Origin of the sequence: Oscillibacter sp. PC13 (genome assembly GCF_900115635.1) — a bacterium.
GTDB lineage: Bacteria > Bacillota > Clostridia > Oscillospirales > Oscillospiraceae > Oscillibacter.
On the sequence record NZ_FOXE01000006.1, the window covers coordinates 1 to 57,671 of the forward strand.

54 protein-coding genes, 3 tRNA genes and 1 pseudogene (1 of these 58 running past the window's edge) are annotated in these 57,671 nt (G+C 54.4%); 33 read left to right on the forward strand and 25 right to left on the reverse strand.

The window, feature by feature from the left end:
- On the reverse strand, window positions 1-197 hold a 197-nt coding region (locus tag BMZ81_RS14165; protein WP_207645608.1), incomplete at its 3' end, for a hypothetical protein.
- 411 nt (window positions 198-608) lie between these two features.
- Between BMZ81_RS14165 and radC the strand changes: the two genes are divergently transcribed.
- The 15 genes from radC to BMZ81_RS04560 all read left to right on the forward strand — a co-directional run bounded on the left by radC (window position 609) and on the right by BMZ81_RS04560 (window position 18,121).
- Window positions 609-1,286, forward strand: coding sequence for a JAB domain-containing protein (gene radC, locus BMZ81_RS04490; RefSeq protein WP_091129144.1), 678 nt, complete (start codon window positions 609-611; stop codon window positions 1,284-1,286).
- A gap of 103 nt (window positions 1,287-1,389) precedes the next feature.
- A complete protein-coding gene (gene uvrB / locus BMZ81_RS04495) occupies window positions 1,390-3,360 on the forward strand; it encodes an excinuclease ABC subunit UvrB (RefSeq protein WP_091129146.1) in 1,971 nt (656 codons plus the stop codon).
- 55 nt (window positions 3,361-3,415) lie between these two features.
- Window positions 3,416-3,793 carry an MmcQ/YjbR family DNA-binding protein gene (locus tag BMZ81_RS04500; RefSeq protein ID WP_091129147.1) on the forward strand — a complete coding sequence of 126 codons (378 nt, stop codon included), beginning with the start codon at window positions 3,416-3,418 and terminating at the stop codon, window positions 3,791-3,793.
- A 12-nt stretch (window positions 3,794-3,805) separates the two neighbouring features.
- Window positions 3,806-4,555: a DUF6199 family natural product biosynthesis protein gene (locus BMZ81_RS04505; RefSeq protein WP_091129149.1), complete on the forward strand. Its 750-nt coding sequence runs from the start codon at window positions 3,806-3,808 to the stop codon at window positions 4,553-4,555.
- A gap of 43 nt (window positions 4,556-4,598) precedes the next feature.
- Window positions 4,599-6,023, forward strand: coding sequence for an MBOAT family O-acyltransferase (locus BMZ81_RS04510; RefSeq protein ID WP_091129152.1), 1,425 nt, complete (start codon window positions 4,599-4,601; stop codon window positions 6,021-6,023).
- A 15-nt stretch (window positions 6,024-6,038) separates the two neighbouring features.
- Complete coding sequence (locus BMZ81_RS04515; protein WP_091129154.1) at window positions 6,039-7,235, forward strand: alginate O-acetyltransferase AlgX-related protein; 1,197 nt, start codon at window positions 6,039-6,041, stop codon at window positions 7,233-7,235.
- 20 nt (window positions 7,236-7,255) lie between these two features.
- Window positions 7,256-8,167: a DMT family transporter gene (locus BMZ81_RS04520; protein ID WP_091129156.1), complete on the forward strand. Its 912-nt coding sequence runs from the start codon at window positions 7,256-7,258 to the stop codon at window positions 8,165-8,167.
- A gap of 5 nt (window positions 8,168-8,172) precedes the next feature.
- The gene (gene ybaK, locus BMZ81_RS04525; protein WP_242942565.1) at window positions 8,173-8,676 is read left to right on the forward strand and encodes a Cys-tRNA(Pro) deacylase; all 504 of its coding nucleotides are present in this window, start codon (window positions 8,173-8,175) and stop codon (window positions 8,674-8,676) included.
- A gap of 341 nt (window positions 8,677-9,017) precedes the next feature.
- Window positions 9,018-11,846 (forward strand): excinuclease ABC subunit UvrA, encoded by a 2,829-nt coding sequence (gene uvrA / locus BMZ81_RS04530; RefSeq protein WP_091129159.1) that lies wholly within the window; start codon window positions 9,018-9,020, stop codon window positions 11,844-11,846.
- Window positions 11,847-11,946: 100 nt separating this feature from the next.
- A complete protein-coding gene (locus tag BMZ81_RS04535; protein WP_091129161.1) occupies window positions 11,947-12,585 on the forward strand; it encodes a hypothetical protein in 639 nt (212 codons plus the stop codon).
- A 140-nt stretch (window positions 12,586-12,725) separates the two neighbouring features.
- Window positions 12,726-13,625 (forward strand): GTPase Era, encoded by a 900-nt coding sequence (gene era, locus BMZ81_RS04540; protein ID WP_091129164.1) that lies wholly within the window; start codon window positions 12,726-12,728, stop codon window positions 13,623-13,625.
- Between the two features lie 209 nt (window positions 13,626-13,834).
- Window positions 13,835-14,182 carry a hypothetical protein gene (locus BMZ81_RS04545; RefSeq protein ID WP_091129166.1) on the forward strand — a complete coding sequence of 116 codons (348 nt, stop codon included), beginning with the start codon at window positions 13,835-13,837 and terminating at the stop codon, window positions 14,180-14,182.
- Between the two features lie 210 nt (window positions 14,183-14,392).
- On the forward strand, window positions 14,393-15,181 hold the full coding sequence (recO, locus tag BMZ81_RS04550; protein ID WP_091129168.1) for a DNA repair protein RecO: 789 nt from the start codon (window positions 14,393-14,395) through the stop codon (window positions 15,179-15,181).
- Window positions 15,182-15,224: 43 nt separating this feature from the next.
- Entirely contained in the window at window positions 15,225-15,686 is a 462-nt protein-coding gene (locus BMZ81_RS04555) for a hypothetical protein (protein ID WP_091129170.1), read from the forward strand.
- 41 nt (window positions 15,687-15,727) lie between these two features.
- A complete protein-coding gene (locus tag BMZ81_RS04560; RefSeq protein ID WP_091129173.1) occupies window positions 15,728-18,121 on the forward strand; it encodes an endonuclease MutS2 in 2,394 nt (797 codons plus the stop codon).
- 241 nt (window positions 18,122-18,362) lie between these two features.
- Here BMZ81_RS04560 and BMZ81_RS04565 read toward each other — a convergent pair whose 3' ends face one another.
- Window positions 18,363-19,256, reverse strand: a complete 894-nt coding sequence (locus BMZ81_RS04565) for an XAC2610-related protein (protein WP_091129176.1) — start codon at window positions 19,254-19,256, stop codon at window positions 18,363-18,365.
- 224 nt (window positions 19,257-19,480) lie between these two features.
- Between BMZ81_RS04565 and udp the strand changes: the two genes are divergently transcribed.
- Entirely contained in the window at window positions 19,481-20,254 is a 774-nt protein-coding gene (udp, locus tag BMZ81_RS04570) for a uridine phosphorylase (protein ID WP_091129179.1), read from the forward strand.
- A gap of 67 nt (window positions 20,255-20,321) precedes the next feature.
- Here the strand turns inward: udp and BMZ81_RS14005 are convergent, their stop codons facing one another.
- From BMZ81_RS14005 to BMZ81_RS04585, 4 genes are all read right to left on the reverse strand, one after another.
- Window positions 20,322-20,495, reverse strand: a complete 174-nt coding sequence (locus tag BMZ81_RS14005) for a DUF4177 domain-containing protein (RefSeq protein WP_177187200.1) — start codon at window positions 20,493-20,495, stop codon at window positions 20,322-20,324.
- A gap of 18 nt (window positions 20,496-20,513) precedes the next feature.
- Window positions 20,514-21,455 carry a homoserine O-acetyltransferase MetA gene (gene metA, locus BMZ81_RS04575; RefSeq protein ID WP_091129180.1) on the reverse strand — a complete coding sequence of 314 codons (942 nt, stop codon included), beginning with the start codon at window positions 21,453-21,455 and terminating at the stop codon, window positions 20,514-20,516.
- A 1-nt stretch (window position 21,456) separates the two neighbouring features.
- Window positions 21,457-22,743, reverse strand: coding sequence for an O-acetylhomoserine aminocarboxypropyltransferase/cysteine synthase family protein (locus BMZ81_RS04580; RefSeq protein WP_091129183.1), 1,287 nt, complete (start codon window positions 22,741-22,743; stop codon window positions 21,457-21,459).
- Window positions 22,744-23,082: 339 nt separating this feature from the next.
- A complete protein-coding gene (locus BMZ81_RS04585; protein WP_091129185.1) occupies window positions 23,083-23,913 on the reverse strand; it encodes a mechanosensitive ion channel family protein in 831 nt (276 codons plus the stop codon).
- A 104-nt stretch (window positions 23,914-24,017) separates the two neighbouring features.
- Here BMZ81_RS04585 and BMZ81_RS04590 point away from each other — a divergent pair, with 104 nt between their 5' ends.
- Window positions 24,018-25,409, forward strand: a complete 1,392-nt coding sequence (locus BMZ81_RS04590; protein ID WP_091129187.1) for a Na+/H+ antiporter NhaC family protein — start codon at window positions 24,018-24,020, stop codon at window positions 25,407-25,409.
- Here the strand turns inward: BMZ81_RS04590 and BMZ81_RS04595 are convergent.
- Complete coding sequence (locus BMZ81_RS04595; RefSeq protein WP_091129189.1) at window positions 25,331-26,299, reverse strand: EAL domain-containing protein; 969 nt, start codon at window positions 26,297-26,299, stop codon at window positions 25,331-25,333. The genes BMZ81_RS04590 and BMZ81_RS04595 overlap by 79 nt on opposite strands.
- Window positions 26,299-26,586 (reverse strand): PleD family two-component system response regulator, encoded by a 288-nt coding sequence (locus BMZ81_RS04600; protein WP_091129192.1) that lies wholly within the window; start codon window positions 26,584-26,586, stop codon window positions 26,299-26,301. Before BMZ81_RS04600 ends, BMZ81_RS04595 begins: the two co-directional genes overlap by 1 nt.
- A 669-nt stretch (window positions 26,587-27,255) precedes the next feature.
- On the opposite strand from BMZ81_RS04600, the pseudogene BMZ81_RS04605 reads away from it, so the two are divergent.
- A pseudogene (locus tag BMZ81_RS04605) lies at window positions 27,256-28,382 on the forward strand (zinc-dependent alcohol dehydrogenase).
- A gap of 15 nt (window positions 28,383-28,397) precedes the next feature.
- Window positions 28,398-30,404 carry a thioredoxin domain-containing protein gene (locus BMZ81_RS04610; protein WP_091129195.1) on the forward strand — a complete coding sequence of 669 codons (2,007 nt, stop codon included), beginning with the start codon at window positions 28,398-28,400 and terminating at the stop codon, window positions 30,402-30,404.
- A 119-nt stretch (window positions 30,405-30,523) separates the two neighbouring features.
- Here the strand turns inward: BMZ81_RS04610 and BMZ81_RS04615 are convergent.
- The 12 genes from BMZ81_RS04615 to BMZ81_RS04670 form a co-directional block, all read right to left on the reverse strand.
- Window positions 30,524-30,611 (reverse strand) — tRNA-Leu (locus tag BMZ81_RS04615).
- A gap of 97 nt (window positions 30,612-30,708) precedes the next feature.
- Window positions 30,709-30,796, reverse strand: a tRNA-Leu gene (locus BMZ81_RS04620).
- Window positions 30,797-30,818: 22 nt separating this feature from the next.
- Window positions 30,819-30,905, reverse strand: a tRNA-Leu gene (locus BMZ81_RS04625).
- 330 nt (window positions 30,906-31,235) lie between these two features.
- The gene (locus BMZ81_RS04630; protein WP_091129198.1) at window positions 31,236-32,195 is read right to left on the reverse strand and encodes a transketolase family protein; all 960 of its coding nucleotides are present in this window, start codon (window positions 32,193-32,195) and stop codon (window positions 31,236-31,238) included.
- Window positions 32,196-33,011: a transketolase gene (locus BMZ81_RS04635; protein ID WP_091129201.1), complete on the reverse strand. Its 816-nt coding sequence runs from the start codon at window positions 33,009-33,011 to the stop codon at window positions 32,196-32,198. It lies immediately after the preceding gene.
- Complete coding sequence (locus tag BMZ81_RS04640) at window positions 33,012-34,157, reverse strand: glycerol dehydrogenase (RefSeq protein ID WP_091129202.1); 1,146 nt, start codon at window positions 34,155-34,157, stop codon at window positions 33,012-33,014.
- A gap of 34 nt (window positions 34,158-34,191) precedes the next feature.
- Complete coding sequence (locus tag BMZ81_RS04645) at window positions 34,192-35,319, reverse strand: iron-containing alcohol dehydrogenase (RefSeq protein ID WP_091129205.1); 1,128 nt, start codon at window positions 35,317-35,319, stop codon at window positions 34,192-34,194.
- Window positions 35,320-35,347: 28 nt separating this feature from the next.
- Window positions 35,348-36,652 (reverse strand): TRAP transporter large permease, encoded by a 1,305-nt coding sequence (locus BMZ81_RS04650; protein ID WP_091129208.1) that lies wholly within the window; start codon window positions 36,650-36,652, stop codon window positions 35,348-35,350.
- On the reverse strand, window positions 36,649-37,290 hold the full coding sequence (locus BMZ81_RS04655) for a TRAP transporter small permease (RefSeq protein ID WP_177187201.1): 642 nt from the start codon (window positions 37,288-37,290) through the stop codon (window positions 36,649-36,651). The genes BMZ81_RS04650 and BMZ81_RS04655 overlap by 4 nt, the downstream gene beginning before the upstream one ends.
- 145 nt (window positions 37,291-37,435) lie before the next feature.
- Window positions 37,436-38,467 carry a TRAP transporter substrate-binding protein gene (locus BMZ81_RS04660; RefSeq protein ID WP_091129212.1) on the reverse strand — a complete coding sequence of 344 codons (1,032 nt, stop codon included), beginning with the start codon at window positions 38,465-38,467 and terminating at the stop codon, window positions 37,436-37,438.
- Window positions 38,468-39,015: 548 nt separating this feature from the next.
- Window positions 39,016-40,401, reverse strand: a complete 1,386-nt coding sequence (locus tag BMZ81_RS04665; protein ID WP_091129214.1) for a citrate/2-methylcitrate synthase — start codon at window positions 40,399-40,401, stop codon at window positions 39,016-39,018.
- A gap of 232 nt (window positions 40,402-40,633) precedes the next feature.
- The gene (locus BMZ81_RS04670) at window positions 40,634-41,350 is read right to left on the reverse strand and encodes an NAD-dependent protein deacylase (RefSeq protein WP_091129216.1); all 717 of its coding nucleotides are present in this window, start codon (window positions 41,348-41,350) and stop codon (window positions 40,634-40,636) included.
- A 133-nt stretch (window positions 41,351-41,483) separates the two neighbouring features.
- Between BMZ81_RS04670 and BMZ81_RS04675 the strand changes: the two genes are divergently transcribed.
- From BMZ81_RS04675 to BMZ81_RS04720, 10 genes are all read left to right on the forward strand, one after another.
- On the forward strand, window positions 41,484-41,819 hold the full coding sequence (locus tag BMZ81_RS04675) for an arsenate reductase family protein (protein WP_091129218.1): 336 nt from the start codon (window positions 41,484-41,486) through the stop codon (window positions 41,817-41,819).
- Between the two features lie 155 nt (window positions 41,820-41,974).
- Window positions 41,975-42,838 carry a YihY/virulence factor BrkB family protein gene (locus BMZ81_RS04680; RefSeq protein WP_091129221.1) on the forward strand — a complete coding sequence of 288 codons (864 nt, stop codon included), beginning with the start codon at window positions 41,975-41,977 and terminating at the stop codon, window positions 42,836-42,838.
- 162 nt (window positions 42,839-43,000) lie between these two features.
- Window positions 43,001-44,233 (forward strand): aminopeptidase, encoded by a 1,233-nt coding sequence (locus BMZ81_RS04685; protein ID WP_091129222.1) that lies wholly within the window; start codon window positions 43,001-43,003, stop codon window positions 44,231-44,233.
- 26 nt (window positions 44,234-44,259) lie between these two features.
- Complete coding sequence (locus BMZ81_RS04690; protein ID WP_091129225.1) at window positions 44,260-44,742, forward strand: gamma carbonic anhydrase family protein; 483 nt, start codon at window positions 44,260-44,262, stop codon at window positions 44,740-44,742.
- A gap of 177 nt (window positions 44,743-44,919) precedes the next feature.
- Window positions 44,920-46,266: an MATE family efflux transporter gene (locus BMZ81_RS04695; RefSeq protein WP_091129227.1), complete on the forward strand. Its 1,347-nt coding sequence runs from the start codon at window positions 44,920-44,922 to the stop codon at window positions 46,264-46,266.
- A gap of 34 nt (window positions 46,267-46,300) precedes the next feature.
- Complete coding sequence (locus BMZ81_RS04700) at window positions 46,301-47,473, forward strand: AI-2E family transporter (protein WP_091129229.1); 1,173 nt, start codon at window positions 46,301-46,303, stop codon at window positions 47,471-47,473.
- 138 nt (window positions 47,474-47,611) lie between these two features.
- The gene (locus BMZ81_RS04705) at window positions 47,612-47,833 is read left to right on the forward strand and encodes a helix-turn-helix transcriptional regulator (RefSeq protein WP_091129231.1); all 222 of its coding nucleotides are present in this window, start codon (window positions 47,612-47,614) and stop codon (window positions 47,831-47,833) included.
- Window positions 47,820-48,605: a DUF3169 family protein gene (locus tag BMZ81_RS04710; RefSeq protein ID WP_177187202.1), complete on the forward strand. Its 786-nt coding sequence runs from the start codon at window positions 47,820-47,822 to the stop codon at window positions 48,603-48,605. Before BMZ81_RS04705 ends, BMZ81_RS04710 begins: the two co-directional genes overlap by 14 nt.
- 121 nt (window positions 48,606-48,726) lie before the next feature.
- On the forward strand, window positions 48,727-49,536 hold the full coding sequence (locus tag BMZ81_RS04715; RefSeq protein ID WP_091129236.1) for an HAD-IIA family hydrolase: 810 nt from the start codon (window positions 48,727-48,729) through the stop codon (window positions 49,534-49,536).
- Between the two features lie 108 nt (window positions 49,537-49,644).
- Window positions 49,645-50,547 (forward strand): DUF2238 domain-containing protein, encoded by a 903-nt coding sequence (locus BMZ81_RS04720; protein WP_347498050.1) that lies wholly within the window; start codon window positions 49,645-49,647, stop codon window positions 50,545-50,547.
- A gap of 36 nt (window positions 50,548-50,583) precedes the next feature.
- Here BMZ81_RS04720 and BMZ81_RS04725 read toward each other — a convergent pair whose 3' ends face one another.
- The gene (locus BMZ81_RS04725; protein ID WP_091129238.1) at window positions 50,584-50,964 is read right to left on the reverse strand and encodes a RidA family protein; all 381 of its coding nucleotides are present in this window, start codon (window positions 50,962-50,964) and stop codon (window positions 50,584-50,586) included.
- A 156-nt stretch (window positions 50,965-51,120) separates the two neighbouring features.
- Here BMZ81_RS04725 and BMZ81_RS04730 point away from each other — a divergent pair, with 156 nt between their 5' ends.
- Window positions 51,121-51,867, forward strand: a complete 747-nt coding sequence (locus tag BMZ81_RS04730; RefSeq protein WP_091129241.1) for an acyl-[acyl-carrier-protein] thioesterase — start codon at window positions 51,121-51,123, stop codon at window positions 51,865-51,867.
- Window positions 51,868-51,926: 59 nt separating this feature from the next.
- Here the strand turns inward: BMZ81_RS04730 and BMZ81_RS04735 are convergent, their stop codons facing one another.
- A complete protein-coding gene (locus BMZ81_RS04735) occupies window positions 51,927-52,367 on the reverse strand; it encodes a hypothetical protein (protein WP_091129242.1) in 441 nt (146 codons plus the stop codon).
- Window positions 52,368-52,438: 71 nt separating this feature from the next.
- Window positions 52,439-53,458: an alpha-hydroxy-acid oxidizing protein gene (locus tag BMZ81_RS04740; RefSeq protein WP_091129244.1), complete on the reverse strand. Its 1,020-nt coding sequence runs from the start codon at window positions 53,456-53,458 to the stop codon at window positions 52,439-52,441.
- 213 nt (window positions 53,459-53,671) lie between these two features.
- On the opposite strand from BMZ81_RS04740, the gene BMZ81_RS04745 reads away from it, so the two are divergent.
- The 3 genes from BMZ81_RS04745 (at window position 53,672) to BMZ81_RS04755 (ending at window position 56,147) form a co-directional block, all read left to right on the forward strand.
- Complete coding sequence (locus BMZ81_RS04745; RefSeq protein ID WP_091129247.1) at window positions 53,672-54,670, forward strand: DUF4349 domain-containing protein; 999 nt, start codon at window positions 53,672-53,674, stop codon at window positions 54,668-54,670.
- Window positions 54,671-54,752: 82 nt separating this feature from the next.
- Window positions 54,753-55,376, forward strand: a complete 624-nt coding sequence (locus BMZ81_RS04750) for an MBL fold metallo-hydrolase (RefSeq protein WP_091129251.1) — start codon at window positions 54,753-54,755, stop codon at window positions 55,374-55,376.
- Between the two features lie 57 nt (window positions 55,377-55,433).
- Window positions 55,434-56,147: an SGNH/GDSL hydrolase family protein gene (locus tag BMZ81_RS04755; RefSeq protein ID WP_091129254.1), complete on the forward strand. Its 714-nt coding sequence runs from the start codon at window positions 55,434-55,436 to the stop codon at window positions 56,145-56,147.
- Window positions 56,148-56,246: 99 nt separating this feature from the next.
- Here BMZ81_RS04755 and BMZ81_RS04760 read toward each other — a convergent pair whose 3' ends face one another.
- Both BMZ81_RS04760 and BMZ81_RS04765 read right to left on the reverse strand, forming a co-directional pair.
- Entirely contained in the window at window positions 56,247-57,077 is an 831-nt protein-coding gene (locus BMZ81_RS04760; protein ID WP_091129257.1) for a putative RNA methyltransferase, read from the reverse strand.
- Window positions 57,074-57,671: the end of an MATE family efflux transporter gene (locus tag BMZ81_RS04765; RefSeq protein WP_091129259.1), read on the reverse strand. 791 nt of this gene lie beyond the right edge of the window; 598 of the gene's 1,389 nt are visible here — the last part of the coding sequence; its start codon lies off the right edge, out of view; it ends in the stop codon at window positions 57,074-57,076. Before BMZ81_RS04765 ends, BMZ81_RS04760 begins: the two co-directional genes overlap by 4 nt.

Consider the following 57,671-nt stretch of genomic DNA (forward strand, 5'->3'; position numbering starts at 1 on the left):
CCATCCTGATTCAGAATTGCTGCAGCGCTTTTTGACTTTGATACATCGATACCGACAGCAAGCATTGGCATTCCTTCTTTCGTTTTTGGTATGCGGTTATCCAGCTCTTTCCAAAGTACGCACATATTCAATCGTGAAACGGGAGCTACGTCCCAACTTGCTGAATCGAGCACTAAACGATGGAGGCTGGCTGACACATTTTACTCCGGGCGTGGTGTCCCAATTCCAGATTTCGTCAGACCGATGCCTCCATCTTAAAGGAAACGAGTAAGGCCGGATAGACCTTACTCGTACATTATGAATTCCGGTTTAGCGGATTGGCCCGGATTTAACAGGAACCTCCCACCGTTATTTCGACGAAGGGAGGTTCTCTTATAGGCGCTTTTCCGATACAAGGCAGTAATCCTATGAACATTTCGAAGCACTCCGCAAAAAAGTTGGAAGCGATCGCTCTCCCCCAATAACCCGCTTTTTCATTTTCCATACATCAGGTTTCTAATAGTCGGAAAAGGCCTTCCTCTTGTGAGAGAAACTATTTCGTGATATAATATAACATTCCGATGGAATTTGTGTACACCATATAAACACATGAAAAAGGAGACCGCTTCATGGGCATCCACGACGGACACCGGGAAAAGGTACGCCAACGTTTTTTGAACGGCGGGCTGGAGAGCTTTGCCGATCATGAGGCGTTGGAACTTTTGCTGTTTTATGCCATTCCTCGCCGAAACACCAATGAGACGGCCCATCTTTTGATGGAGCGGTACGGTTCTTTGTCTGCGGTACTGTCTGCCCCGGTGGAGGATCTGCAAAATGTGCCGGGAGTGGGAGAGCATGCCGCCGTATTGCTGAAATTGGTGCCTCAGCTGTGCCGAAAAGCCCGCTTGGCGGATGCAGGACAGGATGTGGTGCTCAATTCCTCAGAAAAGGCTGGGAACTATTTGCTGGAGTGTTTTGCAGGTGAGCAGAACGAGGTCATTTATCAGCTCTGCCTGGACCGTAAGGGAAAACTGCTGGCTTGCAAACGGCTGACAGAAGGCGGAGTTTCCTCGGCAGACCTTAATATCCGCCAGTTGGTTTCCAACGCACTTTTGATTGGTGCCAGTGCCGTAATTCTCTCACACAACCATCCAAGCGGCATTGCGCTGCCATCCTCAGATGACTATGTGACCACGGAACGGGCCAGACAGGCGCTGGCCACGATTGGAGTGGAGCTGGCAGATCATATCATCGTAGCGGATGGGGATTTTGTCTCCCTGTCCGACTCTGGTTATTTTTCCAGATAAATCTGACCAAAAATCGAACAAATGTTGCATGACGTTCTGAAAGGTGGTAAAATGAAACTGCTTGGTTCCTTCCACCATATATGGAGATTTTGGAGAACAAACGATGCCGAAATTTGAAGTTGTATCAGACTATCAGCCTTCCGGAGACCAGCCGCAGGCGATTGCCTCCCTGGCAGGAGGTATTGAAAACGGACTGAAGGAGCAGGTTCTGCTGGGCGTTACCGGTTCCGGTAAAACCTTCACCATGGCCAAGGTCATTGAGCAGGTCCAGAGACCCACGCTGGTGCTGGCACACAACAAGACGCTGGCCGCACAGCTGTGCGCGGAGTTTAAGGAGTTTTTCCCCAACAATGCGGTGGAGTACTTTGTTTCCTACTACGACTACTATCAGCCGGAGGCCTATATCCCCCACACGGATACCTATATCGCAAAGGACGCCTCCACCAACGACGAGATTGACCGGCTGCGCCTATCAGCGACCTGCGCGCTGCTGGAGCGGCGGGATGTGATTGTGGTATCCTCAGTCTCTTGTATCTATGGTTTGGGTGAGCCGGACGATTTTGCAAACCTGGTGGTGTCCCTGCGCACAGGCGCGGAGTGGAACCGGGACGAGCTGTTGCGGCGTCTGGTGGAGATCCGGTATGAGCGGAATGATATTGCCTTTGAGCGGAATATGTTCCGGGTCCGGGGCGACACGGTGGAGATTTATCCGGCTTATTACAGGGACAAAGCCATCCGGGTAGAGTTTTTTGGGGATGAGATTGACCGCATCAGCGAATTTCACCCACTCACCGGCACGGTGAACCGGGTGCTGAACCATATTGCCATCTACCCTGCCAGTCATTACGTGACGACCAAGGATAAGATGGACAAGGCCATCGGGGAAATCCGGCGGGAAATGGAGGAGCAGGTTCAATACTTCACGGACAATGACCAGCTGGTGGAGGCCCAGCGCATCCGCCAGCGAACGGAATACGATATGGAAATGATGACGGAACTTGGCTACTGTTCTGGTATTGAGAACTACTCCCGCATCATCTCTGACCGCCCGGCCGGGTCCGCGCCTATGACGCTGCTGGACTTTTTCCCGGATGACTTTTTGCTGTTTGTGGATGAGAGCCACGTGACGCTGCCCCAGGTGCGGGCAATGTACAACGGCGACCACGCCCGAAAGGACTCTTTGGTGAAGTACGGCTTCCGGCTGCCTTGCGCCTATGACAACCGTCCCCTGAAGTTTGAGGAGTTTGAAGAGCGGATCGGCCAGGCGGTATTCGTCTCGGCCACGCCCGGCCCCTACGAACGGGAGCGGGCGGATCAGGTGGTAGAGCAGGTCATCCGCCCCACGGGACTGCTGGATCCCAAGATAGAGGTCCGGCCCGTCACGGGGCAGATTGACGACTTGATCGATGAAATTCACGCCCGTTCTGCCAGAAGTGAGCGGGTTCTGGTGACAACGCTCACCAAAAAGATGGCGGAGGATCTGACGGAGTTTTTGAAAAACGCCGGGACTCGGGTGCGGTACATGCACTCCGATGTTCAGACCATCGAGCGAATGGAAATTATCCGGGATTTGCGCCTGGGGGAGTTTGATGTACTGGTTGGCATCAACCTGCTGCGGGAGGGTTTGGATTTGCCGGAGGTTTCCCTGGTGGCCATTCTGGACGCGGATAAGGAGGGGTTTCTCCGTTCTGAGACCTCTCTCATTCAGACCATCGGTCGTGCGGCGCGGAACGCCGACGGCTTGGTGATTATGTATGCCGACGAGATCACGCCGTCCATGCGAGCGGCCATCGATGAGACAGAGCGCCGCCGCCTGATTCAGGACGCTTACAACAAAGAGCACGGCATTGTCCCGAAAACCATCATCAAGGGTGTTCGGGAAGTGCTGGAGATCTCCAAAACCGCGGAAGAAGATACCATCCGGGGCCGCAAGAAGCGGAAACTCTCCGAACAGGAGCGCGCCGCCGAGATTGCCAAGCTGGAGAAGGAAATGAAGGAAGCCAGCAAGATGCTGGAATTCGAGTACGCGGCGGTGCTGCGTGACCGTATCATTGAATTGAGGGGCGAGAAATAGCGGTGCCCCGCACGGCGGGGCGGCAGAAGGAGCCTTGAGGGGAGGAGTCACCACGATGAACTACGACTGGCTGGACACATATCTCCTGTCCCTGCCGGGGGTGGAGAAAGATTATAAGCCGGAGTGGCAGTGGTTCCGGTATATGATCCGGGGACACCTGTTCGCCGCCGTCTGCTCACCGGAACCCAGGTACCGGACCTATGGCGGCCACGATCTGGTAAATCTGAAATGCGACCCCGCGGAGGCAGAGGTGCTGCGGGCCGAATATCCGGAGGTGCTGCCGGGGTTTTACACGGACAAGCGCACCTGGATTGCCTGTTTGCTGGACGGGGAATTGCCGGACGAGGTGCTGCGGCAGCTTTGTGCGGCCTCTCACCGTCTGGTGCTGGGGAAGCTGCCCAAATACGTCCAGCGGGACATTCTGGACAACTGACGGGAGGACAACATGGAAGATACGCGTACCCGATTGCAGAAAGCCGTCCTGATTGCCCTGGCCGTCATGGTGGTGGTGTTTGGAAACCTGACGCTTGTCTCAAAACTCCACAAGGGCGTTTTGTTCGCAGACACGATTTTGAAGGTGGAGGAAACTTCCGGCGGGACGGTTTACTCCGGCAAAGTATACGGCGATAAGGTCTCCGTCTCCGTTAAACGGGAGAGTGGAACTGCCTGCACCGTGACCTATACGGTGGATGAGCGAATTCACGATGTGTACCGGATGGAGTATCCCCTGGCCCCTGTGCAGACGGAGGACGGCCCGGTGGACGGTATCCGCATCACCAGGAACGGCGATGTGCTGTACGAGGGCGGCTATGACCCGGACCGCGCCTTCAGCGGCTGGTACGGTGCGGCCGGCCGGTGGGACACCGGCGTATACGTGACAGTGGTCACCGGTGGGGAGAGTGTGGGTGCGGCTGCTCCGGCGGAGCTTTCAAAGAACACGGTTTTTTTGTTTGCGCAGGGGCCGGAGCTGACCGCCCGGGGCAGCTGGGCACTGTACTTCCTGATGGTGTTCTTCACGGGTTTGCTGGCGCTGGATGCCACATTCCCCCTGACCATGTTCCGGTTGCAGCACATGTGCGACGTCCGGGACCCGGAGCCGTCGGATTTTTATCTTTCCATGCAGCGGGTGGCCTGGGTTGTCTACTCGGTGCTGCTTTTAATTGGCTACATATGGGCGCTGCGGTTCCTGCCGTAGCAGGCGGGCTCAGTCACCTCAATGACAAAGGAGAACGGATTTCATGGCTTTTGGCAGTATGGTGCTTCTGTTCGGCTTTCTGCCGCTCATTCTGCTCTGCTATTTTTTGCTGCCTGCCCGGTGGAGGGGCGGACGGAATGCTGCGCTGCTGACAGGCAGCCTGGTGTTTTATGCCTGGGGCGGCGTGCGGCTGCTGCCGGTGCTGCTGGCTTCCTGCGTGTGCAACTGGGCGCTGGCACTGCTGGCTGCCCCGGGGAAGCCCTTCTTTCGGCGGGCGGCCTTGGCCGCGGCGCTGGTGGGAAACCTGGGGATGCTTGGATATTTTAAATATACCGGCTTTTTGCTGGATAATCTGAACGCCTTGGAGCTGCAGATCACCGTGCCGGCGATTGCGCTGCCTGCGGGAATCTCCTTTTTTACGTTTCAGGCCATCGCCTATGTGGTGGATGTCTACCGGGGAACGATTCCGGCTGAGCGGAATTTGGGGAAGGTTATGCTGTTTATGGCGTTTTTTCCCCAACTGCTGCAAGGACCCATCCTGCGGTATGGAGACCTCGGTCCCTCTCTCACAAACCGAAGGGAGACGGCGGCTGACGCGGCGGAAGGGGCCGTGCGTTTTTGCTTTGGCCTTGCAAAAAAGGTGTTGCTGGCGGATGCTCTTGGTCAAGCGGCGGATGTGGCCTTTGCAGCCGGCGGCCATCTGACCGTGGCGCTGGCCTGGCTGGGGGGCATTGCCTATACCCTGCAGCTGTACTTTGACTTTTCCGGCTACACGGATATGGCCATCGGCCTGGGGCGGGTATTCGGCTTCCGCCTGCCGGAGAATTTCAACTATCCGTACATTGCAAAATCCGCCTCAGAGTTCTGGCGGCGGTGGCATATGACGCTGTCCTTCTGGTTCCGGGACTATGTATACATCCCCCTGGGCGGCAACCGCTGCTCCCGGGGACGCCAGATTGCAAACCTGCTGGTGGTGTGGATGCTGACGGGGCTGTGGCATGGCTCTGCCTGGAATTTCGTTCTCTGGGGCCTGTATTACGCGGCGCTGCTGATGGGAGAGAAATTCCTCTGGGGCGGTGTGCTGGAGCGGCTGCCTTCCGCCTTCCGCCATCTTTACGCACTGGTGCTGATTACCATCGGCTGGGTGCTGTTCCGCTCTGCCAGCCTGAGTCAGGTGGGAGAGATGGTTTCCGCCATGCTGGGCTTTGCCCCCGGCGGACTGTGGAGCGGCGAGGCGGCTTACTGTCTTCGCCAGTTTGCTTGGGAGTGGGCACTGGCCATTCCCACGGCCCTGCCGCTGAAGGCCTGGATCCAGGCGAGGCTGGAAACCAGACGGGCGGCGGGAAGCCGCGGTGCAGCAGTGCTGTTGGTCTGGGGACCGAAGGTGCTGGCTTTTGCCCTGCTGGGATGCTCTGTGGTGCGGATTTTGGGCGCCGGCGTACAGTCCTTCCTGTATTTTCAGTTTTGAGAGGAGGCCCCCAACATGGAAAAACACGCAAACCGGGCCTTCCTGGCCCTGCTGCTGGCGGTGCTGCTTGCTGTCCCGGCGGGAGTCGCCCTCTGGTCCCACCGGGAGACGGCTGCCTATTACGAAAACCGCGCCCTGGCGGAGCGGCCGGCCCTCACGGGAGAGAGTCTGTGGGACGGCAGCTTCGGCGCGGCGTTTGAGCGCTGGTACGCCGATCACGCCCCCGGCCGCACCACGTTGTTAAAGCTGGACACGGCGGTGCAGATGAAGGGACTCCGGCGCATGGTGGTGAATGACATTGTTCTGGACGCCGACGGGGTGCTGGTCCCCTTTCTGGATTTTCATGAGTGGTCCGAGGAGGCCTATGCTTCTTCGGTGCCGCCCATTGCGGACAGGTATGAAAAACTGAATGACCACATCACGGCCAATGGCGGCGTATTTTATTTCATTGGATTTCCAGAGCAGCGGATTTATTTTGAGGATCACTTTCCTGCCTGTCTCAACAACCACGAAAATGAGGCGAATGCGGCAGACACCATTTTTGAGGACGCACTGACCGGCCGTGGAATCCGCTTTTTGAATATGGAGCGGGTATACGACGAACTGGGTCATCCGGCGGAGTATTACTCCACGGTGGACCACCACTACAATTACTACGGCGCTTACGCCGCTTATCGCTCTATCCTGGATACGCTGCGGGCGGATGGATTTGATCTTCCGGTGCTGACGGAGACGGACATCGATTTTCAGGAACTGCCCAATCCCTATATCGGCTCCCGCAACCGGAAGCTGTATAATCTCTGGCCCAACAGCGACAGGGCGGTAATCGGCGTGCAGAAGAACCCCGTACCCTATACCCGGACGGACAATGGCCAGCCAAGCGACAAGCCGCTGTTCATCATCCAGGAGGACCCGGCCATGCCTACCACCTATAATCTGTATATGGGCGGCGACTTCGGGGAGACGGTGCTGGAGACAAACCGGCCAGAGCTGCCGGATGTGTTAATTTTTGGTGATTCCTTCACCAATGCATTGGAGACGCTGCTGTACACCTCCTTTGACGAAACCCGCATCCTGGATCTGCGGCACTATGATGAGATGAGTCTGAAGGCATATATCACGGCGCATCAGCCGGACGTTGTCCTGTGTATCCAAAATGACACTTTCTATTACACAACCAGCGGAAACGGCAATGTGTGGCCGGAGGGATAAAAAGAACCCGGGAGGAAACGATGGAAGAAGAACACCAGCCCGCTGCACAGACGGCGGAAGATCAAAAAGCACCCAACGCGGCGGCCTATGCCAGTATTCTGGCAGGCGCCGCGCTGTGGGGAATCATCGGGCTTTGGAATCGAAATTTAATGGCCGGGGGCTTTTCACCCACTGACATTGTGGTAGTGCGGAACTTTGGGGGCATGCTGCTGTTGCTGCTGATTTTCTGCCTGAAGGATCGCAGTGTGTTCCGGGTGAAAAAGGGCCATCTGAAATACTTTTTTGGGACAGGCGTGGTTAGTGTTATGCTGTTCACAGTATGCTACTTCTCCTGCCAGAAAATCTGCTCGCTGGCAGTGGCCTCGGTATTGCTGTATACAGCACCGTCCTTTGTGGTACTGCTGTCGGCAATTTTGTGGAAGGAGCCCATCACCAAAAAGAAACTTGCCGCCCTGGGGCTGACGCTGATAGGATGCGCCTTTGTATGCGGTGTGTTTGCCGGCGGACTCACCGTTACCGCCTCCGGCATTTTGCTGGGCCTGGGTGCAGGATTTTTCTATGCGCTGTACAGCATCTTTGGCCGGTATGCACTCCAGGCAGGGTACAGTTCCATGGCTGTCACGGTGTGGACATTTTTGTTTGCCGGCCCCATGTCGCTGGTGTTCCTGCGCCCGGCAGAGATGGCAGCAGCCTTTGTGACGCCGAAGATGTGCCTGCTGGCGCTGGGCCTGGTGGTGTTTTCCACGGTGCTGCCCTACCTGCTGTACACAGCGGGACTCTCTCAGGTGGAGTCCGGAAAGGCATCCATCATGGCAAGCCTGGAGCCTGTGGTGGCGTCACTTGCCGGCGTACTCATTTTTGGGGAGCCGATGAGCGCCATGACACTGGCTGGAATTTTCTGTGTCCTGGCCGGTGTTTATATTTTGAGGTGAGCGTTGTGGCAAAGCATAAAGAAGAAAAGACCAATGTGATGCGGATTCTGGAACAAAAAAAGATCCCGTATACGGCCCGCTTTTATGAGGAAGGCGATGGGCCGGAGGGCACCCGGGAATACGGTGTCCATGTGGCACGGGCGCTGGGACAGGATCCTGCCCGGGGCTTCAAGACATTGGTAGCCCGAGGTGCGTCCAAGGGTGTCTATGTCTTTGAACTGCCGGTGGCTGAAAATCTGGATTTGAAAAAGGCGGCGAGAGCGGTGGGGGAGAAGTCCATTGAACTGCTCCGCGTGGCAGAGATTCACGCCGTGACCGGTTATATCCGGGGCGGCTGCAGCCCGGTTGGAATGAAGAAGCAGTATCCCACTGTTTTTCATGAGACGGTGTTGAACTATGACAGCGTTTATATCTCCGCCGGCAAAATCGGCGCCCAAGTGGAACTGGCGCCTCAGGCGCTGCTGGATCTGCTGCGGGCACAGACGGCGGATATTATCGTGAAGGACTGAACGAGAGAATGAAGAAGGCATCCTCCGCTTGGGCACGCCTGTCCGTATGGTTGAGGCTTCCGCCCGTCGCCGCGGTTTGCGCGTTTATTTTGGCCTGATTCTGTATAGCGAAGCATTTTGGCCGGTGGTGGAGGCGCTGAGTTGGTACTACTGCTGTTTCAGTCAATACGCGGCCAATCTGGTTTGACATTGCGGCGGCAGTGTCGGCGTTGGCGGCCGCAGCGGAAAAATGGTCTGGCCGAAAATGGATCCGATATATTGCCTGCGGGGCAGGTCATGCGCTGTTCGGCCTGTTCCTGCAGGCGTGGTTTGAAGTTTTAATGTCTGTATAAGGAGAACACATGCAAGACAAAATCGTTGTCAAAGGCGCCCGCGCCAACAATCTGAAAAATATTGACGTCACCATCCCGCGGGACAAGCTGGTGGTGATGACAGGACTCTCCGGTTCTGGAAAGTCCTCCCTGGCCTTCGACACCATTTATGCCGAGGGACAGCGGAGGTATGTGGAGAGTCTCTCCTCCTATGCCCGGATGTTTTTGGGTCAAATGGACAAGCCGGATGTGGACTATATCGACGGCCTCAGCCCCGCCATCTCCATTGACCAGAAGACTACTTCCAAAAACCCCCGCTCCACCGTGGGCACGGTGACGGAGATCTATGACTACCTCCGTCTGCTGTGGGCCCGGGTGGGTACGCCCCACTGCCCCAAATGCGGCAGGGAGATTAAGCAGCAGACTGTGGATCAGATCATCGACCAGGTCCTGGCTCTTCCGGAGGGAACCCGCATTCAGGTGATGGCTCCTGTTGTCCGGGGGAAGAAGGGCGAGCACACGAAGATCTTTGAGGATGCCAAGCGCTCCGGCTATGTCCGTGTCCGGGTAGATGGAAATCTCTATGAACTGGATGAGGAAATCAAGCTGGAAAAGAATAAGAAGCACTCCATTGAGGTCATCATTGACCGGCTGATCATTCGACCGGACATTCAGCAGCGGCTGACGGACTCCGTGGAAACCGCCACGTCCCTTTCCGGAGGACTGGTGGTTGTCAATTTGCTCCGGGAGGAGCGGGATTTGACCTTCTCCCAGAACTATGCCTGCGAAGACTGCGGAATCTCCATTGAGGAGCTGGCACCCCGCATGTTTTCTTTCAACAACCCCTATGGCGCCTGTCCCACCTGCACGGGCCTTGGCAGCCAGCTGAAGGTGGATGCCAGCCTGATTGTTCCGGAACCTAAGCTCTCCATTTTAGAGGGGGCGATTCAGGCCAGCGGCTGGAATAATATCCGGGGCGATGGTATTTCCCGGATGTATTTTGACGCACTGTCGAAGAAATATCACTTCTCCCTCACGGAGCCATGGGAAACCCTGCCCAGTGAGGTGAAGGACATCGTTCTCTACGGAACCGGAGGAGAGAAGCTGGAGCTGCACTATGACCAGCCCAGGGGAAAGGGCGTGCTGTATCAGCCCTTTGAAGGCATCTGCAACAACATCGAGCGCCGTTATCAGGAGACCCAGAGCGATGCCAGCAAACGGGAGCTGGAGGAGCTGATGGCGGAATGTCCCTGTCCGGCCTGCCAGGGCAAGCGATTGAAAAAGGAGTCTTTGGCAGTAACCGTGGGAAACACGAATATCCACGATTTTACCCAGCTCTCTGTGCTGGATGAGCTGGCTTGGGTGGAACAGCTCCAGCTGACGGAGCAGCAGATGCTGATTGCCGCCCGGATTTTGAAGGAGATCAAGTCCCGGCTGGGCTTTCTTCAGTCTGTGGGACTGGGGTACCTGACCCTCTCCCGCAGTGCAGGAACCCTCTCCGGCGGAGAGAGCCAGCGTATCCGGCTGGCCACACAGATTGGTTCCAGCCTGATGGGCGTGCTCTATATTCTGGACGAGCCCTCCATCGGTCTCCACCAGCGGGACAATGACAAGTTGCTGGCTACACTTCAGCACCTGCGGGATTTGGGGAACACCCTTTTGGTGGTGGAACATGACGAGGATACCATGCGGGCGGCGGATTACCTCATCGACATCGGCCCCGGCGCGGGTGTCCATGGCGGCGAGGTGGTGGCCGCCGGCACCCCGGAGGAGGTCATGGCAAATCCCAACAGCCTGACGGGCCAGTATCTCTCCGGCAAGAAGAGGATTCCTGTTCCGGCGGAGCGCCGGAGGGGCAGTGGGAAAACGCTGAAGGTCGTCGGCGCGGCGGAGAATAACCTCCAGCATATCGATGTGGAATTTCCGCTGGGCACCTTCACGGTGGTGACCGGCGTTTCCGGCAGCGGCAAATCCTCTCTCGTCAACGAGGTGCTGTTCAAGCGCCTGGGGGCGGAACTGATGCGCATGAAGGTCCACCCCGGCAAATGCGACCGGATTGAGGGAATTTCGCAGCTGGACAAGGTGGTAGACATCGATCAAAGTCCCATTGGCCGTACACCCCGCTCCAATCCTGCCACTTACACGGGGCTTTTTAACGACATTCGGGACCTGTTTGCCGCCACACAGGAGGCCAAGAGCCGGGGCTACGGTCCGGGGCGGTTTTCCTTCAATGTTCGGGGCGGCCGGTGCGAGGCATGCTCCGGCGACGGCATGCTGAAAATTGAGATGCACTTCCTGCCGGATATTTTCGTTCCCTGTGAGGTCTGCAAGGGCAGGCGGTATAACCGGGAGACCCTGGAGGTGCGCTACAAGGGCAAGAACATTGCAGAGGTGCTGGATATGACCGCAGACGAGGCGGTGGAGTTCTTCGCGCCTCTGCCGAAAATTCGCAAGAAGTTGCAGACGCTTTGCGATGTGGGCCTTGGTTACGTGAAATTGGGCCAGCCCTCCACGGAACTCTCCGGCGGCGAGGCCCAGCGGGTGAAGCTGGCTACGGAGCTCTCCAAGCAGGCCACCGGCAAGACCATCTATATTCTGGATGAGCCCACCACAGGCCTCCACACCGACGATGTACGCAAACTTTTAGAGGTGCTGCAGCGGTTGGTGGATAATGGGAACACGGTGGTGGTCATCGAGCATAACCTGGATGTCATCAAATGCGCCGACCATCTCATCGACTTGGGCCCCGAGGGAGGTGACGGCGGTGGGCAAATCGTCTGTACCGGCACACCGGAAGACGTAGCTGCATGCAAGGAGAGCTTCACAGGCCAGTATCTGAAAAAGGTCCTGGAGAGATAGGCTGGATCAGACAATTTCTGTGGGGAGCCCCATGCACATCCAGACATTTTTGTTGAAACTGGACTGCCGTGTGCACAGTGAGAGAAAGAGAGAACCACACATGGAGAGAATTCATACCTTTTTGAACGATCTCGTCAGGCGGCTTTTCACCATGCTGCTGATATTTCTTCTGGCGGCCAATCTATCTGCTTTTATCAGCCGCCGGATCCCGGACAAGACGTTGCTGCGTCAGGCAGGCTTTACCGGGGAGACGGCGTATCAATATGCTCCGTCAACAGGAACCGCTGCGTACGTCCTGCTGGACGAGACGGCGGGGACGGCCTCCTTTGCGCTGGTGGGCAACAGCCGGACGATGGGGCGGCAGTATCCAATGGATACCGCTGCCTGGTGGAACCGCTGGACGCCGGTGTTCCGGGAAGTGCTGTACGGTGCGGTCATTCAGACGGAGGATCTCAGGCCGCTGCGGTGTTATCAGGGGCATTACGGTGAAGCCGCGGCAGAGAAAATCTACTATATCACATATTGGCTGCACCGGATGGAAAACGGCGTGTCGGATATCGAGTATTTGCTGCTGGGCGCCACGCTGGAGCCGGAGCGCCTTACCGGACAGAATACACTGTTTCAGCGCTCTGCCGGGCAGAGCACCGTTTTTGTTGTTCTGGCGGAGGAAGACCGTCGGGCTCTTGCCAGTCGGGAGGAGAGAATGTCGGATTACTGGGGGAACTGGTGGGAGTGGTAGCATTCCCTTGGGCGCTTGGCTGTGACTGGAAGCATAAAAGATTTCAGGATTTCCTGTATTTCCCGCCGCGAATGCGGTAAAATTCAAATAGATACCACACGTTTATTAAAAATTGCTCAAAAGAAAGTTGAGGATCACCTATGTCAAACATTCAAAATGTCGCTATGATTACCATCTGCGGCCGGCCTAATGTGGGAAAATCCAGCCTTACCAACGCGCTGGTGGGCGAAAAGGTGGCCATTGTTTCCAACAAGGCTCAGACTACCCGCAACCGCATCTATGGCGTATTGAACCGGGAGGATACCCAGTATATCTTCCTGGATACGCCGGGTCTCCACAAGCCGAAGTCTGCGTTGGGAGACTACATGGTGAAGGTCGTCACAGCCAGTCTTTCCGATGTGGACTGTGCCCTGCTTCTGGTGGAGCCCATCGCCCATGTGGGGACGCCGGAGCGGGCGCTCATCGCCCGTATCCGGGAGGAGAAGATTCCCTGCATCCTCTGTATCAATAAGATTGATACCGTGGAGCCCGGCGCATTGCTTCCGGTGATTGCCGCGTATCACGAGGTTTGGGATGGGTTTGACGCCATTATTCCCATCTCCGCCCACACGGGCAGCGGCTTGGATGAGCTGATGAAGGAGCTTCGAACATATGTCCAAGAGGGCCCCCAGCTCTTCCCGGACGGTGTGAACAGCGACCAGCCAGAGCGGCAGGTGATGGGGGAGATTCTGCGGGAAAAGCTGCTGCTGTGCCTGGATAAGGAGATTCCCCACGGCACTGCTGTGGAGCTTACGAAATTTTCTGAGCGAGATTCCGGCGTCATCGACGTGAATGCGACCATCTACTGTGAAAAGGCCAGCCACAAAGGAATTATCATCGGTAAGCAGGGAGCTATGCTGAAAAAAATCAGTTCGCTGGCCCGCCACGATATGGAGAAGTTTATGGGCACGAAGGTGTATCTGGAGACCTGGGTCAAGGTCAAAGAAAACTGGCGGGACAACGTGAATTATGTGCGGAGCTTCGGCTATCAGGACGAGTAAGGAAGCTGGAAGACGTCCGCGGCCAGTTTTCTGCGAGCAAAGCGAGCCACCGCGAGGGCGGCGTACAAGCATTTTGCGGAGCAAAACTATGGAATGGTCGGACTTTGTCCGGTCATTCAGATGAAAAGGGACCCTACATGGGGTTTGTGGGGCAAACTGGCGGGACAACGTGAATGATGCGCAGGGCTTCGGAGAGAGGCGGATGAGCAATGAAAACATGGGGATACCTTCTTTTGGGAATTTATACCACGCTGATTGCATACGGCAGCTTTCCGCTGTGTGAGAGCCTGCCCCAGTCCGCCATTGGATTTGGCCTGTGTGCAGTTTTGATTGACAGAGCGAACCGGCACCAAAGGCTGTGGAAGGTGCTGGGGGGAAGTGCACTGACGGTGATGCTCGGCGTGCTTCTCCGCTATGCGGCAGAATATGGCGAGGCTTGGTGGAGTAGGAGCTTTACCGCTCAAAATGTGGCGGTTTTTCTGCTGCTGGTGCCCTGCTATGTGACGGTGTTTGTGGCTTTTTTGCAAGTGCTGGATGCAGAAAAACACAGCAGTTAAAAACATTTCCAGTTATCAAATTCGACTTTCTCCGCAGACTATTTCCATCAAGGAGGTCTGCCGATGGAATCTGAGAACCTGTGGAATTTGTTTGCCCAAACCGGAGCACCGCTGGCCTATGTGCTGTACCGCTGGACAGAGGAGCGGCAGGATGCCGACTCGATTGCGTAAATGCCGGGGGAACTTCCCCCGTACATAAGAGGTGACGCCATGGCAGGGATGCCGTACATCGTGACAAAGGGCATTGTCCTTCGGGAGACGGAGACGAAAGAGGCCGACAAAATTTTGACCCTTCTGACCGGGGAGCGGGGAAAAATTTCCGTGATTGCCCGGGGGGCCCGGCGAAAGAGCTGCAAGTATACCGCCTGCGCCCAGTCTCTGGCCTATTCCGAGTGGGCGCTCTACCAAAAAGGCGATTGGTATTATGTCAATGAGGGAGCCAGCCTGGAGCTGTTCAACGGACTGCGCGAAGACCTGGACGCCATGGCCCTGGGGTTTTACTTTGCGGAACTGACAGAGGCCGTCACCACGGAGGACACTGCCTCGCAGGAACTGCTGAGTCACCTTTTAAACGGCCTGTACGCATTGGGAACCTTGCATAAGCCACCTGCTTTGGTAAAGGCGGCCTTTGAGCTCAAGCTGTTGTCCCTGGCGGGGTATGAGCCGCTGCTGGACAGTTGCGCTTACTGCGGCCTGTCCGATCCGGAGCATCCGCTGCTGGACGTGGTGCAGGGCGTACTTCGCTGCAGTCACTGCGGCACGAAAGAGAGTGCCCTGTCTATGCCGCTTTGTGAGGATTCGCTGGCGGCGGCACGGCATATTGTATATGGAAACCCCAAGCGACTGTATTCCTTTACGCTGGGACCGGAGGCACAGCGTCGTCTGTCCGGAGCGGCGGAGGCCTTTTTGGCTGCCCAGCTGGAGCGGGGCTTCCGGACATTGGACTTTTATAAGAGCCTTGAGCCTGTGGAAATACCGCTGAAATCTGGGAAATCCTGATACAATTTGTATAATGGAGAAAAAATTATACAAGGAGGAACGAATGCTGACGGAATTCACTCTTGGGCCGTATCGCTTGCAGGTGGATGTAAAGACCACCCGGACGTATTATGAGGCCCACCCGCTGCCGTGGGTCACCTGCGGCTGTGCCGGATGCCGGAATTTTCTCCAGGCTGTGAAGAGTATTCCCCAGACAGTACGGGATTTCTTTGATGCCATGGGGCTGGACCCGGAGAAGCCAGGGGAGACCTGCTATTACACCGGCACGCCGGACAGCCTTGTGGGCGGGGGGTGGTATCACATCTGCGGAACCATTCTGGCGGGTGCCTCCATGCCGGGGAACTATGAGGCGTTCCCGGCGGGCTGGTATGAACTGGATGAGAATTTTTCCGTGGGTTTTAAGACTGGCTGCGACCTGCTACCAGATGACTTTCCACGTCCCTGCTTTCAAATGGAGTTTAACCACCGCTTGCCTTGGGTTCTGAAGGAGCCGAACCCTTATTGAACAAGACCTGGCAAGCAAATCTCTGAACAGGAGAAGAAATCATGAGCGAACTATTTGATAAATCCATCCGTACCCTGGAGCTTCCCCGGGTGCTGCAGCTGCTTTCCGACCAGGCCGTCAGCGCCGAGGGAAAGCAGCGCTGCCTCTGCCTCCGGCCAGAAACGGAGACAGAGGAGGTTCTGCGCCTGCTGGATCAAACCGATGCAGCCCGCCAGATGATCGGACTGCATGGCAGCCCATCCTTTTCCGGTGTGAAGCCGGTGGCGGAGACACTGGACCGGGCGGACCGGGGCGGCACCTTAAACAATCGGGAGCTTTTGACAGTTGCGGATTTACTCACTGCCGCCCGGCGGGCACGGGAATATTTCAATGATGATGCCAATGAAAAGACGGCCATCGATCACTTGTTTCTCTCCCTCCACGGAAACCGCTTTCTGGAGGAAACAATCAAGCGATGCCTTCCGGATGAGGATACGGTAGCGGACACCGCCAGCACAGAATTGGCGGATATTCGCCGCCATATGCGTGCTGCCCAGGCAAAGAGCCGCCAGATTCTGCAGAAGATCATCTCCTCCCCCAGCTACTCCAAAATCCTGCAGGAGGCGCTGATTACCCAGCGGGACGGCCGCTTTGTGGTGCCGGTAAAGGCGGAGCACAAGGGCGACATGCCGGGCCTGGTACACGATATCTCCTCCACCGGCGCCACGCTGTTTGTGGAACCTATGGGAGTCGTACAGGCCAATAATGAGTTCATTGAGCTGCAGGCCAAGGAGCAGAAGGAGATTGAGCGCATTCTGGCGGAGCTCTCCGCTGAGACGGCCGCCCACCGGGAGGATATTCAATGGGACTATGACACGCTGGTGCATTTGGATGTGATTTTTGCCAGGGGGCAGCTCAGCTATCAAATGGATGGCGTCCGGCCGGAGATTCGAAGGGATGGGGCCATCCACCTCCGCAGAGCCCGCCATCCGCTGCTGGATCCCAAAAAGGCGGTGCCCATTGACATTGAATTGGGAGACACCTTTGACACCCTGGTCATCACCGGTCCCAACACGGGCGGCAAAACCGTCAGCTTGAAGACCTTGGGCCTTTTGACGCTGATGACCCAGTGTGGTCTTCACATTCCGGTGGCGGACCGCAGCCAGATTTCCGTCTATGCCCATGTGTTGGCAGACATTGGCGATGAGCAGAGCATTGAACAAAGCTTGTCCACTTTTTCGGCACATATGGTTAATATTGTGCACATTTTGGCGGAAGCCGACCGTCACAGCCTGATTTTGTTTGACGAGCTGGGAGCCGGTACAGACCCGGTGGAGGGCGCGGCGCTGGCCATTGCCGTCATTCAGCATGCCCGCAGGGCAGGGGCGCGGATTGCCGCCACCACCCATTATGCAGAGCTGAAGACCTTCGCCATGACTGCGGCAGGCGTGGAAAATGCCTCCTGCGAGTTTGATGTGGAGACACTGGCCCCGACCTACCGCCTGCTGATTGGCATTCCCGGAAAGTCCAACGCCTTTGCCATTTCCAAGCGGCTGGGACTGCCGGACGATGTGATTGAAACGGCCAAGGAACAGATGAGCGGAGAATCTGTCCGGTTTGAAGATGTCCTTACCCAGCTGGAGGCCAAGCGGCAGGCACTGGAGAAGCGGCAGATGGAGATAGACCGTCTCTTCCAACAGCGGGAAGAGGACGCCCGCAAGGCACGGGAGTTTCGGGAACAGATGGAGCGGGCTAAGGAAAACGCCCGCAGCCGCGGCGAGACGGAGGCCAAGCGCATCCTGCGGGACACCCGCGCCGCCGCAGATCAGGTGATGGCGGAGCTGGCTGAGATGCGCAGGCAGCAGGCCAAGGCAGAGCGGATAGAGAACGCCAATGAGGCCCGGGCTAATTTGTACCGCCAACTGAATGAGGCGGAGGATGCCGTTTCCAAGCGGGACATCAGACAGGAGCCCATTCCAAAGCCCAGCCGCCCCATTCGAAAGGGCGACTTGGTGGAGTTTCCCGGCGTCCGTACCCCTGCGGAGGTGGTTTCTGTGGGGAAGGACGGTACGCTGCAGATGAAGGCCGGCGTTTTGAAGATGAAGGCAAAAGCCAATGAGGTGCGGTTGATTGAAGACGATGAGCGGGCGGCGAAAAAGAAAGCACCTGCTGTCACGGTTCACCCGGGAGCCGACCGGGCGCTGCGGGCATCCGCCTCCCGCGAGTTGGACATCCGGGGACTGGAGACACTGGAGGCCGAGAGCGTGGTGGAAAACTTTCTCTCTGCCGCAGTAATGGGCCGGCTGGAGACGGTGACCATTATTCACGGAAAGGGCACCGGTGCGTTGCGGAAGGCTGTTCACGCCATTTTGCGGCGGAATAAGGCGGTGAAGGAATTCCGCCTGGGAGTTTACGGCGAGGGCGAGAGCGGTGTCACTGTGGTGACGCTGAAATAGCCCGAGCTGCCGCTGCGAAAGTAGCGTACAAATGTTTTGCCGGAATGGCTTAGCCGGGCATTACCTGCTTGAGCCGGCAAAATGTGGGGGCCTGGGAATAGCGGACCGGTATCATGGTAGAGATGCTGAAGTCATCGCCTGCTAACGGTTTGACTCCCAATGGAGTCTTTTTAAAATCTATGCACTCAAAAATGAAACGCTTGGCAGCGTTGCGCCAAGCGTTTCATCTTTGTGTTCCGCTTTATTCTGTTTCAGTCCAAACCCCGTCCACCCATTCGTGGACAGTGGTAACAAAGTCTCCTTCTGCGGCGCCTTCTGAGTCTGACGGCGAAAGCTCAACGTTTTTGACACGCTGCAAAACGCCGTCGGCATCGTACTGGTAATAATCCGTATCGTAGATTCCGTAACCGTTCCGACTCTCTGAAACCAGCTGGCGAGCGGCGGTGTCAATTTGAAAGTCATAGCCCACCAGGCAAAAGGCGTAGACAAACTGCTGTGTCCTTTGGTCCCAGAGCCAGTGGAGATACCGCCCGTTGACGGTGCCAAGAAGCTCCATCAGACGAATGTCGTCAGCACCATCAAAATTCAGATCCATGATTTCAGGAAGATACAGTTCTTCAAAGCAGGCAGTCCATGCATCATCGTCGACCGCTTCCGGCAATTCTCCGCTCTCCAGCTTTTCCTGATAATAAGGGTCTCCCAACGCAGCCATCTGCTGCCATTCCTGAATCTCTGCTGCTACCACGGCGTCCCGGACGGAAAGCGTCTGCAGCAGTTCTTCTCCCTCCAGCACATCTATGCGCCCCACGCCATAGTTCCAGGTGCCGTAGCTACTGGCTACCGCCCGGCAGTGGAGACGCAGGGTCAATTCCCGCCCATTGTCTACGACGGCGGGCAGGTCACGGATGTATTCCACGGTGGTGCCCTCCGCCACAGCACCTTCCGGAAGTTCAGGAAGGCCCTCCTTTGGGATAGCCGGATGGGAGGAGGGATTTCCTTCGCCAGAGACAACCGGCGCCCCATCCGCTTCCGCGGGGGCTGCATCGGTGGGGAAACTGCCGCCGGGCCGGGTGCTTCCACATCCGGACAGAATGAACAGGGACAGGAGCAACGGAAAAAGATGAGTGTATTTCATAAGCCCTCCCTAAACCTTCCGCAGGTCTCTGCCATCAACAGAACGACTGAATTCTGTGTGCGGCGCCACGACATTGTCATTCTAACGCAATGGGAAAACAGATACATTACAAAAAGGTGACAGAAGAGGACAAGCCGGTAACAACCAATGAAAGAGGCTGAACTTTACAAAGACAGCAGCTGTCTGCTATACTAAAAGAAAAATCTGAAATTGAGGTGACCGGTATGCACGAGCTTCCGAAACAATATCACATTGACTGCGCCCCCGGCGACGTGGGCCGCTACTGTATTCTGCCCGGCGACCCGGGGCGGGTGCCTGCCATTGCGGCACTGTTTGACAATGCCCGTATGGTGGCCCAAAACCGGGAGTTCACCACCTATACCGGTACGCTGCTGGGGGAGAAGGTGTCCGTCTGCTCCACCGGCATTGGCGGTCCCTCTGCCTCCATTGCCATGGAGGAACTTCATAAGTGCGGCACAGACACCTTTATCCGCACCGGCACCTGCGGCGGTATTGCCCTGGAGGTTCAGTCCGGAGATATTGTGGTGGCCACGGGTGCCATCCGCTTTGAGCACACCAGCATGGAATATGCACCCATCGAATTCCCCGCTGTAGCGGATTTTGAGATCACGGACTGCTTGGCCCGGGCCACAAGGAAGCTGGATCTGCCGCTTCACACCGGAATTGTCCAATGCAAGGACAGCTTTTACGGCCAGCACAGCCCGGATGCCTCCCCTGTCTACTATGAGCTGAAACAGAAGTGGGAGAGCTGGAAGCGCCTGGGTGTCAAGGCCAGTGAGATGGAATCCGCGGCCCTGTTCGTGGTGGCGGCAGCACTGGGCTGCCGCTGCGGCAGCTGCTTCCATGTGGTGTGGAATCAGGAGCGGGAGGCCGCGGGCCTGGACCAGAAAATGAGCGAGGATACAACGGCCTCTGTCCGCGTAGCAGTGGAAGGATTGAAGCTTTTAATCGAAGAGGACCGAAAGCAGGGCCGCTGAGGTAATAAACGGGCTGGGAGGGGGTATCCCCCTCCCAGCATTTTGCACCATTTCCCGGAACAGGCGCTCAATGGGCTTCCCGCTCCCGCATAAAAATCAGCACATCCGAAGCTGCGGTGCAGAATTTCCAGCCCTCTGCGCCGAGCTGGTTCCACTCAGCTTCCAGTTCATCCAGCTTCTTATCATAATCAAATCCAAGCTTCATTTTTTGCCGCACGACTTTATACTCATACTGCGTCATAGAAACTCCTTTTCTGGTTCACTGCTGGTCTGTCCGCTCACCGCTGCGGATGCCGCCGATGTTATAAGGTGTTGTCTGATAAACAAAATAGTTCAGCCAGTTTCCATACAGCAGATGGGCACAGGAGCGCCAATTGACAATGGGATCCAAGCTGGGATCATCGTTTGGAAAATAGTTTGCAGGCAGTTGGATGTCGACTCCAGCGGCCACATCACGGAGATATTCTTTTTTCAGCGTATTACGGTCATACTCCGCATGACCCATTAGGAAAATCTGGCGTCCCTGGTCGGTCTTCACGGCGTAGACGCCAGCTTCTGGTGAGGCGGCCAGTACCTTCAGATCCGGCACGGCGTCGATATCCTCCCGGAGAACGGTGGTATTTCGGGAGTGGGGGACCCAGAATTGATCATCAAACCCCCGGAAGAGGATGAAGTTGGGATCTTCCACTGTGTGCAGGAAAACGCCGAAGAGCTTTTGCTCCAACTGCCGCTTTGGGATTCCGTAGTGGTAGTACAGTCCGGCCTGGGCACCCCAACAGATATGCAGGGTGGAGTGGACATGGTATTTGCTCCATTCCATAATTTCACACAATTCCGGCCAGTAATCCACTTCTTCAAAGGGCATCTGTTCCACCGGGGCACCGGTAATGACCATCCCGTCAAATGTCCGCTCCCGTACTTCGTCAAAGGTCTTATAAAAGGCCAGCATATGCTCTTGGGAGGTGTTTTTCGACACATGTCCCGTGGGGGCAATCAGCTCCAGGTCGATCTGCAGCGGGGTGTTGCCCAGGACCCGGGCCAGCTGTGTTTCCGTGTCTACCTTGGTGGGCATCAGATTCAAAAGCAGGATTTGCAGCGGGCGGATATCCTGGGTAATGGCCCGGGTCTCCGTCATGACAAAGATGTTTTCCTGTGTCAGTGTTTCGGTGGCAGGCAGCTGGTTTGGAATCTTGATGGGCATGTCACTTCACCTGCTCCAGTGCCTGGGCAATGTCGGCAATCAGGTCTTCACGGCTTTCCAGACCACAGCTCATACGGATGAGCCCGGCGGGAATCCCCGCCTCTGCCAGCTGCGCGTCGGTCATTTGCCGGTGGGTGGAGGTGGCGGGATTCAGGCAGCAGGTGCGGGCATCGGCCACATGAGTTTCAATGGCCGCCAGCTTCAGATGCTTCATAAAGACCTCGGCAGCAGCCCGGCCGCCCTTCAATTCAAAGCTTACCACGCCGCAGGAGCCGTGGGGCAGATACTTCTGTGCCACCGCGTAGTATTTGTCCCCGGGCAGGCCGCAGTAGCTTACGTGGGCCACTTGGGGATGGCCGGCCAGGAATTCTGCCACTGCCTGGCCGTTTTCACAGTGACGGGCCATGCGGACATGAAGGCTCTCCAGCCCCAGATTCAGATAAAAGGCGTTTTGCGGGGACTGAATGGAGCCGAAATCCCTCATCAGCTGGGCAGTACATTTGGTGATAAAGGCGCCCTCCTTGCCGAACTTCTCGGCATAAGTGATACCGTGATAGCTATCATCTGGAGTGCAGAGGCCGGGGAATTTCTCTGCATGGGCCATCCAGTCAAACTTGCCGGCATCCACAATGGCGCCGCCCACGGCCACGCCATGACCATCCATGTACTTGGTGGTGGAGTGGGTGACGATATCAGCCCCCCACTCAAAGGGGCGGCAATTGACAGGTGTGGCAAAAGTGTTGTCCACAATCAGAGGAACGCCGTGAGCATGAGCGGCCTGGGCGAACTTTTCAATGTCCAGCACCGTCAGGGCGGGGTTGGCAATCGTCTCGCCGAACACGGCCTTAGTGTTGGGGCGGAAAGCGGCGTTCAATTCCTCTGCGGTGCAGTCCGGGGCCACAAAGGTAGTCTCCACGCCCATCTTTGCCATGGTGACGGAAATCAGATTGAACGTGCCGCCGTAAATACTGGAGGAGGCCACGATGTGATCGCCGCAGGAGGCGATGTTGAACAGGGCGAAGAAGTTGGCTGCCTGGCCGGAGGAGGTCAGCATAGCCGCCGTGCCGCCCTCTAACTCGCAGATTTTTGCCGCCACATAGTCGTTGGTGGGGTTCTGAAGACGGGTGTAAAAATAGCCGCTGGCCTCCAGATCGAAAAGCCTGCCCATATCCTCACTGGTGTCGTATTTAAATGTGGTGGACTGAACGATGGGGATCTGGCGGGGCTCGCCGTTGCCGGGGGTATACCCGCCCTGCACGCATTTGGTCTCGATACGGTAGTTGCTCATAATTGGTTGCTCCTTTCGGTTTTGGGGACGAAAAAAGGCTTTCGTCCCAAAGATCATTCTTTGAGACGAAAGCCGTCATCTGCTTCCGCGGTACCACTCAAATTGCGGCAGTTCCAAAACTGTCCGCCACTCATAGGGTCCAACAACCCCGCTGCGCTAACGCGGCATACGCGGGAGACCCTAACGGCACTGCTGCCCTCGAATCTCCGGCTCAGGAGCCATAGAACCTGGAAACCCTTGCTGCCGGCTTGCACCATCCGCCGGCTCTCTGAAAGCGCCTGTCTCCGTTCCTCTCCGTCATTGCTTTGAAAGCTATTATAAGGAAGCGGTGCTCATTTGTCAACTGTGGATTTTTTCTGTGGCATCCTCTATAATATGAACATTCAGATGATCGTAGGTCATCTCCACATGATGAGCAGCAAATGCATCCCGGAGGTGTTCACCCAGCGCAAAGTATACATTCCAGTACTCCTCCGGCGTGGCCCAACAATAGACGGTGTACTCGATAGAACTGGTGCCGTAGTTGGTCAGGTATACGCTGGGCGCAGGATCTGCCAAAACGTTGGGAGTTTGGGACAGGCCTTCTTGGCAGGCGGCTTTTACGGCTTCCGTTGGCGCATCATAGGAGGCGGTGACTTTTTGCGTCACTCTCCGCCGCCCCAAAACAGTGTAGTTCGTCATTTTGGAACTGGCCAGCTCTTTGTTTGGAAGCATCACCAGAAGACCGTCAGGTGTTATCAGTTTGGTGTGATTCAGGGAGATTTCCTCCACTGTGCCGCTGGTGCCGCCGGCCTCCACAAAATCCCCGATGGAGAATGGATGAGAGGAGAGAATGACGAGCCCTCCGGCTACGTTGCCAAGGATGTCCTCAGCCGCCAGGGTAATTCCAAGGGAGCCTACCGACAAAAGCGCTACCAGAGAGGTCATATGGATGTCCAGGCTTTCAGCTACAATGACCACCGTGACAATATACAGGAGGAGCTTGACCCCGGAGATGAGGTACTTCTGCACCCTGGCATCCAGTTTGGATTTTGCCAGCAGCCGGCCTGTCAGCTTTACCAGCAGACGAATCACCAGCAAGCACACCAGCAGCGTTACCACAGCGGACAAGACCCTTCCGACGGTTAAGGAACCGAGAGATACGTTTAAGAGATCAGAAAAAGAACCCATGCTAAAAAACCATCCTTTCCAAAAGTGACAAAGGCATCATAGCGGAAGAACACAAAAAAGTCAACGCCGAAACGAGAAATAGGAGATTGAGGAGGAATTCATCCATGGAGCAGCGTGCAAACCGGAACGGCAGGGGAACAGCCCTGATTCCATTTTTGATTTTTGTTGCGATTTATCTGGGGGCAGGTATTTACTTGCAGATAAGGGGACAGAGCATGGCCTTTTATCAGTTCCCCCCGGTGACGGCGATGTTTATTGCTGTCCTGGCGGCGTTTTGCATTGGGAAAGAAAGCCTGCAGGAGAAATTCTCCATTTTTGCCCGCGGTGCGGCCAATGAAAATGTCCTGACCATGCTGATGATTTATGTTTTGGCGGGGGCGTTTTCCAGCGTGGCTTCTGCAATGGGTGGGCAAGATGCCACGGTGAATCTGGGCCTTTCTGTAATACCGGTTCGCTTCCTGGCGGCTGGCGTATTTGTTATCGCCGCTGCGATGGGAACTGCAACCGGCACCTCCATGGGGACCATTGGGGCCATTGTCCCCATTGCGGTTGGAGTGGCAGAAAAAGGCGGGCTGAGCCTGTCGCTGTTTCTGGGAGCCTGCGTGGGCGGGGCCATGTTTGGGGACAACCTCTCCATGATTTCAGATACTACCATCGCAGCTACCCGCACCCAGGGCTGTGAAATGCGGGACAAATTCCGGGTGAATTTTTTGATTGCGCTGCCAGCTGCGGTGGTTACCCTGGTACTGCTGCTGGCGTTTGGCCGGCCCGACAGCGCAGTTCCCATACGGGATCTGCCCGTCGATTTTGTGAAGGTGCTGCCGTACCTGGCAGTTCTGGTGCTGGCCATTGCCGGAATGAATGTGTTTTTGGTATTGCTGATTGGCATTTTTTCCTCCGGTGCCATCGGCTTACTGACGGGAGGACTTACAATTTTCGGATTTGCACAGGCCATCTGGACTGGCTTTACCAGTATGAACGAGGTGTTTTTCCTGTCCCTGTTCTGCGGCGGTATGTCAGAGTTGATTGCCCACAATGGGGGCATTGCCTGGTTGGTGGAAAAACTGAGAAAGGGGATGCGGGGCAACAAGTCCGCCCAGGTTGGCATTGCGGCGCTGGTGTCCTTGGCAGACTGCGCCACAGCTAATAATACAGTGGCCATTATCGTCAGCGGAAATGTGGCCAAGGATGTAAGCTGGGAGTACCGGGTGGATCCACGGCGGACAGCATCCCTGCTGGACGTGTTCTCCTGCGTTTTTCAGGGAATTATCCCCTATGGCGCGCAACTTTTGCTGGCAGCCAGCCTGACTACGGAAAGCGGCATTACCATCAATTCTGTGGAGATCATTCCCTACATGTGGTACTGCTGGATTTTGGCGGCATTCGGAATTCTGTCCATTTTTATCCCGTATGCGGATCATCTCTGCCGGAAGGACCCGTGGGATTGGGAGCACGGTGCCGCAAGGTCTGCTGTGGCAGAGAATAAGATACTGTAATGGAAAACAGAGAGGGAACCGCTGATTTTGTATAGGACTCTGACAGAAAAGTAAAACAGCGGAAAGGTTTCCTGGCCATTTGCCGTGCAGCTTTTCTTTTTCCAAAAACTTTTCAAAATCCTCCGCTGGCATGGGGTGGGGAAAATAATACCCTGCACATAGTTGCAGTCTACTTCCATCAGCCGGTCCAGCTGTTCCCGAGTTTCAACACCCTCGGCCACCATGCTCACGTGCATCCAGCGGGCCAGGTTCACGATAAACTGTAGGATGCCTTGCTCAAGTGGTTTTGCTGTCTCACTTTGAATGAATTTCATCAGAATATCAATGGGCATCTGATTGAGCATATTCAAAGAAGAATGGCCGCTGCCGAAGTCATCCATTTCAATAATAAAGCCGAGTTCGCGCAGGCAGCTGACTGCTTGGATTGGCTGCTGAGGATTCTCTGCATACACGCTTTCCGTGCTCTCCAAGTGAAGCTGCTTTGGGAGGCTGTTGTCATAGATTGCAAAATAACACCCATATTTTGCTTTGATGCTCTGCACTGCCAGCATAGCACGGTCGCACATCTGATCCATGGGGAAATACCGCTCGTCAATGGGATAAAGGCCCCATTTGATATCGGCGATCTTGTTGTTGGAGAGAATACTGCTCCGTTTTCCCTGATCAATAAAGATCTCGTTGGTATATGTTCTCCCACGCTCAACAAGACACACAAAGCGATCCGAATCCAGCCTCCCGCATAGGCCATCCGGCCTGGTATAGGTACGGCAGCAGATGGCGATTTCAAAAAGCAGGTCATCCTCAGCCTTTTTTCCGAGCACATTGTTGATGAGCTTGAAATTTTCTACATCAGAACAAATGATGTCATAGTCCCGATCCGGATGATGCACTAGCAGATCCCTGGCCTTCTGGTAAAAAACGCCTTACTGTAAAGCCGTGTCAAACGGGCATATTGAAACTGATTGATCATGGCGGCCGTTTCGTGAAACCGGCTGATACTGGATACCCGGTTCAGAGGTATCTCTGCTTTATAAGGCCTGGTGACAAAGTCCTCCACACAATGGGACAGCGCGGTCACTTCGTCGGCATCGCTGTCGCTCTGAGTGGTTACAATAATGGAAATTGTGGATAAGGCGGGATCGTTTTTCGCAAAGGAAAAGAATGTATAGCCGCCCATAACGGGCTTGTGATATCTAATAGAATGAAAGAGATGTATTCCTTTCGGAACGGAGACAGCTTTGCTGTCGGAGTCCAAAACAAAAGGACACGACATAGTCGTGTCCTTTTGTTTTGGTGCGCGAGGCGATACAGAACTTTTTGAAGAACCCATTAATATCAACGGTTTGGAGGCATTCGAACAGCAATTTATCTTGTATATATCCTTTTCGTGACTGTTTTTTAGACAGCTGCCCTTTTTCTATACCCAAAACAAGTGTAGCGATTGGGGTTGAAAATCCTTCATTTTTTCCCCACAGGCGGGCGAACCGCAAGGGCATGGGTGTTTTCCCACGCTCCATATCCGGGAGTCTGGCGGAGGCAAATTTCGCAAAGCACGGGAAGAAGCGAATAAGGCTAGGCCTGCTAGCTATACTATACCGTATATAAAAGGCAAGGTATTTGATGGCGGTATCACACAGAGGGGCGATTTTCTTTGGAATGGTGCATATTCCACTGGGACTGTACATAGCGGCGCAGGGCAGCGTTATTCACTTGAACCGACTGCGCATAGAAACGGTTCACGAAAACTTTCGTGGCGAAAACAGCATTGGGCGGTCTGCATCAGCCTGTTTTCAAGGGAATCCGGGAGGATCAATCTTCTGAGCAATATGCTGAAAGGAAATAAAACATGAAAGCACTTGTATATGAAGGCGTAAAGGATGTCCGCATGAAAAAAGTAGCGGATCCGATCATTCAAAACGAGGATGATATAATCGTAAAGGTAACTTCAACCGCGATCTGCGGTTCAGATCTCCATTTGATTCACGGCAGAGTTACGGCTTTGAAGCCCGGATATATTCTCGGCCATGAAACAATGGGAATCGTAGAGGAAGTCGGTAAAGAGGTCACCAAGTGAAAAAAGGCGACCGTGTGATTGTGCCATTCCCGGTAGCATGCGGACACTGCTACTACTGTGATCATGGGCAATACAGTCAATGCGACAACTCCAATCCAAACGGAGAAGCGGGCGGGCTGTTCGGTTATTCCGATGCATACGGCGGATATGCCGGCGGGCAGGCGGAATATATGCGGGTACCATATGCGAACGTCGGCCCTGTTGTCGTACCGGAGGAACTGACCGACGAGCAGGTTTTGTTCCTGACCGATATTCTTCCCACCTCCCGTTGGGGCGTGGAGATCAGCGGTGTAAAATCCGGTGATACGGTGGTCGTACTCGGGTGCGGGCCGGTAGGACTGTTAACGATCAAATGGTGCATCTTTTTGGGGGCCAAGCGGGTAATCGCCGTAGACAGTGTGAACTATCGTCTGAAGCATGCGGCAAGTTACGGTGCGGAAATCATGAACTTCGAAGACTACAATAATACCGGGCTTGAGATCAAGGAACTGACTCACGGCGGCGCGGATGTGGCGATTGACTGCGTGGGAATGGACGGAAAAATGTCTGTATTGGAGAAAGTGGAAGCGGCGATGAAATTGCAGGCAGGGTCAAAATCTGCAATTGAGATCGTATCGGAGGCGGTGCGCAAATGCGGAACAGTGTCGATGGTTGGCGTATACGGAGGACGGTACAACACATTTCCCCTGGGAAACTTCTGGACGCGCAACGTCACGCTGAAAATGGGTCAATGTCCGGCTCAAAATTATGTGCAGCCGATACTGGAACTCATCAAAGAAAGAAAATTCGATGCCACCGATATTATTACCCATACGCTGAAACTTGAAGACGGCGTTCACGGCTATTCAATTTTTGACAATAAAGAGGACGGCTGTATCAAAGTTGTTTTAAAACCATAAACAGAAGAGGAATATATGGCAAACAGATTACAAAACGAAAAATCTCCGTATTTGCTCCAGCACAAGGACAATCCCGTGGACTGGTATCCGTGGAGTGCAGAGGCGTTTGAAGCCGCAGGGCATGAAGACAAGCCTGTCTTCCTCAGTATCGGCTACTCCACTTGCCACTGGTGTCATGTGATGGCGCACGAATCCTTTGAAGATACTGAGATTGCAGAAATCCTGAAAGATTTTATCTGTATCAAGGTGGACCGTGAAGAACGCCCCGATATCGACGCCGTATATATGGACGTCTGTCAGGCGCTCACCGGCTCCGGTGGATGGCCGCTAACAATTCTGATGACGCCGGAGCAGAAGCCGTTTTTCGCAGGAACCTATTTCCCGAAGAAAGGTCGGCGCGGACAGCCGGGATTGACCGAGCTATTAAAACAGGCGAAATCTCTTTGGGACCACGACCGCGAAAGGCTCATAGACGCCGGAAATCAGATCACAGAGGTACTCTTAAAGAACAAAAAGTACGATTCTATTGATCCTGAGAAATCAATGCTAACCGAGGCATATGAGTTTCTCCGGAAAAACTTTGATCCCGACTTTGGCGGGTTCGGAGATGCTCCGAAGTTTCCGACGCCCCACAATCTTTTGTTTTTACTCCGATATTATAGGTGTGAGAAAAAATCAAACGCCCTGCGAATGGTGGAGAAAACCCTTGACGCCATGGCAAAAGGGGGGATTTTCGATCATATCGGCGGTGGTTTTTCCCGCTATTCGACCGATGAAAAATGGCTGATTCCGCACTTTGAGAAGATGCTCTACGACAACGCGCTTTTGATCCCTGCCTATCTGGAGGCATATCAGATCACAAAGAAGGAATGCTATGCGGAAGTTGCACGGCGAACGGGAGACTACATCCTGCGTGAATTGACGGATCCGGAGGGCGGCTTTTACTGCGGACAGGACGCCGACAGCGACGGTGAGGAGGGAAAATATTATACCCTTGCGCCGAATGAAATCGAAAGTGTTTTGGGACAAGAAAAGGGCGCGGAATTCTGCCGCCTGTACGGAATCACTGATAGAGGCAACTTTGAAGAAAAAAGCATTCCGAACAGGATTGGGCAGAAAGCGGAAGGCTGGCGGATGGGCTCCCCGGAGTTTGAAATGCTCTATGAATACCGAAAACAGAGGGTTGCGCTTCACAAGGACGATAAGATTCTGCTTTCATGGAACGCATGGACGATCATCGCGCTTGCCCGAGCGGGTTCAATCCTTCACGACGATCGCTATTCGTCGGCAGCGTCGGCAGCGCAGCGTTTTATTGAAGAAAGTATGACCGACGAACACAACCGGCTGTTCCACAGATTTCGGGACGGCGAGGCCGCACACGCAGGACAGCTGGACGATTACGCGGTTTATGCGCTGGCACTTTTAGAACTATATCGCACAACCTTAGACGCAAATTATCTAAAACAGGCGATACTTCGCGCAGGGCAAATGACCGACCTGTTTGAAGACGAAACAAACGGCGGGTATTTTCTTGGCGCCCGTGACGCAGAAAGACTCATCGCACGCCCGAAGGAGCTGTACGATGGCGCAATCCCTTCGGGGAATTCTGTCGCTGCCGTGGTTCTAGGGCACATTGCCTCCTTGACGGGAGATATGCTGTGGCAGGAACGATCAGACAGGCAACTTCGCTTTATTTCCGGTCAGATCCGCGATTATCCCGCCGGATACTCGTTTTCCATGCTTGCAGTTGCGGATTCTCTGTACCCGCATCGGGAACTGGTCTGTGCGGGGGAAAAACCACCTGAGGAATTAACGGAATACTTTCGAAAGAACCCGGCGGACGATATCAGCGTAATCTTCAAATCGGAAGAAAACGAATCACTTCTTGCCGAAATCGCCCCCTTTACCCTGAATTATCCTCTGCCGGCGCAAGCCGTACTTTATTATCTTTGCGAAAACGGCACCTGCCGTGCACCAGTCGATGATTTTGAAAAGCTACCTTTGGGTGTAAATGCAAATTGAGACCGTCCCAAATTACCCGGGCGGTCTCAAGTGGTTTACTGATTCGAAGTATATTTGCAAGATAATCAAAGAAAAACGGAGAAAAAAGAACAGGGTCGTCAATACGACGACCCTGTTCTTGGTGCGCGAGGCGGGACTTGAACCCGCACGTCCGTAATGGACACTAGAACCTGAATCTAGCGAGTCTGCCAATTCCACCACTCGCGCACGTCTATATGCAGTTAAAACGCTTCACAAAAATAAGGACAAAGTAAAATCCCGAAAAATGGATCCCGCCGCCTGCGACGGGATCCGTCTTCTGGGATGGTGCGCGAGGCGGGACTTGAACCCGCACGTCCGTAATGGACACTAGAACCTGAATCTAGCGAGTCTGCCAATTCCACCACTCGCGCATATTTGGATTGGGCAGGGAAATGGTGCGGCTGACGGGATTTGAACCCACACGTCGATTCGGACACCAGCACCTCAAGCTGGCCTGTCTACCAGTTCCAGCACAGCCGCAAATGCGTATTCCCTAGAAAAGACTGCTTGATTATTATAGCCAGAACCGGCACAGATGTCAACAGCATTTTTCTGTTTTCCCGAAAAAATTTCCTTTCAAACACTGGACTTATATACGGCTCGGACAGTGTACCCGACTCGGGAAAAGTGGTATCGGGCGTTGCCTGCCGTCCAAGGCGCAGGAGAGCAGCGGTATTGTGAAGATGAACTGCAGAAAAAATCAATACTGGAAAAACCGGAGAAATGAACGGTGCCGTTTATTTCATTTCTCCGGTTTTTATGTGAGAACACCCGAAAAAAACCAACGTAAGCACAGAAAATGGAACAGCTTTATATATGGGATGGGCCTGTGCGCTTTTGCGCGACGACGTCCTTGGCGGCCCGAACAATATCTGGGGCGGTCAAGTGAAAGCGTTTCATCAGGTAATCCATCTTGCCGACTTCGCCGAAGCAGTCCTGGAAGCCGATCCTCCGCATCGGGACAGGACACTGCTCTGAGAGAACCTCGGAAACTGCAGAACCCAGCCCATTGATCACGCTGTGGTTTTCCGCTGTGACAACAGCGCCCGTTTTGCCGGCGGCGGCAACGACCGCCTCTTTGTCCAGCGGCTTGATGGTGTGAATATTGACAATCTCTGCGGAAATGCCATCGGCAGCCAGTATTTCATAGGCATCCAGAGCCTCTTTGACCAGAATACCCGTGCAGAAAATGGCAACGTCTTCGCCGTGTTTAAGGGGATAGGCTTTGCCGAGCGTCAGCTTCACACCGTCGTCATACACATGCTCCGCCTTTTTGCGGAACAGGCGGACATAGCAGGGTCCGTTGTGCTCTTTAATTTGAGGAAGCAGTGCACGGACAGAGGCACAGTCCACGAACTCCACCACAGTGTTGCCGGGAATGGATCGCATCAGCGCAATGTCCTCTGTCGGCATATGTGTACCCCCATTGAGCTCGGAGGATATGCCAGGATCAGTTCCGACAATTTTAACGTTTAAACCGGCATAAGCATTGCTCAGCACGGCTTGGTCATAGCATCTTCTGGTGGCAAATGTTGCAAAGGTCGCAGGAAACGGAATGAATCCCTCCAGGGAAAGACCTGCGGCAATTCCAATCATGTTTGCTTCGGCGATGCCCACATCAAAGGTGCGGTCCGGAAATCGCTCCTGAAAAGGAAGCGTTCCATTTGCCCTCATCAAATCTGCATCCAGTACAACAACTCGGGGATCCTGTTCAGCCAGATGGATCAGCGTTTCGGTAAAGACCGCTCTCATTTCTTGACTCTCCTGCATTTATGTATCCTCCTCGTTGAGTGTTTCAATCGCAGCCAGAGCCATTTCTGGCGTGACATTCATGCTGTGAGAAGCGAGCTTTCCCTCTGAAAATGCCGCGCCCTTTCCCTTAATCGTGTGCAGCAAAATCATGACGGGCTTATGCTCAACCCGCTGTGCCTGCTGGATTGTCTCATAAATTTTTTCGCAGTCGTGACCGTCCACCTCAAATACCTGCCAGCCAAAGGCGGTCCATTTATCCGCCAGCGGGGAGAGAGAGTTGATATCCTCCACCATGCCGTCAAGCTGCATGTGATTATAGTCCGTAAAGCCAATCAGGTGGTCAAGCTTACGGCTGGCAGCGTACATGGCGGCTTCCCAAATCTGACCCTCCTGTTGCTCACCGTCGCCGAGAATCACATATACATTGCTGGGGCTTTTCTTCAGCTGGAGGCCCAGCGCGATGCCCACGGCCTGGGAGAGGCCCTGCCCCAAAGAGCCGGTTGTCATATCGATGCCCGGCGTTTTCAGGCGGTCACAGTGGCTTGGAAAGTTTGTGCCGGGCTGGTTCAGCGTGTCGCACAGCTCCATGGGATAAAATCCCCTCAGGGCAAGGGCTGCATAGAGGGCGGGGCCGGCGTGCCCTTTCGAGAGAACGAGTCGGTCTCGATCCTCCCACTTTGGGTTTTGCGGATCCACGTGCATCACAGCGAAATAGAGCACTGCGAGAAGATCTGCAATAGAAAGGCTTCCGCCGATATGACCGACACCCAGCGTACCAATCATATGCAGGATACCAATTCGGATTTGTTTTGCTGTTTCCTTCAAGTTCTCCATTCAAACACCCACCCTTTCACTATTTTCATCCCGGAGCGCTTCCAGATATAAAATCGCATGGAGAAGACGCTCTTTTGTAACAACAAAAGGCTCATTGAGAAGAATGGAGATGTTCCCGAGGCCGAACTCCAATGCCGCGTCGAGCTTCTCCGCAACATGATCCGTAATGCCCAAATCACCCAGTGTCAGCGGCAGCCCCACATCTCTGCAGAAGTTATAGACCGCGCGAAATTCGGATTCTGGACGATCTTCCAGAACCAACTCGACAAGGGCGCCGTACCCTACCATCTCCCCATGGAGCATCCTTGCCGTCTCCGGCAGCGTATGCAGCGCCATTTCAATGCCGTGGGCGATTGCGCAGGAGGTGTTCTCAAAGCCAAGTCCGCTGAGAAGGGTGTTTGCCTCGGCGATATCTTCAAACGCCTCTGTATCAATCTGTTTTTTTGCGGCAAGAACTGCGCTGCGTCCCTTCTCCAGGATCAGGTCAAAGGCCAGCTTTGACGCCGCCATTGACAGGCGCGTCATCCGATAGCCGCGGTCAAGAATACCAACACCCACATTGATTTGGTTGCTGCACTCGGCCACTGCGCGGGCTTCAATATACGTTGCCAGCGCGTCTCCAAGCCCGGCTACCAGCATACGGACGGGAGAACGGACCGCAATCGCTGTATCGACAATCACAAACTCCGGATTGCAGCGCTGACGGAGCAGATAAGTGGTGCGATCCGGCTGGGAGACAATGGAGTGGCAGCTGGTGGGAGCATCGGTGGACAAAGAGGTTGGACAGATAAAACGCGCCGCATGGCCAAGGTATCCAACAGCCTTGGCCGTATCGCAGGTTTTTCCGCCGCCTAAACCGATGACAACCTCCAGCCGATTGTCTTTCACGATGGCGGCAAGGCGGTGAATCTCCTCGTCTGTACAGTCGCCGCGGAAGGACTCACAGAAGGCGGTCATTCCCGCCGCCGCAAACATGGCTTCAAATTTTTGACTGTATGTTTCAAAAAAGAAAGGGTCAATGATGATCAGGCAGGAAGTGCCATAAACCTGAACATATTTTACCAGATGGTCCAATTCATTTGGTCCTTGGGCATAACGACTTGGGGCGCCGAAAGCCCGTGTATAACACGCCGCGCCATGTGGCATTGCAGGTTCCTCCTATATGTAAGGATGTAGGCAATCATCTGCCGTAATAGGCGCTGTCAATGACTGCCGCGATGGAATCCGGATTCATTTTGATGGGGTTGGATGCTGTCGGCCCCATCAGGGAATTCTCCGCCAGGATCCGGCGATCCTTCTGATAAGTCTTCTCATCCAGGCCCATCTCACGAATGGTCCTTGGGATGTGCAGACGATCGTTTAGCTGTTCCACAGCACAGACAAAATCGCTGCAGCAGGAAAGACGGGCAAGCCGCTCCAGTTTCCTTGCAACGGAGGGATCCTGCCGATTGTAAGAGAGAACATACGGAAGCAGGATTGCGTTGGTCAGGCCGTGGCTGAAGTTGTAATACCCTCCCAATGCATGCGCAATGCCGTGAACCATGGTCAGGCCTGCGTTTGTAAAGGCAAGGCCTGCAAGACACTGGAAATTGTGCATTTTCTCGCGGGCCTCTTCGGTTTTCTCGGCATAGGAAACCGGAAGCCATTCCAGAATGCCGAGAATGGCGCCCACGGCCAAAACTGCGTCAAAGTCATCACAGTCGGTCCTCAGATATGCCTCAACAGCGTGCGTCAACGCGTCCATGCCGGTTTCCACCACAATATTATCCGGCAAAGACATCGTCAATTCGCAGTCGAGAATGGCAATGTCCGGTTTGTTTGCCATACAGTTGATGGGAATTTTAAGGCCACGTTCCGGATCCGTGATGACGGATGTTTTGGTGACCTCAGAAGCTGTACCCGAGGTGGAGGGGATCGCAATAAGACGGACGCGCTTGCGGCGGTCAGGGAGTTTGCCGACAGGGAGATGGTCAAACTGCAGATCCGGATTCTCATAAAAGAGGATCATAGCCTTGGCTGCGTCAATCGCAGAGCCGCCACCCAATGCGATCACCGTATCCGGAACAAAAGCTTTCATGGCGGAAAGCCCCTGCTCCACCTCGTGGATGGTTGGATTCTTGCCAATCCCCTCGTGGAGCAAAACCGCTTTGCCGTCAAGATAGGTGCTAATCCGGCCGAGGGTACCATTCCTGCGCATGGAGCCGCCGCCGGTGACTACCATAAAGCGCTCGCCGGAAAGGGTTTTCAGCACCGACAAAGAACCCTTTCCTGTAATGATTTCGGCAGGTGCAAAATTTAAACTGCGCATGGTTTTAATGCCTCCCTTTTTCACAGTATCATCCTCTGATGAGGTTGGGCAGGAAGGTCGCAACGGCAGGAAAATAGGTGGTGATGATCAAAACAACAACTGCGCCCAGGAAGAAGGGAATCAGATCCTTGATGATTTCATCAATGCTCAGGCCCGAAATTCTGCATGCGACAAACAGATTTCCGGCCATGGGCGGCGTGATAAAGCCAATCTCCAGATTCAGCAGCATAATGGAGGCGAAGTGGGTGGTATTCACGCCGTAGGCTTCGGCCATGGGAATCAGGACCGGACCCAAAATCAGGATAGATGCGTTGGAGTCCATAAAAATTCCAACAATGATAAGAAGAATGTTGACAATAACCAGGAACATCCATCTGGAATTTGTGATTCCCATCATAAATTCGGTCAGATAGGAGGGAATGCGGGTCATGGTAATCATACGGCCGGCGATAGCCGAAAAGGCAATGATCATACAGATGCTGGCGCTGGAGAGGGCGGAATTTGAGATCATGCGAGTGAGCGGGGTCTGTGGCCTCTGCTTGTAAACCAAGGGAATGAGGAAGAAGCCGGCAATTAGCCCATAGAGCACAGAGACGCCGCCGGCCTCCGTCGGTGTGAAGATGCCGCCGTAGATGCCGTAAAAAATGATCACGGGCATCAGAAGGGCCAGAAGGGAGTCCTTGGTTGCCCTGCTGATTCCGGTGATATAGGTATTGAAACAGAAGGGCTCCTGCGTTTTTTCCTCGTGGCGGCCATGGCGCCAGAAGTTAATCAGGCAGAACACAATGGTAATCAAAATGCCGGGCCCCACCGTACACAGCCAAACCTCCATCAGATTGTCGCCGGACATCATGGCATATACGATGCCGGGGATGCTGGGGGGAATCAAAATGCCAAGAAAACCGGCGGAGGCAATCAGTGCAGTGCTGTATTGCCGGGAATAGCCGGCGCGCTCCATCTCGGGAAGCATCATGCCACAAATGGTGGAAACCGTCGCCAGAGAGGAACCGGTCAGGGTTCCGAACAGGGCGGAGGTTACCACGGCAACCGCTCCAAGCGACCCACGGAAGCGCCCAATAAAGGAATTCACAAAATCCACAATCCGCTTTGAAATGCCGCAAGCGCCCATAATATCGCCGGCAAGAACAAATGCCGGGATGGCAAGATATGTAAAGGAATTCAGACCGGAATAGAGGGCGGGAGCGATGCTTGCGGTATGGAGTCCTGCGACAAAATATGTTGCCACAGCAGAGATGCCCATGCTGAAGGACACCGGAACGCGGATAAACGCCAGAAGGAAGAAAATCAACAGAAAAATGTACAGAAATCTCATTGTTCGCAATCCTCCTCCTTCTTCCTTCCCTGGGCTGCAACAATATAGGCAGATTCAATGAAATGGAACAGGTAGTGAATTCCCATGAGCGCCAGTGCAACGGAAATTGTTGAAGTTACCCAGAAAAGCGGATACTCCAGCGCAATTGAAATCTGCCCCTGATGCTTTAAATCCAGCGTATATGTCCACATAAAGTAGGTGATGACGATGGAAAACAAAACGCCAATCAAACTGGCAGCCACATCGAACGCATGAGTCAGAAGGACTTCCTGGTGCCGGCGCCCCTTTGAGATCCGTTTGATGACAGAGGCCAGAAGATTGATTTCAACATTGCTCCTGGTCTTCACGCAAGCTGCACCACCAAAAAAGCTGGAAATTAGAAAAAAGGTGCGGGTTAATTCCTCCGTCCAGGCAAGCGGCGTAGTCAGGCAAAAGCGCACGAAGACCTGCACAACAATGAGGGCGAGCATGGCGCAGAAGGTAGCACTTGTCAGAAAATCCTCCATTTTAAACAATATGGCGCTGGTTTTTTGAACACCCTTAATAAATTTGGATTCCCCCATCACATTCCCTCCATATTCAGAATCATTTTGCGGGTTTGTCTCCGCTTCACTAATCGAAAACTGAAAGAGAGCCACCGGCTCCTCCACAAAATTGCCGCAGAACTTCAATACAGCCTTGAACCAGAATAGCAGAAGAACCTTGGCAGGGGCATTTGCGGAGTGAGCTGGTGGCTCACCGCCGTTTCCCTATCATGCGGCATTCTGAAATGCCGATAATAGATTAGGTCAGTTCACTGAGAATGCGCTCCATGGCGGCAGGCGTGAATTTATCCGTGATGGAAGTGTCGTTCCAAATCTCCATGGCGACCTCTTTGAATTTGGCCTGCAGTGCCTCGGAGGGCTCGGAGATCTCGCAGCCGGCATCCTCCATCATCGCGTAGGCATCCTCAATATAAGCCAGAGTTGCTTCCTGCCCCTTGAGGGTATACTCATCAAAGAGATTGTCCAACAGCTCTTGTTGCTCGGCGGTCAGCGTCTCAAAGACTGTTTTGGAACCAACCAAGGCCATGCCGGTCTGTGCGTGGTTGGTCTTGGTGATATACTTGTTAAAATCCTGGAAATTATAAGAGGTGGTGACACATGGGCCGTTATCCTGACCATCGATGACCTGCTGCTGCAAAGCAGAGGCAACCTCGGTAATGGCCATGGCGGTTGGCTGGCAGCCGAGAGCCTCAAAGAATTTGACGTACATCTGATTTTCAGGAACCCGGAGCTTCAAGCCGACCATATCCTCTGGATTGACAACGGCATGCTTGGAGTTGGTCAGGCCACGGAAGTCACACTCAAAGACACTGCCGCAGAGCTTAATGCCATAGCTGTCCAGCGTTTCTGCCAGCATTTCCCCCATCCAACCATAGAAGTAGATATCTTCCTGCTCCTGAACGTCTTTAAATAAGTAGGGCAGATTCAGATAGCCGATTTCTGGAATTGCACCTGTCATTCCCATATCGGAGATCATGGCAAATGCAAGGCTGCCGTTCATCAGAGCCTCCGTCATTTCGCGGTCGGATCCCATGACGCCGTTGAGATCGAGAACGATTTCAATGGTGCCGTTGGACTGCTCGGCAACCGCATCGGCAAAGCCATGCAGCACATCCCACATGGGGTGTGTGGAGGCAATGCTTCCGGCCAGGTGAAGTTCAACGGGGGGCGGGGTTTCGTCGGCCCGCTCTGTGGACTGCTCGCCGCCACAGCCTGCAAGCGTACAAGCCATCATGGCGGCTGCGAGCATTACGCATAAGATCTTTTTCATAAGTCCTCCTCATAAATAATGTATTTTTCAATAAAGGACAAAGACTGCCCTTTTATTGGCCTATCAGGCAAAGTGCAAACCAGCTGAGTGATAAAATGTTTAATGTCACCAAAATTAGCTGATTATCAAGCGAACCTTTTATTTACTATGCCGCATCCAACAAACTTATACATATACACACAACCGGATTACGAAATCTAATTGGCTTTATTCTGAAGAGCACATACCAACCAGAGATGCGGGTATGGAAAGAAGCGGAGCGGCTGACCAATATGTCAGCCGCTCCGCTTCTTATTGAAATTAGCATGCAAATACAATCGGATCATTTGCGTTCTGCCGTCTATGGGGAGATCGGATTTGCCTGATGGAAAAGCAGAAATCTGCGGCAAATAAAAATAGCATTTCACGCTATTTTTACGGCATATGGCTGCTTTGCAGCTGTGCCCGAAATTTTATCCGCGCCACGGAGTGGTGCATGGCATTTGATTGCAGAACAATAAAAAAATTCCCTCTCCAAAGAAGACCCTTTAGAGAGGGAGAAGTACCGCTCAGCGGTTTTTCATAGGAATATAGGAACGATGCTCTTCCACGCACTCGTAGCGGGGACGAATCAACTTCCCGCCGGCAGTCAGCTCTTCCATCCGGTGGGCACTCCAACCGGAAATACGGGCCACGGCGAACAAGGGCGTATACAGTTCCATGGGAAGTCCCAGCATTTCATAAACAAAGCCGCTGTAAAAATCGATGTTGGTGGACAGTGCGTCCTTATGACGCCGCTCCATCAGCAGGGCCTTTCCAATTTTCTCCACATTGGTGTAGAGATCCATTTCCCGATCCAATCCCTTTTCGGCGGCCAAATGGTGCACATAATCCCGGAAAACCTCGCACCGGGGATCTGTTTTGGTGTACACAGCGTGGCCAAGGCCATAGATCAAGCCGCTGTTGTCAAATGCTTTACCATCCAAAATAGATGTCAGATAGGTGCGGATGGCATTTTCATCCTGCCAGTCCTTTACATGGGTTTTAATATCATCCATCATGGCCATTACCTTGCTGTTGGCGCCGCCGTGGCGGGGGCCTTTCAGAGAGGACATGGCTGCCGCGATGGCAGAATAGGTATCGGTGCCGGAGGAGGTAACCACGTGATTGGTAAAGGTGGAATTGTTGCCGCCGCCATTATCCGCATGGAGAACCAGCGCCACATCCAGTGTGCGGGCCTCCAGCTCGGTATAGCTGCGATCCTCCCGCAGCATCCGCAAAAAGTTCTCCGCTGTAGACAGCTCCGGCTGAGGCACATGAATGAATAAGCTCTCACCCTGGCTGTAGCGATAGGCCTGATAGGCGTAAATGGCCAGAACCGGCATATTGCTCATCAGCTGCAGACATTGCCGGAGGACGTTTTCCAGACTGATGTCATTGGGCTTGTCATCATAGCAAAACAGCGTCAGAATACCGCGCTGCATGGTGTTCATCAAATCCTTCGGGGGGGCTTTCATGATAACATCCCGGAAGAAGTTGGTGGGCAAAGTCCGATAGGAGGCCAGCTGAACACAAAAATCCCGCAGCTGCTCCTCTGTAGGAAGCTCGCCGAACAGCAGAAGATATGCTGCTTCCTCAAAGGCAAATCGGCCGCGCCCGGCAGAGCCGGTGACCAAATTCCGGCAATCAATTCCCCGGTAATACAAAACGCCGTCCGTGGGCGTGATTTTCTCTCCGGACATGCCCTCCGTCACATGATAGGACTGAATTTCCGCCACGCGGGTCAGCCCCGTCAGCACGCCTCGGCCATCCTCATCCCGGAGCCCCCGCTTGACATTATACTCTTTATACAGCTTGGGATCGATGTAGTTCTTTTTCTCCCATTGCTCCTTCAGGGCCATAATGGCAGGGGTAATTTCACAATAGGCGTTTTCACGGTTTTCTTTCCAAATCATAGTAGGACAGGCTCCTTTCAGCGGCGTGCGAAGATTCTATTTGCAATATTAACATGACTATCTTTCATTTTCAAGTAAAAAATGGCTAAAAACAAAAAAGATATTCATGTTTTTGCATGAAAGAAAAACACAACTTGCATTTTTGGAAATGGAATTTGTTAAAAATGACGCCACTCCCTTTGGAATGACGCCATTTTTTTGAGGATATTTGTGATTTGTGACAAAATGAAGCCTATAGCTGCGCCAACGTTTCACCGATGGGGTCGGTGATCACCAAATTGGCGGCCAGATCCTGCACGACGGCAGTTTTATTGATAAGCACCAATTTATGCCCACGGTAGTAGTGAATCATCCCCGCTGCCGGATAGACATTTAACGAAGTACCTCCGATGATAAGGATGTCTGCCTCGGAAATGAAGCGCACCGCGTCACTCAGCGTCTGCGGATCCAGCCCCTCTTCATATAGCACCACATCTGGCTTCACAATTCCACCGCAGTCACAGTGAGGGACACCATCCGTGTGCAGCATAAAGTCAAAGCCATAAAATTTACCGCACCGCTCGCAGTAGTTGCGGTGGACGCTGCCATGAAGCTCCAGTACATTTTTGCTGCCTGCCGCCTGGTGGAGCCCATCGATGTTCTGGGTGATCACGGCCTTCAGCTTGCCCTCCTGTTCCCATTGGGCAAGCTTTTTGTGGGCGGCGTTGGGCTGCGCTCCCGGTACCAGCAGCTTGGCGTGGTAAAAACGGAAAAATTCAGTGGGGTTGCTTTCGTAGAATGTATGGCTTAAAATTGTCTCAGGCGGATACTTCCACTCCTGGTGGTATAGCCCATTGGTACTGCGGAAATCCGGAATACCGGATTCCGTACTCACACCGGCACCGCCGAAGAAGACGATGTTATCACTGCTGTCCACAAGCTCTTTTAAATTTTTAGCCGCATCCGTCATAAAAGGACCTCCTTAAGTCCAAAAATTCAATGGAGTGTCAGTTGAACATGCGCGGACGCCTCTGCCGGGCTGGTGTTTGCTCTGACAGCTGGCTGCCGCACGAAGTGGATCATTTTTGCAAAAGGAGAAAAACATGAACATTCAGATTTTCGGAACCTCCAAGTCCTTCGATTCCAAAAAGGCGGAACGCTGGTTCAAAGAGCGGCGCATCAAGTATCAGTATATTGATTTGCCGTCAAAGGGATTATCTCTCCGGGAGTACCAGTCCGTCAAGCAAAAAGTTGGATTTGCGGCCTTGGTGAACACAAAATGCCGGGCCTATGAGGACCTGTATATGGCCTATATCGCGCCGGACGCCCAGGAGGAAAAGCTGCTGGAGCATCCGGAATTATTTGCCGCGCCCATCGTGCGCAATGGGAAGGAGGCAACAGTCGGCTACCGCCCGGAGGTATGGGAAACCTGGGAATGAGTGCCGGGGTGCATGTGTGCATTTTGCCGCGGAACTTTAAAATGAAAAATGAATGAAATACTGCCTGCCTGATCGAAAAGCAAGGTGCAGAAATCATTTCTTTTTTGTGCATACTATGGTAAAATCACGGGAAAGCGAAAGAGGGGGGATGGCGGATGCAGGGACTTGACGGGCAACTGCCGAAAAACCGGCTGCTACGTGGAATTTATCTGATGGTACAGCGGTATCTGCGGCATAACGTGGGAATGCAGAGCGCGGCGCTGGCGTTTTACCTGCTGTTTACCATTTTCCCCTTTTTGATTTTTATCAGCGCCCTGCTGGGTTTGCTGCAGCTGGATGTGGCCGCCATTCTGACGGGACTGGGGGAGTTGCTGCCCAAAGAGGTGGTGGACTTTGCGGAGATGTATCTCACCTATGTGGGAGAGAATTCCACCCTGCAGCTGCTGCTGTTCGGTTTGTTCTTTTCCATTTATTTTCCTATGCGGGCGACCAACGCACTGATGCGGTCTGTACGGACTGCCTATCACCTGGGGCCGCCACGGGGGCCGATTCGCCATATGTTGAAGACACTGCTCTATACCGTGATGCTGATTGTGGCCATCGCGATGACACTGACGCTGATGACCATTGGAGAGCGGGTTCTGGGCTATGCCGTGACGCACTTCCACCTGCCTGGTGTTGCGGCGGATCTGTGGAGTCAGCTGCGTTTCCCTGTGGCGGCAGTGGTGGCCCATTTTGCACTGTTTCTGCTGTACGCCCTGGCACAGGACAGCCGCCAGCCATGGCGGAATATCTGGCCGGGGACGCTGGTGTCCTTGGTAGCGTGGATGATTTTGTCATTTCTGTACTCCTTTTATGTGGAAAATTTTGCCCATTACTCGGTACTGTACGGATCCATCGGCACGGTGATCGTGCTACTAATCTGGCTGTATATGACCGCAATGACACTTATCATGGGGGCGGAGCTGAATGGAACGCTGATTTCCCTGCGCAAGGACGGCGCCGGGACAGAGACCTGAATGAAATTGCCCAGGGAGCCGGTTGGCTCCCTTTTTCTGTGCTGACGGAACGCAAACATGAATTGTTTTTGAATAATCGGGACCGTTTCTTTACTTTGCTGGTAAAATCCTCTAAAATACACATATTATGAAAACAGTAAACAGAAAGGATGACTCGTTTTGATGGAAGAGAAACTGCAGGAATACGCCCGGCTGCTGATCCAGGTGGGCCTGAATGTTCAAAAGGGGCAGACGCTGGTAATCTCCTCCCCGGTGGAGTGCGCATTCTTCGCCAGAATGTGCGCGCAGGAGGCCTATGACATCGGCTGTCGGGAAGTGGTCATGAACTGGCATGACGATGCGCTGGGCCGAATGAAATACCTCCATGCGGAGGACGCCGTGTTTGACACGGTGCCCCTGTGGCGGCGGCACTTTTTCAATGACTATGCCCAGGAGGGCGCGGCATATCTGGCTATTTCCGCCGCTGACCCGGAGAATCTAAAGGGCGTGGACGGCAAGCGGATTGTTCGTGCCCAGCAGGCCAGCGGAAAGGCCCTGAAGGAGTTTGACCGCCTGCAGATGTGCGGCGGCTTCCCATGGTGCATCGCCTCGATTCCCATTCCAAGCTGGGCAAAAACCGTGTTCCCGGACGCAGCAGAGGACGAGGCCATGGAAAAGCTGTGGGACGCGATTTTCAAGGCTGTCCGCATCAGCGGCGACGGGACCTGCGTGGAGAAGTGGCATGCGCACATCGCTACGTTGGCCGAGCGACTGGAGAAGATGAATGAGCTGAACTTTAAGTCCCTTCATTATACAAACTCCCTTGGCACGGACCTTGTGGTGGAACTGCCGGAGGGGCATGTCTGGGAGGCGGGCAACGACGTTACCTTGTCCGGGCAGCCGTATATTGCGAACATTCCCACGGAGGAGCTGTTTACCTCCCCGCTGAAAACCGGCGTCAACGGCATGGTCTACTCTGCACTGCCGCTGGTGCACGACGGCAATATCATTGACCGCTTCCATTTTGTGGTGAAGGACGGAAAAATTATAGAGGCCCATGCGGAAAAGGGGGAAGAAACCCTGAAGGGCGCTATTGCCGTGGACGAGGGAGCAAGCTTCTTTGGCGAGGTGGCGCTGGTGCCTTATGACAGCCCCATTTCCAACCAGAAAATCTTGTTCTACAACACGCTGTTTGACGAGAACGCCGCCTGCCACATCGCCTTCGGCGAGGCCTATCCCTGTCTGAAGGGAGGCCAGCAGATGACGAAGGAGGAGCTGAAGGCCCGGGGACTTAACGACTCCATCACCCATGTGGACTTCATGGTGGGAACACCGGACCTCTCCATTGTGGGAACCACCCACGACGGAAGGGAAATCCCTGTGTTCGTGAATGGCAACTTTGCCAAGGAAATTTGAACAGAAAGAGAAGGAGCATCTCAATCATGAACTATCAGAAAAAAGAGACCGGCGCCGAGGTGATGATTGCGGACGGCGCCGTGGTGGTGGGTGATGTGACGCTTGGAAATGGCGTGAATGTCTGGTACAATGCCGTCATCCGCGGCGATGACGGCCCCATTACCGTGGGGGAAAATACCAATATTCAGGACAATGCGGTCCTACACGAGGAGACCCATGTGGGAGCGGGCTGCACCGTCGGCCACAGTGCCATCGTCCACGGCTGCACTGTGGGCGACAATACGCTCATCGGCATGGGGGCCGTTGTGTTCAACGGTGCAAAAATCGGCAGGAATTGTATTGTGGGAGCCGGGGCTCTGGTTACCGGCAAGATGGACGCTCCGGATGGAAGCATGATTCTGGGGAACCCAGCCAAGGTGATTCGAACTTTAACAGACGCTGAGATCGAGAGCAACCGGGAAGCATGCCAATTTTATCTGGATCGGACAAAAGACTACCAAAACCAATAAGGCCATTTCCCGGACGCCTTCTTGAAAAAGCGTCAAAGCGCCGAAAGAAATCTCTATTTCAGAGGCGCTTTCAGAGGATTTCCCACTTGTAAGGGACTCGCCATACGGATATACTGGCTTCCGAAGCAAACATCCAAGGAAAACGTTTTTCTTGAAAGAAAAGGAGCCAATATCCTCATGACATTGCAGCCTTCCGCACAGACCCGCCGGGTCTTCCGCCTGTCCCTGCCCATTTTTGCAGAACTGCTGCTGCAGCTGCTGGTGGGCAACATGGACCAGTTTATGATCAGCCACTTTGGATCCGCTGCCGTAGCAGCCATTGGCAACGGCAACCAAGTGATGAATGTGGTTATCATTGTGCTGGACACCATGAGCACAGCCACTACCATTCTGATGACGCAGACACTGGGAGCCAAGAAGGGGGAGGATGCTTGCAATGAGGTGGCTACGGTAGGTGTGGCTATCAGTGCTTTTTTCAGCCTGTCCATGGGGTTGGTGCTGCTGTGTGCCCCCCAAGCAATTTTCAGCCTGCTGCGGACTCCAGAGGAGGCTTTTGCAGGCGCTTGCCTGTACACCCGCATCGTAGGCGGCGCCGTATTGATTCAGGGACTTTACATGGAACTCTGTGCTATCTTGCGTAGCTATACGCTGCTGAAAGAGGTGGTGTGCGTTTCCGTGGTGATGAACCTGCTGAATGTTGCGGGAAACGCCATTCTCATCAACGGCTGGCTGGGGATGCCGCGGATGGGAATCGCGGGCGCCGCCGCCTCTACCTGTATCTCCAAGGCTGTTGGGTTGACCATGGTGATCTGGACACTGTGGAAAAAGTGCAGTGTGCAGCTCTCTCTGCGGTATCTGCTGCCCTTTCCGGCAAAAACCTGTCGGCGGCTGCTGGGGATTGCCATGCCCTCTGGCGGGGAGGCGCTGTCCTACAATGTGTCTCAAATTGTGATCCTGCGGTTTATCAATCTGATGGGGACGACGGTGATTGCCACCAAGGTGTACGCCAGCATGCTGGCCAACGTGGCGTATGTATACTCCATCGCCGTGGCACAGGCCACCCAGATTATCATTGGCTATATGCTGGGCGCCCGCCGGCTGGATGAGGTCAGCCGCCGCATCTGGTCCACCATCCGCATTGCTCTTGTGGCTGCAGAACTGCTGACACTGGCGATTTTTGTCCTCTGCGATCCCATTTACAGCATTTTTACCCAGGATCCCGCCATTCACACATTGGGACGCCAGATTGTGCTGGTGGAGTTCATCCTGGAGATTGGCCGCTCTGTCAATATTGTGATGGTCCGCGGACTGACCACCGCCGGAGACGTGTGGTTCCCGGTGATGGTTGGAATTTTCAGCATGTGGCTGGTGGCGGTATTTGGCGGCTGGCTGCTGGGCAGTGCCCTGGAACTGGGACTCATTGGCATTTGGATAGCCATGGCCTGTGACGAGTGCCTGCGGGGAATCCTCTTTGTGCGCCGTTTTCAACGCGGTGAATGGCAAAAAAAACGCCTGGTAGAATAAGCGCCGCGTTCAGCCGGCGCGGAAAGTGATTTTTATGGAATGGAATAAACAGAATGTGAAATACATCCTGCTGGTGGTATGCGGCGGTATTGCCTTTTACTGCGCGCTGACCCACCTGGCTGCGGTTGTCTATGCCTTGGGGTGGGTATTGGGAATCCTGGCACCCTTCCTGCTGGGCGGAGCCATTGCCTTTATCTTAAATGTTCCCATGCGGGCCATTGAGCGCCACCTGTTTCAAAAGGAGCGGACGATGGAGCGCTGCCGCCGCCCCTTGGCGCTGCTTTTGACGCTGCTGGCTGTCATCGTCGTGCTGTCATTGGCATCCTGTGTCATCGGCCCCGGCGTGGTGGAGGCCGTTGGGACGGTTGGAAACCAGATTCCCGTGGCGCTTAACCGGCTGCAGGCCCAACTGCTGAAACTGCAGGAATATTGGCCCCAGCTGGAAGATCTGATAGGAGAGCTGCGAATTGATTGGCAGAGTCTTTCCAAGAGTATCATTGACCTGGCACAGAGCTGGGGCGGCAGCCTTCTTAGCTCCGGCGGAGGACTGGTGGGCGGCGTGGTCAGCGGTGTGGGCACCTTTGTCATTGGTCTGATTTTTTCCTTCTACCTCCTGATACAGAAGGAAAAGCTGAGCCGCCAGGGCCGGCAGGTGCTCTATGCCCTGCTGCCGGAGCGGCGGGCGGACCGGACCCTGGATATTTTGCGGCTGGCTGGCCGGACCTTTTCCAGCTTTCTTTCCGGGCAGTGCCTGGAGGCCTGCATCCTGGGCACCTTGTTTGTGGTGTCCATGACGTTGTTTCGGATGCCATATGCCCTTCTGGTGGGTGTTCTGATTGCCCTAACGGCCCTGATTCCCATTGTGGGCGCGTTCATCGGCTGCGGTGTGGGCGCACTGCTCATTGCCGTTACAGACCCCTGGAAGGCCCTGGTGTTTATTGTACTGTTTCTGGTGCTCCAGCAGATCGAGGGGAACCTGATTTATCCCCACGTAGTGGGCTCCTCTGTTGGGCTACCGTCCATCTGGGTGCTGGTGGCTGTCACACTGGGCGGCAAGCTCATGGGCATTACTGGTATGCTGTTTTTTATTCCCCTGTGCTCGGTGTTGTACGCCCTGTTCCGGGACTATGTGAAAATGCGTCTGCAAATCAGCGCCGTACCGGCGCAAAAGTGGCAGGATGCACCGCTTTCCATAAAGAAAAAATAGCGCGCATAAGCCTCCGGAAAAATTTTCCGGAGGCTTTTTGCAAAATGAGTTGACAACTTTTCTTGTCAGTGCTATGTTATATATGACAATGATAGTTGTCAATCTGACAGATAAAATTGTCGGAAGGGAGGCGGTTTCGTGCCTTTGTACAACCGATTGAAGGAACACCGTGCCCGGCTGGGAGTCAACCAGCAGGAGATGGGGGCGATGGCGGGGGTGTCCCGCCAGACCATCAGCCAGATTGAGCGGGGGGATTACTCCCCGTCGGTGACGCTGGCGCTGAAACTGGCAAGAATCTGCGGCGTGGCGGTGGAGGATATTTTCACCTATGAGGAGGAACGTGAACATGGAGAACAGTAATGTGAAAAAAGAGAACCGGAAGGCGCTGCCGAAGTTCTTTCTGGTTATTCTGGTCAGCGGTATTTTCGGCGGCGTGGCTGGATTTTTAAGCGGCGTAGCCGGAGCTTCCAGCCTGCCAGAGGCCGTTACCGCGGGGGTGAGGCATCTGCTGGCGGCGATTGTGCCCTGGGGCATTCCGGTGGGCAGCCTGGTGCTGCTGGGCGGCGGCTGGGTGCTGTACCGGAGGGCCAGGAGTTTGGCCCGGGACTGGGCCGGCGGGGATGAGGCCGCGGCAGATAAGGCCGATGTGCTTCTGGACTGGGTTTCACTGCTGAGCAGCCTGACGCTGATCCTGGATTTCTTCTTTCTGGCGGCGGGGGGCACGGGAAGCGATGGAACGCTGAAGCCCCTGTTCGTTGTTGCTGCTTTCATTTTCTCCTGCGTGGCGGTGACGCTGCTGCAGCAGAAGGCAGTGGATCTCACCAAGACGCTGAATCCCGAGAAGCGGGGCAGCGTCTACGACATGAAATTTCAGAAGAAGTGGTTTGAAAGCTGCGACGAGGCGGAAAAGGCCCAGATTGGTCAGGCCTCCTACAAGGCCTACCGGGCTGCAAACACGGCCTGCATCGCTCTGTGGCTGGCGCTGATTCTGCTGGATTATGCCTTTGACTTTGGACTGCTGCCGATTTTTGTGGTGCTGCTGATCTGGAGCGTTTTGTTGGTGACCTATACCCTGGAATGCATTCACCTGGATCGCGGGAAGTGTAGAACTGGCACGGACGGCCCCCAATAAGGGAAACTTGTAGTTAATACCATTCTCTCAGGAAAAGGGAAAGGCTACGGCATAAAGGCGGCCCGCTTGCAAGCGGGGCGCCTTTATGGTATTCTGATGCTGTTCTGAAACGAGGTGGAGCATGGACCTTTCACAGAAAAAACTGTTTCTTCTGGATCTGGATGGCACCATTTATTTGGAAGATTCTTTGCTGCCTGGCGCGGCGGAGCTGCTGTCGTGGGTACGGAAGAACGGCGGTATGTATCGGTTCCTGACAAACAATTCCTCCCGTGGCGTGGATGCGGGGCTGGAAAAGATGCACCGGCTTGGAATCCCGGCGGAGCGGAGCGATTTCCTCACTGCCGTGGAAGCCACGATCCATTACCTGCGGCAAAGGTGCAGCCCGGATGCCGTCTATTATACAGTGGGGACGGAATCTTTTTGCTGGCAGCTGTCGAACGCCGGCTTTGCAATTCGAAAGACCCCGGATGACGATGTGACGGCGGTGCTGGTGGGCTTTGACACCTCGCTGACCTACGAAAAGATAGAAGGCGCTTGCCGACTTCTGGCGCGGGGCGTGGAGTTCCTGGCTACCAATCCGGATCTGGTTTGTCCGACCCTGTTCGGATTTCTTCCGGACTGCGGATCGATTTGCCAGCTGCTGGTAAATGCCTGCGGCCGGAAACCGACCTTCATCGGAAAACCGGATCCCACGATGATCCATCTGGCACTGGAGCAGACCGGCTGGGCACCGCTGCAGACGCTGATAGTGGGGGACCGGCTGTATACCGATATTGCCTGCGGCGTGAATGCCGGAGTAGATACGGCGCTGGTGCTCACCGGAGAGGCTACGGCCGCAGATGCCGCTACCTCCAATACGCCGCCCACAGCTGTGTATCAGGACTGCGCGGCATTGCTGAAGGCCCTTCGAAGAGCGACTGGGGTGGAATAAGCACACACATCCAAACAAATTTTACCGCCTGTTATGGCAGCACCCAATTTCACACAGACTAGAGAGGAAAACCGGTTCCTGTTGCTCCAGATATAAGGAGGCGTTCATTTGAAAAAAACAGACAAAATGGAACAAAAGCGCGCCCGTGAACGGGAGAAAAAGAGTTTCCGCCAAGCAATGGCCAAGGAGCTGAGGGAGCACAAAAGCTCCTTTATCGTCTTTTACACCCTGCGGCTTCTGGTGATGGTTGTGCTGGTGCGTCAGCTGTTCCTGCACAGCTATGAGAGTGCCTTCTTCTGCGTGCTGACACTTTTGCTGCTTTATGTGCCAAGCTGGCTTCAGGTACGGCTGCGGATTGAACTGCCGCCTCCCCTGGAGATTACCATTCTCTTTTTCATCTTTGCGGCGGAAATCCTGGGAGAGGTCAATGCCTTTTATGTGGTGATCCCCGGCTGGGACACCATGCTCCACACCATTAACGGTTTTTTGGCGGCCGCCGTGGGCTTCTCTATGGTGATGCTGCTCAACGATGACGAGCGACTGACCTTTGACCTGTCTCCCTTTTTCTTAGCGCTGATGGCGTTCTGCTTTTCCATGACCATCGGCGTACTGTGGGAATTTTTTGAATTTGGCATGGATTTCTTTTTCCACACGGACATGCAGAAGGATACGGTCATCAATGCCCTTTACACAGTGGCTATGGACACGACCCGATCCAATCGGGTGGTGGGTGTTACAGGCATTCAGGATGTTTTGATAAACGGGGAGCCTCTGGGCCTTGGCGGCTATCTGGACATTGGCCTGATTGACACCATGAAGGATTTGTTCGTGAACTTTATTGGTGCGGTGGTATTTTCCGTCACTGGCTTCTTCTATGCGAAAAGCAAGGGGAAAAAGAGAACTGCCGCCCAGAGTTTTGTGCCCAGCAAAAAGACAGAGGAGACGGACTATTTAAAGCAGGCCATGGATGAGAACTGCTCGAAGAATCAAGAGCCTCCAAATCCAAGCTGAACCGATAAAAAAGCAGCGGCGAAAGCCGCTGCTTTTTTATCGTGACTTCAGCGCGATGGCCTCGATTTCGCAGAGAACGCCCTTGGGCAGTTCCTTCACCGCCACACAACTGCGGGCGGGTTTAGAGGTGAAGAACTTGGCATATACCTCGTTAAAAGCGGCAAAATCACCCATGTCCGCCAGAAAACAGGTGGTTTTGATCACATGCTCATAGGTGACGTCGGCGGCAGTTAGAATGGCACCTACATTTTTGCAGCTCTGATCCGCTTGGGCAGCGATTCCCTCCGGTATGGCACCAGTGGCCGGGTCCACTGGAATCTGGCCGGAAGTAAAAATCAAGTCTCCGGCAATCCAGCCCTGAGAATAGGGACCGATGGCATCAGGGGCGCTGGCGGTGGCAATCACAGTCTTGTGCATTGGAAAAACCTCCTCATATTAGTTGTGTTCATCATATCACAGGCAAGGAAAAAGTCAATTGATGCCGCTTGTGAAAATGACCAAATTGTGGTAAACTATTCCTATAGTTATACCATGCCGCACGAGAACTTTAAGCAGCGTAAAGGAGAATCAAACGTGGAGAGCTTCAAGCAGGTATTGACGGAGGATAGTTATTTTCGGCAGGAGGAACTCATTTTTGCAGACTGCAACTGTCATCAGCGGGCCCGGGTGTCAGCCCTTTTGAGCAAAGCGGCATCCTACGCCGGGTATGACTATGATGCCCGGGGCCTGACCCATGACAAGCTGTATGCGATGCGGGAGGTATTCCTCCTTTCACGGATTGCCCTGCAGATTCACCGCTGTCCGGTCGCCGGAGAAGTTCTGGATATTACCACTTGGGAAAACGGCGCCAGAGGCGCCCACATGCAGCGAGTCTATGAGATGGCCGACCAAGCAGGACAGGTATGTGTCAGCGTGAAAAGTGACTGGATTTTGGTGGATCCGGAGACGCGGCGTATTATGCGGCCGGACTGCTTTACGGTAAAAAAACTCAGCGTTTGCCCCAAGCATATCGACTGTCCGGAACCTCGGAAAATTATCCTGCCCAAGGAGGGACTGGAGGATTGGGGGATCCGAACGGTACGGTGGTCGGATTTGGACGGCAACGGACATCTGTACAGCGGCCGCTACGGTGATATTGCGTGGGATGCGCTGCCTTCGGATCTGCAGGATCGGACGCCAAGGGAATTCTATATCAACTACAGCCATGAGGCCACGCTTGGACAGGAGCTTCAGCTGATGGGAATCCGGGAAGCGGACGGCTGCCGGATGGAGGGATTGGGCCCTCAGGGGACGTGCTTTACCTGTGAATGCGTGTTTTAAAGAATCAAAAGCCGGAGAGCGCATTGCGCTCTCCGGCTTCTTCCCTGGATGAAAAAATATTATACGACGCCCCGCCGCCTGATCCAATGGCCCAAAGCGGAGAAAAAAACCATCAGTAAAAAGGAGGCGCAGTACGCGGAAAATACTGAAGAACTCCAGTTGGCCAGTGCAAAGCCAATGCCGATGAACGGCAAGTAGAACATCTGCGTCCAGATTCCGGCCGCATTCATCCAGTAGGCGTGAAGAATCACTTCCTGAATGCCCAGCAACAGCAGTGTCACAAAGGCGGGGAGATTCAGAAGGATCAGTCCCAGCCATCTGCCGCCAGAGCAGCGGCATACACACCAGGCCAGCAAGCCCCACAGAAACAGGGAAACCGCACAGACTAACCAAAACGGCATGGGAAAATCCGTTTGGTAAAAGATTGTCCACAGGCTCCAGTCCAGAAGCCTGCCCAGAAAAAAGGGCAGACACCCCAAAAGAAGCGGCAGCCATTTCATGATGGGCCTCCTTTCCAGATGCAGAATGGGCGGCTCTTCCTGGAACGTCCGGCTTTCCCGGGAAAAACAAATCAGAATCCGAACAGCATGGAACGGTTGATGTCGGCAAGTGTGTGGGCACCGCACATGGCCATGGTATCGCTGAGCTCTGCCTTCAGCTTCTCCACGTATACCTTGACGCCCTCAGCTCCGCCGCCGTAGACCATATTCACGAAGGGACGGCCGATCAGAACTGCATCGGCGCCAAGAGCCAGTGCCTTGAACACATCCATGCCGGTACGGATGCCGCCATCTACAAAAATGGCCATTTTGCCGCCCACCGCATCCACGATGGCGGGCAAAACCTCTGCCGTAGCAGGGCACTGATCCAGCACTCGGCCGCCGTGATTGGACACCACAATGCCGCTGGCTCCAGCTTCAAGCGCTTTCTTTGCGCCTGCCACAGTCATGATACCCTTGAGAATAAAGGGCTTTTTTGCCCAAGCGGTAATCTGCTTCAGCTCCGCCACGGTCTTGCTGCCCGCAGGAGGCTGCATGTTCTTCAAAAAAGGCAGACCCGCCGCATCGATGTCCATGGCGATGGCGATGGGATCGGCGGTATTCACCAACGCCATTTTCTGTTCAATCAGTTCCATATTCCAAGGCTTTACTGTGGGCACGCCGCAGCCGTTATTTTTCGCCATTGCCGCCACAGCCCCCTCCATCACGGCGGGATTCACGCCATCGCCGGTGAAAGCGGCAATGCCGGCCTGGGCGCAGGCGGCAACCAGAATATCATTATAGGTCGGGTCATCGTACTTATCGCCGTAGTGCAGCGTCATCGCGCCCACAGGGGCGGCGAACACGGGCAGATCCACCCGCTTGCCGAAAAAGTCATAGGAAGTATCCACAGGCTTGTTTTCGCAAATAGTGTCCATATTGACGCACAGCTCCTGCCACTTCTGATAGTTGCGAATAAAGCCGGTACCGATACCCTTGGCACCGGGGCCAGGCACTGTGTTTTTGCAGGCCAGGCCGTTGCAGGTAGGGCAGGACTTGCAGTAGGGACCCATGGCACCCCGGGCGTTTTCCAAAACTTCCTGATAAGTCATTTGATCTTCCCCTTTAATTATGTGATGATTCGCAGATACAGACCAGAAAACGATTATCTAAAATAATTGTACTGCGAACGGTCTGGAAAAGCAACCATATTGGAAAAAAGTTTCATTTTTTACACGCAAAGACGGAACCTTTCCACAGTACTTTCGTCTATTGGAACAAAGATCCGCAATGGAAGGCGGAGAGATGAAAAGGAGGGTTTACCTATGCTGAAAAAACGGTTGATCCCTTTGATGGCGGTACTGCTGCTGGTAGGTGTGCTGAGTTCCTGCGGCAGCGGAAGCGGAGGGACGACAGCGAGTTCCAACGGCGCGATGGATACGATGACAGCGGACATGGCCCCCGCCGAGGCGGAGGAGGATGCGGGGGGCTACTACGGCGGCATGGAAACGCAGGCGGCCTCCCAGGCGCAGAAGGAAAACGGGACCGCTGTTCAGACGGAAAAGCTGATCTACACTGGCACGCTGGAGATGGAGACTACGGCCTTCGACGGGGCTATGGCGGATTTGGAGCGGCTTGTTGCGGACTGCGGCGGCTATCTGGAGTCCAGCAGCGTCAGCAGCCGCGGAAGCGGCTACCGTTATGCAAACTACACCGTTCGGGTGCCCGCGGCCCAGTACCGGACATTTTACACACAGGCCGGAGAGATGTGCCACGTCACCTGGCAGGACCAGTCCGCACAGAATATCACCACAGCCTATTACGACACGGAAGGCCGGCTGAAGACCCAGCAGACCAAGCTGGAGCGGCTGCAGGAGCTGCTGAGCCGGGCGGAGAGCATGGAGGATATTATCACCATTGAATCCGCGATTTCCGAGACAGAGCAGCAGATTGAGTCCCTCTCTGGGGAACTGCGGCACTACGATGCGCTGGTGGATTACGCCACTGTTTACATCTCCCTTCAGGAGGTCTATAAACTTTCTAATGTGGAAGAACCAGCCACCGGCTTTGCAAGCCGCATGGGTACCGCCCTTTCCTCCGGCTGGAAGAGCTTTGTGGACGGTATGGAGAGTTTACTAGTGGCCCTGGCCTATGGCTGGATGTGGCTGCTGGTTCTGGCGGTGATTGTGACGGCGGTGGTCTGCCGTCTGCGGAAAAGGAAGGCCGCCCCGGGTTCCCCGGAGAAAAAACCGCCCTTCTGGCCCCCCCACAGCAAGGACCTGATGGAGGACCGGGACAAAAAAACGGATGACAAACAGCCGTGAACCTGTTACCATCAAAGAGGCGGAGCTTTCCGCCTCTTTGACCGCTTTTTGCCGGATATTCGAACGATAAGGAGGAATCCCCATGCATATCACCTGGCTGGGACACGCTTGCTTCCTGCTGGAACAGGACGGCTACCGCATTATTTTGGATCCTTATACCGATGTGCCGGGCTATCCGCCCCTGGAGGCGGAGGCTCACGCGGCTTTTTGCAGCCACCATCACTTTGACCATGATTATCTCCAGGCAGTGCAGCTTCTGCCGGAACGGGAAAGCCCCTTTCGCGTGCGGACGGTGGAAACCTTCCACGATGACCAAGGCGGCGTTCTGCGGGGAAGAAATACCATCCATGTGTTTACTGCGGACGATACCGCAGTCGCCCATTTGGGAGATTTGGGCCACCAGCTGACGGCGAAGCAGGTGGAGGAGATTGGGCCGTTGGATGGCGTGCTGGTGCCGGTGGGCGGCGTTTACACACTGGATGCGGCCGGAGCAAAACAGGTGTGCCACGTCCTGAACCCCAAGTGGGTGATTCCCATGCATTATCACCATGCGCCGTACGGCCTTTCAAATGTGGGGAGTGTGGAGGACTTTCTCCGCCTCTGGCCCGCTGGGGAGATTCACCATCTGCCGGGAAATGAGATCTCTGTGACACCGGAGACTGCAGGCGTATTGGTTCCTGAATTTTTAAAGATGCTTGACAAATGAAGTAAAACCATATAATATAGTTTTATAGACTATATTATATGGTTTGGTGGATTTGCAATGAAGCGTCTCACACAAATTCAGGTGCTGGGGGATTCCGTCTTAAAGGGAGTCCAGGTAGATCCGGCTACCAACCGATATATTACAAAAAATGAGATAGATATCCCGGCATTGGAGCGGGAGTTTGGCCTTGTTGTCCGCAATCAGTCCCATTTTGGCGCCACCTGCGTGAAGGGTGCGCGCCTGCTGGATCGCCTGCTGAGCCGGGCAGAACCCTGTGATGCGGTGGTGATGGATTTTGGCGGCAACGACTGTGACTACACCTGGCCGGAGATTGCTGCAGATCCTGCAGGCACGCACCAACCCCACGTGCCGCCAACGGAGTTCAAGGAGCGTTACCGCACCATGATCCGGAAGATACAGGAGCGGGACATGGTCCCTGTCCTGGTGACGCTGCCGCCCCTGGAGCCGCAGCGGTTTTTTGACTGGTGGTGCAAGGATCTGGATCAGCCGGCGGTGCGGCGCTGGTTGGGGGGGATCTCCAATATTTATGCACACCAGGAGCATTATTCCAGAATAGTGGAACAGGTGGCCCGGGAAGAGGGCGCCGCCTTGGTAGATGTCCGGGGGACTTTTTTAAATCACGGCCATCTCGAAACGCTGATTTGTGCAGACGGCACCCACCCCAACTCTGCCGGGCAGGAATTGATTACCCAAGCGTTCCGGGAATTCGGACTTCGCTGGGAAAAGGCTTTGCGGCAGCAGACCGCCTGAACGAAAATGACTGTGCGCGCACCCAAAAGGGTGCGCGCACAGTTGGTTTATAGGTGGCGAACCTGCCTTGTGAAAATTTTTTGATGCAGGCAAGCTGTATCAAAAATTCCCACACCGGCGGAACACATGAATGCGGAAGGCAATCTTTGTCACCAAGGTTTCCAGCTCCGCCAGACGCTGGCTCCCTTCCTTTGGGGTCTTCCAAAAGTAAGGAGTCATCTGAAACAGATTTTGAATATCCGTGCGGGAAGGCAGGGTGATCGTCCCATTTACCGGAATAATGGCCTCGTAGGAAAAACCGTCGTAAGGCGTCTCCTTTTCCTCGTTTGGATAGGGGGTGTCATAGAGAATCTGCTTCAGCTCCCACAGGTGATCTGCTGCAGGCACCACATACAAAAAGATTCCGCCGGGCCTCAGCAGCCGCTGAAATTCGCCCAGTGCCAAAGGGGAAAAGCAGTCAATCAGCAAATCCAAGGACTGGTCCGCCAGAGGAAGATGGTAAGAGGAGGCCACTGCAAATTCTGCATCTGTTTTTCGCTTGGCGGCAGCCCGCAAAATGAATTTCGAGATGTCAGTCCCTGCCATCCGGGGATGCTTTCCGGCATTTTCCAGTGCCTGACAGATGCCAGCGGTATAATACCCCTCGCCGCATCCGGCGTCCAAAACAGCGGGTGCGGTGCCGGTGTGGGATACTGCCAAATGGCAAAGCGCATCCAGCAGCGGCTGATAATATCCCTTAGAGAGGAAGGCGCGCCGGGCCGCAGCCATGCCCTTGTCATCACCGGGGGCGGAAGAATGCTTTTGATTGGGCGGCAGCAAATAGGTATAGCCCTCTTTGGCAATGTCATAGCTGTGGCCTTCCGGACAGCGGTAAACAGATCCTGCGCGTTCCAGCGGCGCTTTGCAGATGGGACAGATGAAAAGACTCATGAGTGGCCGCCTCCTGTCACGTCATTGATCCACTTGCGGCTGCGTAGCCGGTGAATTCCCCATGGCATTTTGCAGAAATTTTCTGTCTGGATGGAAAGGCACACCACAGCCACCGGGGCATTCAGCACAAGCCCCGTCAAAGCAGTCAGAGGAATGGCCGCAAACCACAGGGGACAGAGGTCGATAACGGTAGCCATGCGGGCGTCGCCGCCGGCGCGCAGAAGCCCGGTGATATTGGTGATGTCAAAGGCCCGCATGGGCATGACACAGATATATACGATACACATGGTGACAGCAATTTCCAGCGCCAGTCCATCCAGATGGAAAAGAGGATAGAGATAGGGAATGAAAGCTGCCGGAAGCGCAATGGCGAGAAGAACTGCCACAATGGTACCAATCAGCAGGGAAACGGTCAGAAGACAACAGCCCAGAGAATAGATTTCCTCTCGCTTGCTCCCCTCGCCAATCCGCTTTCCCACAATGACAGAGGCGGCACCTGCCACGCCGAAACAGGCCACTGTGGAGAACTTATCGATATTGCCCATGATGGCATAAGCCGCCAGCATCTGTGTGGAGATAGTCATATGGCCCATG

Bases quoted from the DNA above. Each gene is read 5' to 3' on its own strand.
- radC (WP_091129144.1), top strand. From the start codon at position 609: ATGGGCATCCACGACGGACACCGGGAAAAGGTACGCCAACGTTTTTTG.
- uvrB (WP_091129146.1), top strand. From the start codon at position 1,390: ATGCCGAAATTTGAAGTTGTATCAGACTATCAGCCTTCCGGAGACCAG.
- BMZ81_RS04500 (WP_091129147.1), top strand. From the start codon at position 3,416: ATGAACTACGACTGGCTGGACACATATCTCCTGTCCCTGCCGGGGGTG.
- BMZ81_RS04505 (WP_091129149.1), top strand. From the start codon at position 3,806: ATGGAAGATACGCGTACCCGATTGCAGAAAGCCGTCCTGATTGCCCTG.
- BMZ81_RS04510 (WP_091129152.1), top strand. From the start codon at position 4,599: ATGGCTTTTGGCAGTATGGTGCTTCTGTTCGGCTTTCTGCCGCTCATT.
- BMZ81_RS04515 (WP_091129154.1), top strand. From the start codon at position 6,039: ATGGAAAAACACGCAAACCGGGCCTTCCTGGCCCTGCTGCTGGCGGTG.
- BMZ81_RS04520 (WP_091129156.1), top strand. From the start codon at position 7,256: ATGGAAGAAGAACACCAGCCCGCTGCACAGACGGCGGAAGATCAAAAA.
- uvrA (WP_091129159.1), top strand. From the start codon at position 9,018: ATGCAAGACAAAATCGTTGTCAAAGGCGCCCGCGCCAACAATCTGAAA.
- BMZ81_RS04535 (WP_091129161.1), top strand. From the start codon at position 11,947: ATGGAGAGAATTCATACCTTTTTGAACGATCTCGTCAGGCGGCTTTTC.
- era (WP_091129164.1), top strand. From the start codon at position 12,726: ATGTCAAACATTCAAAATGTCGCTATGATTACCATCTGCGGCCGGCCT.
- BMZ81_RS04545 (WP_091129166.1), top strand. From the start codon at position 13,835: ATGAAAACATGGGGATACCTTCTTTTGGGAATTTATACCACGCTGATT.
- recO (WP_091129168.1), top strand. From the start codon at position 14,393: ATGGCAGGGATGCCGTACATCGTGACAAAGGGCATTGTCCTTCGGGAG.
- BMZ81_RS04555 (WP_091129170.1), top strand. From the start codon at position 15,225: ATGCTGACGGAATTCACTCTTGGGCCGTATCGCTTGCAGGTGGATGTA.
- BMZ81_RS04560 (WP_091129173.1), top strand. From the start codon at position 15,728: ATGAGCGAACTATTTGATAAATCCATCCGTACCCTGGAGCTTCCCCGG.
- BMZ81_RS04565 (WP_091129176.1), bottom strand. From the start codon at position 19,256: ATGAAATACACTCATCTTTTTCCGTTGCTCCTGTCCCTGTTCATTCTG.
- udp (WP_091129179.1), top strand. From the start codon at position 19,481: ATGCACGAGCTTCCGAAACAATATCACATTGACTGCGCCCCCGGCGAC.
- BMZ81_RS14005 (WP_177187200.1), bottom strand. From the start codon at position 20,495: ATGACGCAGTATGAGTATAAAGTCGTGCGGCAAAAAATGAAGCTTGGA.
- metA (WP_091129180.1), bottom strand. From the start codon at position 21,455: ATGCCCATCAAGATTCCAAACCAGCTGCCTGCCACCGAAACACTGACA.
- BMZ81_RS04580 (WP_091129183.1), bottom strand. From the start codon at position 22,743: ATGAGCAACTACCGTATCGAGACCAAATGCGTGCAGGGCGGGTATACC.
- BMZ81_RS04585 (WP_091129185.1), bottom strand. From the start codon at position 23,913: ATGGGTTCTTTTTCTGATCTCTTAAACGTATCTCTCGGTTCCTTAACC.
- BMZ81_RS04590 (WP_091129187.1), top strand. From the start codon at position 24,018: ATGGAGCAGCGTGCAAACCGGAACGGCAGGGGAACAGCCCTGATTCCA.
- BMZ81_RS04600 (WP_091129192.1), bottom strand. From the start codon at position 26,586: ATGGGCGGCTATACATTCTTTTCCTTTGCGAAAAACGATCCCGCCTTA.
- BMZ81_RS04610 (WP_091129195.1), top strand. From the start codon at position 28,398: ATGGCAAACAGATTACAAAACGAAAAATCTCCGTATTTGCTCCAGCAC.
- BMZ81_RS04630 (WP_091129198.1), bottom strand. From the start codon at position 32,195: ATGCAGGAGAGTCAAGAAATGAGAGCGGTCTTTACCGAAACGCTGATC.
- BMZ81_RS04635 (WP_091129201.1), bottom strand. From the start codon at position 33,011: ATGGAGAACTTGAAGGAAACAGCAAAACAAATCCGAATTGGTATCCTG.
- BMZ81_RS04640 (WP_091129202.1), bottom strand. From the start codon at position 34,157: ATGCCACATGGCGCGGCGTGTTATACACGGGCTTTCGGCGCCCCAAGT.
- BMZ81_RS04645 (WP_091129205.1), bottom strand. From the start codon at position 35,319: ATGCGCAGTTTAAATTTTGCACCTGCCGAAATCATTACAGGAAAGGGT.
- BMZ81_RS04650 (WP_091129208.1), bottom strand. From the start codon at position 36,652: ATGAGATTTCTGTACATTTTTCTGTTGATTTTCTTCCTTCTGGCGTTT.
- BMZ81_RS04660 (WP_091129212.1), bottom strand. From the start codon at position 38,467: ATGAAAAAGATCTTATGCGTAATGCTCGCAGCCGCCATGATGGCTTGT.
- BMZ81_RS04665 (WP_091129214.1), bottom strand. From the start codon at position 40,401: ATGATTTGGAAAGAAAACCGTGAAAACGCCTATTGTGAAATTACCCCT.
- BMZ81_RS04670 (WP_091129216.1), bottom strand. From the start codon at position 41,350: ATGACGGATGCGGCTAAAAATTTAAAAGAGCTTGTGGACAGCAGTGAT.
- BMZ81_RS04675 (WP_091129218.1), top strand. From the start codon at position 41,484: ATGAACATTCAGATTTTCGGAACCTCCAAGTCCTTCGATTCCAAAAAG.
- BMZ81_RS04680 (WP_091129221.1), top strand. From the start codon at position 41,975: ATGCAGGGACTTGACGGGCAACTGCCGAAAAACCGGCTGCTACGTGGA.
- BMZ81_RS04685 (WP_091129222.1), top strand. From the start codon at position 43,001: ATGGAAGAGAAACTGCAGGAATACGCCCGGCTGCTGATCCAGGTGGGC.
- BMZ81_RS04690 (WP_091129225.1), top strand. From the start codon at position 44,260: ATGAACTATCAGAAAAAAGAGACCGGCGCCGAGGTGATGATTGCGGAC.
- BMZ81_RS04695 (WP_091129227.1), top strand. From the start codon at position 44,920: ATGACATTGCAGCCTTCCGCACAGACCCGCCGGGTCTTCCGCCTGTCC.
- BMZ81_RS04700 (WP_091129229.1), top strand. From the start codon at position 46,301: ATGGAATGGAATAAACAGAATGTGAAATACATCCTGCTGGTGGTATGC.
- BMZ81_RS04710 (WP_177187202.1), top strand. From the start codon at position 47,820: ATGGAGAACAGTAATGTGAAAAAAGAGAACCGGAAGGCGCTGCCGAAG.
- BMZ81_RS04715 (WP_091129236.1), top strand. From the start codon at position 48,727: ATGGACCTTTCACAGAAAAAACTGTTTCTTCTGGATCTGGATGGCACC.
- BMZ81_RS04725 (WP_091129238.1), bottom strand. From the start codon at position 50,964: ATGCACAAGACTGTGATTGCCACCGCCAGCGCCCCTGATGCCATCGGT.
- BMZ81_RS04735 (WP_091129242.1), bottom strand. From the start codon at position 52,367: ATGAAATGGCTGCCGCTTCTTTTGGGGTGTCTGCCCTTTTTTCTGGGC.
- BMZ81_RS04740 (WP_091129244.1), bottom strand. From the start codon at position 53,458: ATGACTTATCAGGAAGTTTTGGAAAACGCCCGGGGTGCCATGGGTCCC.
- BMZ81_RS04745 (WP_091129247.1), top strand. From the start codon at position 53,672: ATGCTGAAAAAACGGTTGATCCCTTTGATGGCGGTACTGCTGCTGGTA.
- BMZ81_RS04750 (WP_091129251.1), top strand. From the start codon at position 54,753: ATGCATATCACCTGGCTGGGACACGCTTGCTTCCTGCTGGAACAGGAC.
- BMZ81_RS04755 (WP_091129254.1), top strand. From the start codon at position 55,434: ATGAAGCGTCTCACACAAATTCAGGTGCTGGGGGATTCCGTCTTAAAG.
- BMZ81_RS04760 (WP_091129257.1), bottom strand. From the start codon at position 57,077: ATGAGTCTTTTCATCTGTCCCATCTGCAAAGCGCCGCTGGAACGCGCA.